Consider the following 57671-nt stretch of genomic DNA (forward strand, 5'->3'; position numbering starts at 1 on the left):
GGCCTGTCCTAACACAGGAAGAATTTCAAGGGGCTGAGCGGCTGCGTGGGTTAGAGCAGTCGAGCCTAGCCCAGATGAAACAACGATCCAATCGGCAGAAATGCTTCCTATTTGAGTTTGTACTTGCCGACAAATCGGTGCGCCTTCTAAACTTTCTACTTTTGTATTGAACCGGAAAGTAACGCCATTTTTCTGCGCTGCCGCAACCAGGGCAAGGGTAAGAGCAGCAGGGTCAATTTGCAGATCTTGAGGGGAGTAGATGGCTCCAGTTAGGTGGAGAGGGTTGAGATATGGACAAACGGCGTTTAGCTCTGCCTCATTCCATCGTTCTAGGCACCAGCCTTGAGCATGGCGAGTTTCTATCAACGTTTCCCACCGAAACCAATCCTCTCCAGCAAAGCAGAGGCGGAGGATACCTTGTGGATTCCAAGGAATTTTTTGCCCGTTCACCACCTCTAACTCAGGAATTAGGGTGGCATAGCGGCGAATGCTGGTCTGTCGCAAGTTCCAAGCTCTGCCTTTGACTTTTTGGCTGATAATGCCCATGAGAACGCCCAAGGCGTCTCCAGTTGCGCCTTGGGCGGGAAGGGATTGGTCGAGGACAGTGATGGCAAAATTGGGAATACGACTAAGTTCGTAGGCGATCGCGGCTCCCACTATGCCACACCCAATCACCACAATGTTCCGGCTCATGCTTTGGGGCTCATTCTAAGAGGCTGAGGGCAGATATTTCAGATAAACCTCAAAGTCTTGTATCGCAGCATTGTAGTTCTTTAGCGCTTTAGAAGGATCACGCTCGGTCGCGGCTTCATCAATTTCATTGAGATGTCCAAACACGTCTTTAGCAGCAGCTAAAGCAGCAGTTTGAGTTTTTTCGGGGGCAAGCTTACGAGCTAAGCCCGCCATTTTAGTGCGAAGTTCGCCCAAATCGCCATGAATAAAAGAGCTAACTTCTGTCCAGTCTTCGGCTTGCACCTTCGCAGGGAGTTCAAGGAGGCGATCGCGCAGGGTATCAACGCCTGCTTTGTAGACTTGAATTTGCTCAAGTTGAGCATCGCTATACAAAGGCCCTTTTGCCACAGGAGCGCCACTACAGCTCACCAAGAAAACAGTAATTGCCGCCAAGGCAAGAGCCAGAATAGACCTAAAACGAAACATAAGCAGGGTTAAGGGCTAGAAGGACAAAATTTTGAAATCATCAGCGGATGACTCCTTAGATATTATCCCGTTTAGGGTGTGGTGGAGATAAGGGAGCCAGGTAGATTCAGAGCTTGGCTAGACCGTAGCTGTATTCATGGAGCAGAATTCATGGAGCAGAAGGAGACAGGTAGGATTCTTGATGATCGATGCCGCCGATGCGGGGGAGAGGCCAAAACCGGAATGCTGCCCGCCCAATCAGGTTTTGGCGAGGGACATAGCCCCAAAAATGGCTGTCGTAGCTGTTGTTACGGTTGTCGCCTAGAACGAGATAGGAGTCCTCAGGAACAGTTTCAGGGCCCCATCGATAGTTAGGCTTGGCGGCAATATAGTCTTCAAGCAAGGGCTGATTGTTAATAAAAACCTTTCCTTCTTTAACTTCTACTCGATCGCCAGGTAAGCCAATGACCCGTTTAATAAAAGCGTCCTTCTGTAACTCTGGGTTTTGTTGCTTAAGGCGATCGGGGGGCCAAAACACCACAATATCGCCCCGATTAGGAGGATGGAATAGGTAGCTCAACTTTTCAACCATGAGGCGATCGTTCACCTCCAGAGTCGGCATCATGGATTCAGAAGGAATATAGCGAGGTTCGGCAACAAACTGCCGAATGCCAAAAGCCAAAAGTAAGCTGATCCCTAAGGTCTTTGCAGCTTCGAGCCAGGAGTTTTCGGTCTTTTGACGAGAGGAGCGATCCGATTGTTCAGACACATCAAGGCTCATAAATTCATGAAGAAATGGATTTTGCAGAATTGCTATCCCAGGGTGTTACTGGAGTTATTCTTCTAAGTTGACCTACGGAGCCAGTGAACTGCTCGGTTTATCTAAGCTAGTAGACTGTTCAGTCTGACCCAGGGTTTCGTGGTCAACGTTGCCGATCCGGGTTGGGGGCCAGAATCGGAATGCCGCGCGCCCAATAATGTTTTGACGAGGAACATAGCCCCAGAAGTGACTATCGTAGCTATTGTTGCGGTTATCGCCCAAGACTAAATAGGAGTTGTCAGGGACGATTTCAGGGCCCCATTCATACTCTGGCTCAGCCTCAATATATTGTTCCTGCAAAGGCTGATCGTTGATGTAAACCTTTCCTGCTCTCACTTCTACCTTTTCTCCCGGCAAGCCAATCAGGCGTTTAATGAAGGCATCTTTGAGTTTGGGCTGTTGCTGTCTCAGGCGATCGTTGGGCCAAAACACGATGATGTCTTCCCGTTGGGGCGGCTGAACCAGATAGCTTAGCTTTTCGATGATGAGGCGATCGTTGATCTCTAAAGTCGGCACCATAGACTCGGAGGGAATATATCGTGCTTCAGCAACAAATTGCCGAATTCCCAGTGCCAGGAAAAGGCTAAGTCCGATTGTTTTTAAAGCTTCTACCCAAGAATTTTCATCTTTTTGATGAGGCGAAGGTTTTGTAGAGGATTGATCCTCATTAGGAACAGGCGGCAGAGAATTGTCGTTAGGTTCGGAGTGATTTGACATAGGTTACTTGAAACGATTCAGTTCCAGTCGAAAAACCCAGAACGGGACGACCAGTTTAACGTAAATAAGCTAGAACAATTTGTTGATGCGCCCTTTAGAGATACGCCACCTAGCTCTAACATAATAGAGGTTTATCCAAAGTGCAGACGTTTAATCTGTACAGCCCTCTCTTGATCAACTTACCTTCTACCTTTTACTTTTTTCCCTATGACTGTTCCTCACTTACTGATTCGTCATGCCCGCATCTTGTGCCCCAATGGCGAATTCCTACTGGGCGATGTTCAGATCAACGGACAAAAAATTACTCAGGTTGCACCCGCGATCGCGCTACAACCTGGAGCCATAGAGATTGACGCACAAGGTTTGACTTTGTTGCCGGGAGTGATCGATCCGCAGGTGCATTTTCGGGAACCTGGGCTGGAGTACAAGGAAGACTTGTTTACCGCGAGTTGTGCCTGCGCTAAAGGCGGGGTCACGTCTTTTTTAGAAATGCCCAATACGAAGCCTTTGACCACAACTCAGGCTGCGTTAGATGACAAACTTCAGCGTGCTGCTTCTAAGTGTCTGGTCAACTATGGTTTCTTCATTGGGGCGACAGCAGAGCATTTGCCCGACCTGTTAGAAGCTCATCCGACCCCTGGCATCAAAGTTTTTATGGGTTCGATGCATGGGGCGTTGTTGGTGGATCAGGAGTCTGCATTAGAACAAATTTTTGCGGAAGGGCAGCGTCTGATTGCGGTTCATGCCGAAGACCAAGCTCGCATCCGCGATCGCCGTACTCAATTTGCCAACCAAACCGACCCCGCTGTCCATTCTCAAATTCAAGATAACCAAGCTGCCCTCCTAGCCACTCAACTCGCGCTTAAGCTCTCAAGGCGTTACCAGCGACGGCTGCATATCCTCCACATGTCAACCGCCGAGGAGGCAAATTTGCTGCGCCAAGATAAGCCTGCTTGGGTCACTGCCGAAGTCACGCCGCAGCACTTATTACTTAACACCGATGCTTACCGAACCATCGGCGGATTGGCTCAAATGAACCCGCCCTTGCGATCGCCCCACGATAACGAAGTCCTTTGGCAAGCCCTAAAAGACGGCGTGATTGACTTTATTGCCACTGATCACGCGCCCCACACGCTAGAAGAGAAATCTCAGCCCTACCCCAATACGCCTTCAGGAATGCCCGGAGTAGAGACTTCTTTGCCCCTCATGCTGACCCAGGCAATGCAGGGAAAATGCACGATCGCTCAAGTTTCTCGCTGGATGTCTACGGCAGTCGCCCAGGCTTACCAAATTCCTAAAAAGGGGGCGATCGCTGCGGGATATGATGCTGACTTAGTTCTAGTTGATCTAGAAACCTATCGTCCTGTGCTTCGGGAAGAGCTACAGACTAAATGCGGCTGGAGTCCTTTTGAAGGTTGGAACCTCACCGGATTTCCAGTCATTACCTTTGTGGGAGGTCAAGTTGTGTACGATCGCGGTACCCTTCATACCGAAGTCCGCGGACGAGCACTGACATTTGAGACTACTGATGAGAGGGATAACTCCTAGCGCCTTACCAGCAGCGCTGTCCAAATTGTTGATGCGTCATAATGTTCAATGATTTCAACCTGATACCGAGTTGAGCCAGTCTCGTCTTTCAGCAAAATGTAGTCATGGCAGTGAACTCCATCCCGGTCTGCCGTCATGTAAATTTTGTGGTTCTCCTCAGCAGGACTCAAAAAGTAATGCCAGCCCAGAACCTGCTGAGTGTAGTTATGAGTTTTCTCTGGGCGCTGTCTTTTCACTCCAAAGCCCAAAAAAATAAAAGTAAGCGCGAAACTAACAATACTAATATCCATAGAACTCTATGAAGTTTCAACACTTACTAATCTGAGTCCTTATCTAGACTTTAGACTAACGCTATGTTACCTGAACTTACCCGAACTTATATGTGGCTATAGAGACTAATATGGCTTAACTTCCCCAATTTTGGCTGACAATTCCTGACCACTGCACTTTCTTTTGGCGATCGCGGCGATAGGAAAAGAAATATTCAGGGGTCTGGTAGGTGCAATAAGGAGCGATCGAAACCTGCTCAGCCCGAATTCCCACTCGCTCAAGCTGCAACGCATTGACCCGTCGCACATCAAGCCTAACCCGCCCAGGCTGGGGATCGGGCAAAATAGGAGACTGGGGTATTTGCTGAGCGGCTGCCAAAATCGCCTCAGTCTCAGTCCCTGCTTTGGGGAAAAGCGAGGCAGTGACTTGAGCCGCCACAGTTGTAGAAACTTGATAGACTTCCCCAGCGATCGCTGGCCCCAGGGCAATTCGGAGATTGGCTAGCTGGCTTCCTTGAGTGATTAAGCGATCGATCGCCCGAGGCACAATTTCTGCCGCTGTCCCTCGCCATCCTGCATGAACCGCTGCTACCGTCCCTGTCGCCATATCCGCAATCAAGACTGGCGTACAATCGGCGCTGCAAGCCCAGACCGCCTGACTTTTCTGCTCTGTGACTAGCCCATCAGCTTCTGATAAATCTGATAAAGAAGATTCGTCCCGACTCGGTGGCTTTTCTAGTTCTGATGGGCTCAGGACGACATTGCCATGAACCTGCTTGACTCGATAAACCTGAGCCGTGGGCTCAAGGATTTGCACAAGCTCTCCCGGAGCACGCGCCCAGAACTGTTGTGTGAAGAACCCATGAGGAAAGTCTTCTAGAAGAGCACAGGTTAAGTAGGGAAGAGTTTGCCAGGTTTGCCAGTGCCAAGTGTTCATACGGATAGAGCGTAAAAGATTAAAGACAACCGACTGAATCATTCGTACAGAGAGCAATGTTTGACAAGGCGCAATATTTGCGGCATGAAACTAGATTTAATCTATTGGAGCTATATTGACTTTGTGATATCAGTCTTTAGAATCAAAAGCTGATAATGAATGGCTACAAAGATTCTAGAATCATCCTGAAAAGGTAAAACTAGGAGTGTACCAAGCAGTAGAACGAGACGATTGATAAAACTAGCGGGTTAAGATAGCAAATGAGAAAGCGGTTTACTCACCCAGATTAGGTCAGTGAAGATGCTGTAAAGCCTTAAGGGTAGCTGATGTTACAATCACGTAGCCTTAGGATAATGATAGTTAGGAACATTCATCTGGTTAAATTAGTCAATGGATGCAGCAATTTTTTGCCCAACGGCACTAGAGTGGCGCTGCAACTTTAGAATTCATCTCAGGGTAACCTCGATCGCCCGAACATTTTCTGGTAAGACGCAGTCATGACTCAAAGACCTGATTCAAAACGGATATCTCACCGCTTCTTTAGCCAACGGACACTGCTGGCAAGCGGACTCAGTTGTCTCAGCGGCATGAGTTTTATGGGTTCGGCTGGGATGGTTGTAGCTCAGACTTCACCCCCCTCAGAAATACCCGTTGTCCCAAGCGCTCACGATCTCCTAGAGGCTGCTCCTCCAACCCCAATTCCTGCTGTTGCCCCGATTTCTTCTATTGCCGTGGAGCCGCAACCCTCCCCACCTGAAGAAATCGCACCGGAGGCGATCGCGGCTCCATCCCCTGCTGCTCAGCCAGTAGAGCCTGGTAATTCTGAGCCAGTCAGTGCCGAGGCACCCCTAGTTTCTCCAGATCTAGCTGAAAAAGCAAAGGCTTTGGGCAACAACTACATTGACTCTACGCCTTATGATGTGGGCGCAACTACTTACGAGGCACCAAGTGCGATCGTCCTTTCTGAGCGGTCTTCGGGGTGTCAAGCCGTGGTGAACAAGGGAGACGTTGCTCCTGGAAGCATTTGTGCCAAACTTCAAAATAACTCCATAGCCCAATCATCCGAGGGTGCTCCAGCCTATTCTGGTGGCTACACCTCAGTCAGCGTGGGTTCCGTTAGCCTCAGTTCTTACGGCGTTGGACTTTCAGGACGCACGACTCCCTCTGGCAGAGATTACTATAACCTCACCTCTCGTCCTCCGGCAAAGCTGGGTAATGGCAACATTGGGATGCTGTTTCCTCTTTCAATCCCAGCAGTCATTACCTCAGCTTTCGGTTGGCGCATCCACCCTATTTTTGGTGAAAGCCGCTTCCACTCTGGCAGTGATATAGGGGCAGAGCAAGGTACTCCAGTGCTTGCTGCTTTTGCAGGGAAGGTTGAGCTTGCTGACTTTATGGGCGGGTACGGATTGGCTGTAGTGCTAAGACATAACAAAGATACTGAAGAAACCCTTTATGCTCACCTATCTGAGCTATTTGTGAAGCCTGGAGAGGTTGTGAAACAGGGTGAAGTAATTGGTCGAGTAGGAAGCACTGGAAATTCAACAGGGCCTCATCTCCACTTTGAGTTTCGTCAACAAAGCTCAGATGGCTCCTGGGTTACGATGGATCCAGGGCAAGCGCTGGAGTTTTCTCTAGCGAAGTTTGTGACTAACCTCCAACTTGCTCAAACTAAGAAACCGTTGGTAGCTCAGGTTGTTGATCCTCTCCAGCGGCTTAAGGTTGTTCTTCAAGAAGCAAAACAGGCACAGTTTGTTAAAAAGAATACTCAGATAGAGGGAACTGCTCGGACGATCGTAAACCCTAACCTGAAGAGATAGATTGTTCTCTCGGAGTTCTTGAAGGCGACTATTAAAGAAGGTGCGTTTGATTTTAAGATCAAACGCACCTTCTTTCGTACTACTTCTTTTGTGCTAAGTGTGGATTGAAAGTGCTAAGTGTTTATTGAATCGCAGTTTTAAGTAGCACCGATGATTTCATTAGGATGATTTTATTCTAAAAATTTGGTGATTTATTCTAGAAATCTGGTGATAGAAGCGCATCACAGTAGACAACCAAGAGATGAAGACGATCGCCCATCATGACCCATCGTTGCTCACGGGTTGCAGGTTGACGAGCCGATTTTAAGAACATCAAGTCTATACTGAGCAATCGTAACTGCTTATCAATTTCAGTTTGATAAGATTGAGTTTTCACCCCTAGCTCCTCATCGACCTCACTGCTTCTCTGCTGTACCTTCAAAAATATTTCCTGGAACTTGGCTACATCTTGCCGACGAACCGCGATCGCTTGCAGTTGGGCAACCTGTTGTCGGATGTCTTCGTAGTACTGGCGGTGTTTTTCCATTAACCTGTCTTTGCTGTTCTTTGCCCTTCGCAGTTCACTTTCTAAAGTTAGACCTCCTTTCATCAGATTGTTTGACCCGCACAGGGCTTGCTAGAGCCATAAATTATCGATAGAGGAAGAGATTGTAACTAGGAACACCTAAAATTTGATAGTATTTTTAACAATCTAGGCGATCGCAGTTCATGACCCAACTGCTTGAGGCACCCTAAATCATTAAATAATTTTTTATTTATCTTTTGAGGTTATGTCCGAGCTTTAACGTTGTTATCTCTGGAAGGTTTACCGAGGTCGTACTTCCAGATTATTTTCAAATTGCCTACGGGCTAGATCAAGTATTATTGCAAACACTACTCCTTCGGATATTCCTATGGTCTCTGTGCTCAAAAGCATGAATTCATCTGCTTCACCGACGCTCCCGACCGATATCACATTGCCTGATTGGCTGAAGGAGTGTTTAATCAATCAGCGATCGCCCCTAAGCTGCGCAGGTTCAGATGGCTTACCTTCAGATGTTTCGCTAGTCTGCCAAGCGTTTGACTTTGCTTACTGTCTACACGAAGGTCAATTCCGCGCTTCTGGAGAACCTTACATTGCCCATCCTGTTGCCGTTGCTGGATTACTCCGGGAATTAGGCGGCAGCGCTGACATGATGGCAGCAGGATTTTTGCATGATGTGATTGAAGATACAGACGTAACTGCTGAAGAAATCGAACGCCGTTTTGGGGCAGGCGTTCGGCAGTTAGTAGAAGGCGTGACCAAGCTCTCTAAACTCAACTTTTCCTCTAAAAAAGATCAACAAGCAGAAAATTTTCGTCGCATGTTTTTGGCAATGGCAAAAGACATTCGGGTGATTGTGGTCAAGCTTGCCGATCGCCTTCATAACATGCGAACATTGGAGCATTTGAACGATGAAAAGCGCTGTCGCATTGCCCTAGAAACCCGTGAGATCTTCGCTCCCCTGGCAAATCGCTTGGGGATTGGTCGTTTAAAGTGGGAACTAGAAGACCTGGCGTTCAAATACCTGGAGCCAGAGTCTTATCGAGAAATGCAAGGATTGGTGACGGGCAAACGTACTGAGCGCGAAGAACGCCTGGCTCAGGTTGGAGAAATGCTGCGCGATCGCCTCACCCAACTCGGCATCAAATGCCACGATATCAACGGTCGCCCTAAGCACCTCTATGGCATTTACCAAAAAATGCAGAAGCAGCAGAAAAGCTTCAAAGATATTTATGATGTCGCGGCTATCCGCATCATTGTTGAAACCAACGATGAATGCTACCGTGCCCTAGCCGTTGTTCACGATGCCTTCCGCCCCATCCCAGGTCGCTTTAAAGACTACATTGGTTTGCCCAAGCCCAACCGTTATCAGTCCCTTCATACCGTCGTGATTGGCACTTCTGGTCGTCCTATCGAAGTGCAAATTCGCACCTTAGAAATGCATCAAGTGGCAGAATACGGCATTGCTGCCCACTGGAAATATAAGGAAACAGGCGGCTCTGTTGCCAAAGTCACGACTGAAGACGAGAAATTCACTTGGCTTCGTCAGCTTGTGGAGTGGCAAAGCGATATGAAAGATGCTCAGGAATATATGCAGGGCATCAAAGATAACTTATTCGATGCTGAGGTTTACGTCTTTACGCCCAGCGGTGATGTTTTTGCCCTTAGTCAAGGCGCAACCCCTGTGGACTTTGCCTATCGCATCCACACTGAGGTAGGCAATCACTGTGCAGGCGCAAAGGTCAATGAGCGGATGGTGACCCTGGGCACGCCGTTAAAAACAGGGGATATTGTCGAAATTATTACCCAAAAAAATTCTCGTCCTAGCCTTGATTGGCTCAATTTTGCCGTTACAACCAGCGCTCGTAACCGGATTCGGCAGTGGTATAAGCGATCGCACCGCGATGAAAATATTCTACGGGGGCGAGAAATGCTGGAAAAAGAGTTGGGGAAAAGCGGTTTTGAAGCCCTCCTCAAGTCCGAACCAATGCAGGCTGTTGCCGAACGCTGTAACTATTCATCCGCTGAAGATCTTTTAGCCGCAGTTGGCTATGGCGAAGTTACGCTTAACCTGGTTTTGAACCGCATCCGGGAAGCAATCAAAATTCGTCAACCGATCGCCCCCGCTCCTAGCAACAGCGCCTTAGCCAGTACGCTTCTCCCCACCGCTTCTGCGCCTGCGTCTTTGCCCAGTAGCCGCTCTAAAGATTCTCCTATTATTGGCGTTGAAGGCTTGCTGTATGGACTGGCTGGCTGTTGCAATCCGGTTCCGGGCGAACCCATTATTGGAGTCGTAACTCTGAGTAGCCGAGGCATTTCTATTCATCGGCAGGGCTGCCATAACACCGACGCGATTCCGGGCGATCGGCTGATCCCGGTTCGTTGGAATGATAAAAACCTTCAGAACCATCGTCCACCCACCTACCCTGTAGAATTGCAAATCGAAGTCATCGATCGAGTTGGCGTTCTCAAAGACGTGCTCTCTCGCCTGAGCGACTACAACATTAACGTCCGCAGCGCCCAGGTTAAAACCTTCCCAGGTCAAACCGCTACCATTAGCCTCGGCATTGATGTGGTTGACCACGAGCAGCTTGAGCGCACCTTCACCCAAATTCGTAAAATGAGCGATATTTTGAAGCTTAAACGGTTGAACCAAGTTGAAGAAGTCTAGAAGACGGCTAAGCGTTGCCTTTACCCATGCGTTTCTGCCGAGGATTTCTTGAGCGAGATTTTTTAGTAGGCAAATGAGTTTGAGTCTCTTTCATCATGCTAAACCCGTTCCAGCCCACTATTAAGTAGCCCACCGCTAGCACAAAACTAATGGATGTAATCCGCAGTCGAGCACGACGCATTTCTCCTTGAAGACTCAATTTTGCTTGACCTTGCCGCTCTTCAATTTGCTTGATGCCAGTCGCCCGTGCTTTTGCGACTTCTGCCTCCAACAGCTTCGGATCATTTTTAACGCGATCGAGCGTTTCTTTCAAGTCCTGAAGCTGGGCTTTATCGGCTGCGACAACCTGGTCATTCTGTAGTTCTGCATCCAGCCTTGCCGCTTCCTCACTGTTCGACAGCAAGGCATTGACCTGACCTTGCCGCATCGTCAACTGTCGCTCTAACTGTTGGGCCGCCGTCTCCACCTCCTTGTTAATCTCCTGGGTAGAAGCCGCACTGACTAAGCGATTGCTGTTAAAGTACAGCGGCGTGAACAGCAGAAACATGACTCCCAACCCAGATGCCATCAGCACCGCTGAAGTTAGAAGCTTCCGAGCAGACCCCTGATTAATGGAGTCATCCATCCACATGCCCCAGAACAATAGCGCCAAACCCAGCAGGGGAACCACTCCACGCCCTACAAATTGATCAATCAGGTTGGCAAGCCATGCGTTGTTTAGAAAGTTAGGCGGAAAAGCAAGGGTCAGGTAGTCAATGATGATGCCTAAAATGAGCACTGCGCCTGCAAATTTGAGGAGATGGGAGACATTGGAAGAGGAATGGCTTTCTGCTGGCATGGGGAAGGGGAATAACAGAACTCATTCAGGATTCCCCGAAAATTTCTACACGCATCACCTGCGCTTGGTTTACTGAATAGATTTGAGCAGAGAGCTTATTGCAAACGACAGGTCTTGCGATCGCGCTCATACGCCTCATCTTGCCAAGAAAATGCAAAATGGCTGACTGCATCAATGGGGGGGGACATCTGCTGAAGCGTTAACATTTGCCACTCTAACGGCGGATGCTCATTGAACCAGGCTCCCCAGGTTCCTGCCAAAGCCGGAATCACCTGAGTTCCAGGCGGAGCCTTCGCCATGACGCGCTGAATTTCTGCCACGATACAACTCATATCACCACAGGTTGAATACGCCATCGGATGCCATTCCATGGCACTTGGAAACTGATCCCAGGGCTGTAACCTCGCGTCATAACTTTGCGCACCAATCGTTTGATTACCATTTGGAAAGAATACGGCTCCGGCAGGAATTCCTCGCTGCTGCACTGGCAAAGCTGCCATGGATAGAAAGTCGAGCACGCCCTGAAACGCATGGGCAATACTTAAATACCAGAGTTGGTTTTGTAGCTGACCCTGGGTTAGAGGTGCGGGAGAAGGGAGTTGCCCTTGCCAAAGAGGCTCTTTGTTTTGATCATACTGAGACGCGATCGCCGTCATTTCTGTGGTAGAGACAAAGCCTTGAGCCAAGTACCGCCGAATCAATTCTCGTCCTCTGTCATTTTGGGCGCGTTGCGAGAGTGCTTCCTGGGAAGCGCTTCCGTAAATCCATAAATCTTGCACTTTGCTGGCGATCGTGTTGCCGCCTGTTCCTCTGGGGTAACGCAAATAGTCAAATAAGACTCCGTCGGGCTGTCGGTTCAATATGGCTTGGACTAGCGTAGCGTAGTCCCGCTGAGCCTGAGGGCTGTAGGGATCAACAAACGTTTCGTTAGAAGCGATGGCTCCTGTCGGGGTCACATCTGGGCTACCAAGGCTAAGACTAGTCTGTCCTCGTCCGTTACGCGCCAATGTCTGCTCGGCATCAGGGCGCAAGCTATAGGTGTAGCCAAAGTTGAGGGCAAACATCCAACTATAGACCTTGATGCCTCTGGCACGCCCTTTGGCGATCGCTTCTGCCAATAAATCTCGCCTCTCATATCCAGGCTGCCATAATACCGAAGACCAGGCTGTTGGATTATCTTGGCTGGGCAGCAACACCTGTCCATCTGAAAAAACTTCTAGATAGACTTGGTTGTAACCCTGGCTCAGAATGCGATCGAAGATCTCATCTAGTTTTCCAGGACGAACATCACAAGGGTAAAGGCGGAGCCAAATAGCTTGAGTTTGGGGCCAATTTTGGCTGCGACAATTGCGAAGTTGATCAGCGAGTTGTCGCTGCTGATCGCGGTATTCGGCTTGGGCGATCGCATCATCTTCGCCCTGAACTGCCACGTGCCGCAGAGTCGAGAGTTGGGCGATCGCCTCATTTGACACCTGGCAAGCAGAAAGGGTCTGTGCTGCTCTAACGCTGCTGGGGGTATTTAACCCCATCACCATAATCCACAAGTTGCAGTAAAAAAGAGAGCGTAAGCCAGACAGAAAATTTACAGATTTCATGAACAATCTAGTTATTCTTTTCGCACTCATATCTTGCTCTATAGACCCACTTACGGGCAGGCTTTCTCACGAATCATCATGAATCATAAAGTTAAGCCCATTCCATTCACCTAAAACTCTCCTGATCAAGGTGTTCCTAGGTTGAAAACATTCTCTATAAGTTTAAAGATTTCATCTCACCGCTGACTTCAAATGCCTTTGTACCGTAGCTTCCCAAGCATCTTCACTTCATCAGGGAACTCTCAACGTTCTAAAACGTCTTCTAAGCATAAATACGCAAAGCTCAGGAAGAAAAACATCTTCGACACTGAGGTTTTTGGGTAGCAAAAAGAATAGCTGTGTCAGTGCAAATACTTAGCACACAAAGAGAAGATACATACTGTCCGTGCAGGAACTTTATATAAGCCGCTCCTTGTTCAAAGATTAGGCAAACTCCCTGCAAAAACCATATTTCTCTTAAGAAGCGAACTTACATTTTAGATAACAACACCTTTAGATCGAAAGCCCACATCTAAGTCTTAGTTGACCTGTTAAGGAGCTTGCAGCTTGTGATTACGACATCCCAATTCCTACGCCAATCGTCACTGGCAACGCCTATGATGGCTTATTCTACCAACAAAACGTCTTTAACACCTTTAATGCAGGTGCATCCTTCCGTACACAGTAAGACTAAGCGCTTGATTGATATTTTGGGTGCAGGGGTGGGTCTAGCCATTACAGGGCTCATCTTGCTTCCCATTGCGATCGCCATTCAACTCGATAATCCAGGCTCAGTATTCTATCGCCAAGTCCGCTGTGGACTTAATGGTCGAACTTTCAAAATCTGGAAATTCCGTTCCATGGTTACCGAAGCCGATCGCCTCAAACACCTAGTCACTAACGAAGCCAAAGGGTTAATTTTCAAAAACCAAAACGATCCACGTATTACTCGTGTTGGTCGTTTCTTGCGCCGCACTAGCCTAGATGAGTTTCCTCAATTCTGGAACGTTCTCAAAGGCGAAATGAGCTTAGTTGGAACTCGTCCTCCCTCAGTTGATGAAGTCATGCAATATCAACAGCATCATTTTCAACGTTTAACAGTTAAGCCGGGCATGACAGGCGAATGGCAAGTCAACGGTCGCTCTAATGTCGAAGACTTCGAGAAAATTGTTGAAATGGACTTGGACTACCAAAAAAAGTGGTCATTGGGCTATGACCTTAGGCTGATTTTGAGAACACTTCAAGTCATCTTCAACAAGAAAGGAGCTTACTAAGCTTACTAATTGGCTTAGCTCTCTTCTCAAATAAAGCAAGCTTGTACAAGCCCCTTCTCTTATCGCAAGAGAAGGGGCTTTAATTTAAGCTATTGCCTTAAATCTAAGCTATTGCTCCATAAGTCCCCGTCAAAGATTAAGCAGAGGTCTTTTTCTATAACGAGTCTTGTACTCTATCCCATCTTCCAGCGCTGCGCTGCCTCTGCAATTCGTTTGCCGTAGTTTTGTGCTGTCAGCAAATCGCCCTGATGAACCTCTGCAGGTTTACCTGTCATATCAGGAGGACTCTGCCCCATCACGCCCGCATAAGACCCTAAACGATTGACGGCATCAGGTGCGTCAGAGTATTGGTTGGCATCAGCGTTACCCACCCAGACCATACAATGCTGCATTGCATTAGTCATGAGGTATAAAAGTGTGCCCTGCTTATCGCCACTGGGAGAACCAGAATGAGTAAAGCCCCCCGCAACTTTGTCTTTCCACCCTTGCGTGAACCAAACGCTTGAAGCCGCATCAATAAAAGCTTTGAACTGAGCCGCCACGCCGCCCATGTAAGTGGGTGAACCAAAGATAATTGCATCGGCTTGATGCAACTTTTGCAGCATTTCGTCATTGTGCCAGCGCCCTTGGGTAATTTGGTCGCCAGTGATCCGCAGCACTTCAACAGCAGTGTTGGAAGCTTGTTTAGCTCCGGCAGCAACGGCTTCAGCCATTAAATGAGTGTGTCCGTTGCCAGAGAAATAAATAATCGCAACGTTAGTCATAAAAATTGGGTGGGATAGAAGTGACTGCTCGATACTAGCAGACGGAAGAGATGACAAGATTGTCCTAAAAAGCAGATCCTTTGAACTTACGAAACTTATGTTTCTAGCTTGCTTTATTTTGAAAAGAAAGTTTTAGTAGTTTATTAACTTATTAAACAAACTAAATGGACTTAGATGAGATAGATTCCAAAGTTATTCAATATCTTATGACCCACGGACGAATAACTTGGGCAGAACTGGCGGGTGCTCTGGAATTATCTGCTCCAGCAACTGCCGATCGCGTTCGCCGATTGGAAGAGCGACAGGTGATCAGGGGTTACACAGCTTTGGTAAATCCAGAGGCGATCGGCTATCCGTTAACGGCATTAATTGCAGTTACGCTAGAAAAACCCAAATACCGTGCCCCGTTCCTCAAAAAGGTTGAGCAACTTCCCGAAATTCAGGAATGCCATCACGTCACGGGAGACGACGACTATTGGCTGAAGGTGCGCTGTCAAGATACCCACGATTTAGAACGGCTTATTAGTGATGTCAAGGAGCTTCCTGGCATTTTAAGAACACGCACCACGATCGTGCTTTCCACAGTGAAGGAAACGACGGTATTACCCCTTAAAAAGCAGGTGTAAGAATGCTGATTTTTTTGCAGGGGTTGATGCTAGGTTTCTTGATTGCTGCGTCTGTAGTCCCCATTGGAATTCTTTGCATTCGACGGAGTTTAACGTTAGGACGGACGGCAGGTTTACTAACCGGACTAGGAGCAGCAACGGCAGATGGATTTTATGGCTTTGTCGCAGCATTTGGACTGACATTTCTCTCTGATTTGCTGGTCAGTCAGGCGTTTTGGCTGCGTATTATTGGGGGGCTATTTCTTTATTATTTGGGAGTCAAGACCTTTTTGACGAAACCTGTTGAAGAAAATTCTACGGGGCTAGAAATGCGAAGGACTTATGTTTCACTTTATACCTCTACTATTTTTTAACCCTAACGAACCCCATGACAATTTTGATGTTTGCCGGAGTGTTTGCCGGATCGGGGCTGGCAGCAACAAGCGATTATGCTATTGCCGCTGTTTTAGTGACAGGTGTGTTCATGGGATCGGCTTTATGGTGGTTTCTTCTCAGTTTTGGGGCAAGCTTGTTTCGCACAAAAGTTAATGCGCCAAGCCTACGCAGCTTGAATAGAATCTCTGGTTTGATCCTTTTGAGCTTTGGTCTCATTGCGCTCTATTCGTTGGGTTAAGCAGGTATTAAAATGTTGAATCGATTTGCAGGGCGGCAACCAATGCGGCGCTTGTTGGGAGAGCGATGGCTGGTCTTTGCGCTTTCTTTGGTCTTTGCGTTTTTCTTGATTAATGTAGGTAGCTCGGTTGTGCCCGTAATTGCCCAAACGCCCCTTGACCAACTGCAAAAACAACAAAGTGACTTAGAGCGACAGAGATCAACAGTTACTGAGCAGCGCGATCGCATTCAACGACAAGAAGCCTCTGCCCAAACGAAGCTAGGCGGCATTCAGATCCGAATTAAAGCAACTACCGCACAAATTTCTGCCAACGAGAAGAAGCTGCAAAACGCCAGTCAGCGCCTCAACAAACTGCAAATCAACTTAGCCAGCGTAGAGGCAGGCTATCAGCAAAAACAGTTTGCCACCATTGCCCGGCTCAAATTTCTTCAGCGTCAGCAGCATGTCCAAGGTTGGGCAGTTTTATTACAAAGTCAAAACTTGAACGAATTTCTCGATCGCCGCTATCAGATCCAGCAAGTTTACAAGGGCGATCGCCAAACCCTAGTCACCCTCAAAGCCCAGTCCAACAAAATTGAAACCCAACGGCGAGCGGTGTCCACTCAAAAAAACACCGTTGCCTTGCTTACTCAAGAACTACTCGCCCAAAAGTCTGAATTCCAAGCAGAAGCAGATACTCAGAAGACCAACATTGATCGTCTTAAGCAAGATCAGGGTGCCTTAGAAGCCGCCGAAGAACAGCTTTCTAGAGACTCTGAAAATATTGCTGCCCTTATTCAACAACGGCTTGCCGAACAATCCCGTAGCAACATTGCGGCAGTGCTTCCTAGCACAGGCTTGATGGGCTACCCCTCTAATGGCCCTATTACCAGTCCGTTCGGCGATCGGATGCACCCAATTTTAGGCTACGTTCGCTTTCATTCAGGCTTAGATTTTGGGGCAGATTACGGGAGTCCCATTTTCGCTGCACAATCTGGAACTGTGATTTTGGCTGGCTGGTATGGCGGCTATGGACAAGCTGTCCTAATTGATCATGGCGGTGTCACAACGCTCTATGGGCATAGCAGCGAGCTTTACGTAGCAGAAGGCGACACAGTGCAGCGTGGACAGGCGATCGCCGCCATCGGCTCTAGCGGACTATCGACAGGACCCCACCTCCATTTTGAAGTCCGGGTCAGCGGCGAACCCGTTAACCCCATCAGCTACTTTTAAATACTACAGATAAACTTACGACCGTAAATTTATCTGTAGTATTTTGAAGTTTTGATTGAGGCTAAGAGCCAAAATTGTCTATGCCATTGCCGGGAAAGACTGGCAAATCATTTCCGCAATCCGACGACCATTCCGTGCGCCTTCACGAGCATCGAACTCCCAGTGAACTCCCAGGTACACGCGGCTGAGAATGTTTTCTTCAATGGCTTTGGGAATGGTCAATTTGGGATTGTAACGAGTACGCACCGCACCACCTCTGCCAACGCTTTCACCGTTGAGTTCGTCGGAGACTAGCTCAAACTCAAAGTCATCGGGTAAGCATAAGAAGATCTGGGTCAGGTGCATTGCTGTAGTACCAAAGGTGGCGTGCCCCGATGGATATGCGGGGAAATTTGGCGTAACAGACGGGCTGTCAGGCTGGTTGGTGCGGGGTGCTCCCAGTGGCATCCAGTCAGGATCGCCCTTGGTGCAGGAATTGCCGTCGCCTATGCCGGTAGGCCCCCAGCCTTCGTCGGCTTCCCGAATACCGACAATAGGTCGCCAGAAGTTGTAGGTATACTTTTCGTGCCAGCATTGAATCCCTGCGTCTGCCATTGCCACGTTGATCATGGCAAATAGTTTGGCGTTCTGTTCTTCGGTAGCGTTCGCTTTCATGGCGATCGCCCGTACCACCTGGTTATACAAGCGAGGGGGAACTCCAATATTGCGCGCACCATCATATGCCCAGTACAAACCAATGGTGGTTTCTCCAGGTGTACGACTGCCGCCTTGATCTCGTCCTTTGTCATAGACCTGATTGTAATCAGTCTTGTACTCTACCGAATCAAGAGTAGGCGGGGGTGTACCGGGAACCTTCTCGATCAAATTGTTAATCCCAAAAGGCTTAACGTTGCCCCACAGAGGTCCCAAGAACCCTTGGGTAACATTGACAGGATCAGGGCGATGTTTTCCAGGTAAAGGACTAGGAACATAAGCATTGTCAGGAGCATCGGAACCATCCTTGTCACGAGCTACTAGCATTTTGCTGGCGACAATTCTACCCCAAACTATTCCAGCTTCTACTTGAGCAGCGTCGGCGTTCAGCATCACCAAAAATTCTTGATGCTCCTTTAAGAAGGAGTCTTTTTGGTTGCTAAACAGGGCAATCAAAGTATATGTTGCTGCCGTTGCTGCTGCCACTTGCGCTACCAAAAGCTCAGAACTAGTAGGCTTTTCAAAGGTTTCGTACTGGAGATAAGTTGAGCCAGATACTACGCCCGCGTAGGCATCGTACATTGCCAAATGAACGATCGCCAACGCCCGTGAGTTGCGAGTAGGGCCACCTTGTTGAGGCATCATCTTGTCGGTGGGTTCTTTGGTCGAAAAGTCTACTTTTGATGCGTCGAGCGCCACTTGATTCCAAAATAAGATGGAGTCAGTCATAAATAAAATCCTCTTATGGGTTGTCGGGGGCATTGTGCGATCGCCTAATCCCGATATTCATAAGGTATTCTGCTGAATTAGGAAGTCACAGTACACAAGAGGGTGAAAACGCTCTATTAACATCCAAATTAACCAAAAGATGATGGTGCATTAGAAATATTGATTTAAATTGCAAAGTCTAGATGCCTCCTATTTTTCTGAGTAACGCGTCAACACATCTAGGGCACCACCGTAGTCATTTGCTCAAGTCGTGCCATAATCGATCGGCTCTCGCATGGAATTCAGTTATGGTTCAAGCCCTTCATCTGGTCGAAAATAGTTCAACACCGCTACCCAGAACCTTTGCTGGCGATTTGGGCGATAATACCGAACTTAACTTTGAGCTACCTGACCCCCAAGACGATCAGGTTTCAGATTATGATTTTCAGCAGCAAATCGAAACTGCCTGGCAGGTGTGCGATCGCTTTGATCTACAGACCGAAATTTGGCGCGGCAGAATTCTACGAACTGTGCGCGATCGCCAAAAACGCGGCGGCGATGAGCGAGGCGCAGGTTTTTTGAAATGGCTCCAAGATCGAGAAATCAGCAAAAGTCAGGCTTACTCGTTGATCGAATTAGCCAACAGTGCTGACGCGCTGCTACAAAGTGGAATGCTAGAAGTTGAAGATGTGAAGCACTTCAGCAAACGAGCCTTTGTTGAAACTGCGCAGGCATCTCCCGAAGTTCAGCAATTAGTTAGCGAAGCCGTGCAACGGGGCGATCGCATGACCCGCCGCGATGTCCGTCAGCTTTCTGACGAATGGACAGCAGTCACCTCTGACCTTTTGCCTATAGAAATTAAGGAAAAAGCTGCGAACCATAGTGTGCCTGCCCGCTACCTAACTCCGCTCGTTAAGGAAATGGCAAAACTTCCTGAATCCCACCAAAACTTCTTGCGATCGGAAATTGCAGAGAATCCTGAGATCGAAACTGTTAAGCAGGTAACCGCCGAAGCCCATTATTTGGCAAAGTACTTAACCGCCGCTACGCAAGTCCAAATCTTCAACCACGAGTCCATAGACTTAGAAGCCGCTCTAGAAGAAGCGCTGAGGCTGGGATGTTTGAGCAGCACGGCTGATTTGGTCAATAATGCTTCGCAGTTAGAGCAAACCGCCGCCAAGCTCTACACTACCTGGAAACGGTTAAATACTCTTGCTGAGCGCGTCTTTGTTGACAGCGGTGAGAGTACACCCCATTTGCGATCGCTCCTTTCTTGCTTAGCTCCTTTAACTAACAACACAATCGAAGTCAACCTTGGAGAAGAAGGCACAGTCTTTTCCCATCCTATTCGCCTCAAAATATTGACAGACGACAGCGAAAGCTAAAAGCTAAAGAGATGCCCCTGATATTCATAGCGTTGATGAAGGGGGCAGCCTGCCCTCTAGGCGATCGCCCTAACCTAATTTATGCACCTCCCCTCCTTCCTCTGGCTCTGGCGTATTGCTGCCTGGTCAATGGGTTTTTCCCTCTTTGCCTACTTGCTCTTGGCGACTTCTGGCTCCTGGCTCTTTCTGAGCCGTCGTAATAGCCAACCTCGCCCTAAGTGGCTGCGCCCCGCTCACTATATTGTGGGTGGCACAATGGTCACGCTTGTTGTGCTGCTGATGGTGATTGGACTGGTCGGCACCCTGGGCTACTATGGCAACCTAGGACATTCAGCCCACTTGCCTGCTGGATTGGTGGTGGTGGCTCTAACGTTGCTCTCTGCCTGGAGTTCTACCCAAATTAGCCCTAAGCGTCCTTGGGCACGATCGCTTCACATCGGCACAAACCTGGCGCTCTTTCTGGGCTTTACCACTGTGACTTTAACAGGCTGGACAATTGTTCAAAAGTACTTACCTTAATCAAACTCACGCTAAATTAAGGACAACCTTCTCCTCCTTTCATTGTGTCATCTTCTATTCCTAGCCGAATTCCCCAAATCCAGTCCTCCGAACCTTTTCAGCCCAGAGTCTTCCATCTCTCACCGCTAATTCGGATTACCCTACTTTTGTTTTATGTCTCACTGACTGTGCCACTGCCGTTCCTCGCGGCGGTAACCCATGCTGCTGTGCCGCCCATGGTATTGGCGATCGGTTTAATATTGGGTGGACTAGCGCTTTACGCAGCGCTTTGTGAACGGGTTATTGTTGATGAGCAGGGGGTTCAGGTCGCCTATCCTGCCTGGGTTCCTCAACTATTTCGGAAGGGCTGGTCGCTTCCTTGGGCAGAGGTCAAAGCTCTCAAGCCTCGCTCTACTGGGCAAGGTGGCATCGTTTACTACTTTCTCAGCACTTCAGAGCAAGCATATCTTTTGCCCATGCGGATCGCAGGTTTTGCTCAGTTTGTCCGGCAAGTTCAGGTAAAAACAGGAATTGATACCACTGATGTCCGACCTTTGGCACAGCCCTGGATGTATCTATTTTTGTTGGTGCTAACTGTTTTTCTGTTAGCGATCGATAGTTGGACTGTTTGGACAGCATTGGATTGGACAGGCTTAGGGTAAGGGTGAGCAGATGAATGGGTCTGAAGAAATAATTCGTTTCGAGAGAGTGGGTCTGAAGGCAGGATTAGGGGATCAATCTTTGCTCGATGATATTTCCTTCAAAGTCTTTCGGGGCGATCGCCTTGCCATCATTGGGCAATCTGGCTCAGGTAAAACCTCTCTTCTACGGCTGCTCAACCGCTTGAGCGAAGCCAGCCAAGGCAATATTTTCTTTGAAGACCAAGATATCCGCCGTATCCCTATTGTTTCTCTTCGCCAACAAATTACTCTTGTTCAGCAAGAGTCCAAGCTTTTGGGCATGACGGTTCGCCAAGCCCTTGCTTATCCCTTGTTGTTGCGAGGCATTCCACAAGCTGCTATTGAGCAACGGATTAGCCGTGGGATCGAGCAAATGCACATTCCTCAAGATTGGCTAGAGCGACTAGAAATCCAGCTTTCGGTAGGGCAACGACAGTGGGTCGCGATCGCCCGTGCTTTGATGATTCAACCCAAGGTTCTCCTGCTTGATGAGCCTACCTCAGCCCTAGATGTAGGACGAGCAGACTATTTACTAAAGTTACTGATCGAGCTTTCCCAAACTCAACAAACCACTATTTTGATGATCAATCATCAGATCAATTTGGCTCAACAATTTTGCGATCGCGTGTTGCAGATGCAACAAGGCAGACTGATGCAAGACTTACCCAGCGCCCAAATAGACTGGGCAGAACTGCAAGAAAACTTGATTCAAGCTGAAATCCAAGCATCCCACGAATGGGAGTAAGCCACGCTGATGCCAGAGTTATGTATCAGAGTTGTGTAACAGTACGGATAGCGATATCGTTAACACAACCAACTTTTCTCTGTTAAAAACGTATCGAGTATGAACTCAGACAATCGTACTGACGCAGCCGCAAGCGCCCAGACCAGAGAACATCAAGAGCGTCTAGACCGCTATAGGCAGGATTTTTTACAAATCATTCGCCAAGAATCGCCCCCTGGTCAGGAGATGCGCTACGGCTTACAGCAACTTCAACAATCTCTAGAACTCACTGAACAAGAGGTAGAGGCGATCGAAGCGAGAGTTGACCACGAATTTCAAACTCAAAGCCGTGCCTACAAAGAGTCCTTGTACCGCTACGAGCAAGAATTTTCTGATGCGATTCGTCAAGAATTTCCCCTCAATCCTACGCATCAGAATCGGCTATGGCAATTGCAAGATAGCCTGGGTTTACAAAGACCCGATGTCATTAAAATCGAAGGACAACTCATTGCACAAAAAGTTAGCCAGCCCTCAGTGCATGACTCTTCTGCCGTAGTCGCCCCTTTTCTCCCAGATCTAAACTCCTCATTTTCCGACTCGCCGTCAATTGACCCGCAATCCATAGTGACTACAGCGCCTGATCCTCAAGATTTTCGGTTGCCCGACCCGCTTGAAGCCAAGCTAGTAGATGACATTGACTTGGAACCTTTCACAACTTCACCGCCATTTTCTAGGTTTGCCGAAGTCTCTACGACCCACCTGCCATTTTCCAGTTTCACTGAGTCGGATGAAAGCCTTCAGGCGCCAATTCTCCCTACCACCCGCCTCGATCCGCCCAGTCTCAGTTCTGACTGCGACGTGGACTACACCCATCTCCAAGATCTGCTAGAAGCAAATCAATGGAAAGAAGCTGATGAGGAGACGTTGAATGTCATGCTTCAGGCAACCGCGCGCAGTCAGGCTGGTTGGTTAGACACGATCGCGCTTGCCGAATTTCCTTGCACCGACCTACACACCATCGATCGTCTTTGGGGCAGATATAGTGATGAACAATTTAGTTTTAGAGTGCAATATCGGCTCTATTCTGGCGTGACTATCTCCACCGAAAACTCCGTTAATCCGAGTCGCTCCGACGAAGAACGCGCCTTAGAATTTAGTAAAAATGTTGGCTGGTGGGTCAAGCGCTTAGAATTCTTGAGATACTACAATCAACTTGACTTCACTCTTCAAGCCCCCACTGGTCACTTGCCAGCCCTCTGGTTCTGGAAAATTCCTTGGGGGGAAGCCTGTCGCTATGGAGGCATTGGCTCAGGTCGTGGCGGCTGTCGTATGGATCATCAAATAATTACTGCCTTTATCGATCGCTTAGAACAGTGCGGCTTTAACTAGTGTCCTCACTGCCTTTCCTTCAACCCTGCCTTCCTCCAGTCATGACAGAAATAGAAACTGCCCCCACTCTTTTAGCACTCGATTTTGATGGAGTTCTCTGCAACGGTTTGATGGAATATTTTCAGACAGCTTGGCGAGTTTACTGCCAAATCTGGTCGCATCCTGAAGCAGTGCTGCCTGAAGGTTTGGCAGAAGAGTTTAATCGCTTGCGTCCAGTAGTGGAAACCGGATGGGAAATGCCTGTAGTGATTCAGGCAATTCTGTCAGGCGTTTCTGAGATAGAGATTTTAGCGAACTGGGCCGCGATCGCCCCTCAGCTTGCCAAAGCCACTGGGCTATCCCCCACCGAAATCGGCAATCAAGTCGATCACACACGCGATCGGTGGATTGCCAACGATCTAGAAAGTTGGCTGGCTCTCCATCAGTTTTATCCCGGAGTCATTGAGCGACTTCAGCAGATTAGTTCTTTGCATCCTGTCATTATCACTACTAAAGAAGAACGATTTGTGGTTCAGTTGTTGCAACAACAAGGCATCGACTTTCCCCAATCTCAAATTTTCGGTAAGTCCCTTAAACAACCCAAATCACAAACGCTCCGTGCCCTCATTCAAGATCTGAGTCAGCAAAATCTGAGTCAGCAAACAGAGCATCTCAGGATCTGGTTTGTCGAAGATCGGCTAAAAACTCTACAAGCCATTACCGTTCAGCCTGACCTAAGCCCTGTTCGGCTTTTTTTAGGCGATTGGGGATACAATACTGCCTCAGACCGAGAAGCCGCCAGACAAGACCCTAGAATTCATCTTCTATCACTTTCAACCTTTGCTGGCGAGTTTTCTCTATGGATTTAAATCTCAAGCAGTTTTGAAGTATCCTTTAACGTTTTCTTTTCAGTAAAAATATTGATTCATTGATTAAAGCTAAAACTTTAGGCAACGCGACTGATAAAACTTAATTAACTGAGGCGATCGCCTCAGTTAAATCGCCGTTAAATTAAGTTCTTTCGCTTGTTTTATTCTACATACACTATTTTTAAAACAAGAATTCACTCATTTTTTTATCTTCTCAGTAACACAACACTGACCTAACTCTGTAGGGTTTGTTTGTCAAGAATAAAAGATGAATTAAACTAACTTGTATTGGAACCATCTTTATTTTTAGAGATAAGCAAAAAATTAAACTGCAACATATATTCCACCCAAGAATAATATTCATCAGTTAGTAATTAACTCCAATTTTTGGGTTGACCCGCAGCTTGGTTGTAGACAAGTTACCCGTGTTTTCCAGGTCTTGTAGGTTTTTCAATTGCCTGCTGAGGCAACATCCTTTGAGATAAATTTCTCCTCAACTTTGCCTTTAACTCGTTTTTATATAAATGCCTCATTCCTCACAAAGGCTTTATAGAATCATCTTTGTGAGCACAAATAAGGGTGCTATTGTTAGTATTACTAAATATTAATGGATTGATCCCTACTTTATCCATTGCGTGCAGATCAGTGATCTATCAGAGGAGTAAGAAGACGTGCTTACTTTAGTTTCGCCTATTAGCAGATCTGTTAGATGTTGTGGGAATGCTAAAGAGTGAGTATTCCAGCGATATAAATCCCTCTTGAAGGGAATTCTGCTTAAATGGTCTTCTACTGACCTTAGGGTCATTGGAGGGAGCGTCGAAGGTAGATTGATTAAGCCGTGTGTTCAGCCTGATTCAAATCAACCTTCTACTGCAGCGCCGGGATCGCTGTTGTTCCTGATGAAATCTGATTCTTCTGATTCTTTTAACTCTCAACCTCTTGATTCTGAACTTGCTGTATACAACTGCGAAATTCATCTAAAGTTTCGGCTCATTGAAGATAAAAATCTTCCCCGCGATCGCGAACAGCTATTAGAAGCACTACTAGACGCATTTTCCTACGGCGCAGACGAATACCTTGAGCCACTCCAAGCTCATGCTGAAGTCACAGAAGTTTCTGAAATAGAAGCTTCTCCTGAAATGCGCCGTCAGTTAATTCGCTTGCGTAATTCTAAAGACCTGGCTTAAATCACAGATTTCTACAGATTTCGGTCTGTAGGGGTTTGGCTTCACTAACTTTGTTTAAATCCACTAAGCACCTGCGGGGACGTGAAAACTCATGTCCCCGCTCTATTTTTATGATTGGCTCAAAATCTCTTTCAGTGCGGGTTTCACAGTCGAGTAAGTAAACTTAAACCCACTAGATTCAGTCCGTTTCGGGAGAACCTGCTGACCTTGCAGTACAACCTGCGCTCCATCTCCTAACAACGCTTCGAGGGCAAAGTCTGGCACAGGTAGCCAGGACGGACGGTTCATGACTTGCCCTAAGGCTTGACACAGTTCTGCCATGCGCACTGGCTGAGGAGCCGTGGCATTGTAGGTGCCCGTCATCTCAGTTTGAGTCAAAGCTTGAAGAATCAGGCTGACTAAGTCATCTCGGTGAATCCATGAGAACCACTGCCGACCACTGCCAATTGGACCTCCAGCAAACATTCGGAAGGGCAGCAACATTTTGGCGATCGCCCCACCCATTCCCAATACAATTCCCGTTCGTAAAATCACCAGCCGCACGCCAGCCGACTTGACCCGCTCTGCCTCATACTCCCAGTCTTGACAGACCTGTGCCAAGAAATCACTGCCGGGTTTAGCAGATTCTTCAAACACTGCGGTTTCACTGGTGCCATAGTAGCCAATGGCAGAGGAATTAACCAGAACCGTGGGCTTAGGGCTTGCTTGCGCGATCGCCTCTACAATTTTCCGCGTGCCCAGTTTGCGGCTGTCAGAAATTTCTTGCTTACGTTCTGGAGTCCAACGGCTCTCAGCGATGGGCGCTCCTGCCAAATTCACGACGGCATCGCATCCAGAAATCGATCGCTGCCAAGCGCCCGATTCTAGGGGCGAGTAAGCCACAATTTCTACATCAGAAAATGTGGCTGTCGGAAAAACTCGTTTTGCTTGTTCGGCGCTACGGGTCAATACCAAGATCTGATGCCCTTCTGCCTGAAGTCGCTCGACCAAGCGACTCCCCACAAATCCTGTTGCCCCAGTTACTGCTACTTTCATAAGCCTCTGAATTGAATAAACGCCCTAGCACTCACTCTGAACGTTTCAAAATACCTTCAATAGGTCAGTATACAGACTGTAAGGTTGCCTTGAATGCTGAAGAGTTGGTGAGTTCAGCCCAAAAATCTTCTAAATTGAGAAGAGTGATATTTTCTAAATGAGTCCATTTTGTTGAACTCTATGTTCCTAATCGAACCCAGTTTGAGCTTACAGATTGCTGTGGTGGCAGTGTGGCTAGCCTTTGTAGTGGCGATCGCTGAAGTTCTTCGTCGGGTTGCCCATGCCCAGCCTGAAATGGTTCGCAAAATTGTCCATATTGGCACGGGCAACGTTATTCTACTTGCCTGGTGGCTAAAAATTCCGGCATGGATGGGAATTTTAGCTTCGGTTCTCTTCAGTTTAGTGACTCTTTTATCATACCGACTGTCAATCTTGCCAGATATCAATAACATTGGACGAAAAAGCCTGGGCACTTTTTTCTATGCCGTCAGTATTGGCGTTTTAATTGGCATTTTTTGGCAAGCTCATGTCTACTATGCAGTCATGGGCGTGCTGATCATGACTTGGGGTGATGGACTAGCAGCGCTTATTGGAAAACAATGGGGACGGCACCCTTACGAGCTTTGGGGAATGCAAAAAAGTTGGGAGGGGTCATTGACCATGGCACTAGTTAGCTACGGTGTCAGTAGCTCTATTTTTCTATCTGTGCAAGGAAATATTTGGCAAACTTGGCTCGTTGCTGCTGCGATCGCCCTGATCGCCACAGGTCTAGAGGCTTTCTCTAAATGGGGTATTGATAATTTGACTGTGCCGTTAGGAAGTGCGATCGCGGCTTTCTTGTTAAATGACTTTTCCCTATGGAACTAAACCCATGTCCCTAACGTCTGCCTATGATGGAGAACAATGGGTTCAGTTAGAGGAAAGATGTTTAATAAAAAACCTTTGAAACTGGCAATATGGGGAGCACTGGGCACCCCGATCGCCCTCTCTCTAATCAGCCCAATGGCGCTCGCCTCTGAACAGGTTGTGCTTAAGTACAACGTCTTTGAGCGTTCAGTTTCTGTCGAAGAACTCACTACTTTTGCCGAGACAGGTAAACTCTCGCGTGACCTCAAAGCTTATCTGCGAACATCTAAGCAAGACCCAGAGACAATTCGTCAAACTCTCACCGACACAGTTGAGGTTGACGTTGTAACGCTCGATCGGTTTCTTAATAGCATCGTTGGCGACATCGCCCTAGAACGACTAAGTCGATATATCTACACGTCTTCTCGCAAAGCTGACAAACAAGCCATGCGAGCCGCCCTCGTGCTCTCTGCAAGCGAGGACAACAACATCAGCATTCTCGAGGTGGCGCAGAACTACCCCACTGAAGAAGTTCATATCGATGGTAATCGTCTTTCAGAAACCTATGCACAGATTTCACTTCTCAGAGGCGGTCTTGACAACCTTTTAGAGCGAATTAGAGGAGTGCTTTAAGAAGCAACCTAATAGGCTAAAGTCTCTAGGGTTTCGCGCAAGTAGCAACTGACCAGTTGCTCTTGGTTCATGCTCTGAATCTGTGGGCTACTCGTCTGCTCAAGGTGCCATCGCTTGAACCCAGAACTTGTCGCGATCGCCCGTTTCAGGCTATTCCAGGTCGTATCTTCCGAAAACTGGCTTGGGGGAGTGGATGGAGAAGCCATAATAACCTCAGAAAATCATACATGAGAAAATTTCGTTAGCCATTATTTCGTCATGCGTTAATAGCATAACGTACTCGCTCTAATCAGAAGTGTGTTGCTTTACACTGTGCGGTATTAAGCCAGATTAAAAACAAGCGGGGTAGAAGCGTGGCAGGATTTACGACTGAAATTAACTTAGCAGAATTTATTGATCACTCTCTTCTGAATCCTGCTGCTACTCCAGAGCAGGTTTTGAAGTGCTGCGAAGAGGCAGATCGATTTGGCTTTCCAACTGTCTGTATCTTCCCTAATGCTGTTCGTCAGGCGGTAGAGTTCTTGCATAATAAACGTCCTCAGGTTTGTACTGTGATTGGTTTTCCGACTGGGGCAACGACCTCTGCGGTCAAGCGATTTGAGGCACAGGAAGCCATGGAAAATGGTGCTAACGAGTTGGATGTGGTTATTAACTTAAGCTGGCTAAAATCTGGCAATACTGAAGCGTTACATCGAGAACTGGCTGCTATTGTCGACGAGACAGGGCTAACGATTAAAGCCATCCTGGAAACTGCCATCCTGAGTGACGAAGAGAAGGTGTTGGCAGCCGAAATCTGCATTGATGCGGGTGTCTCGTTTTTGAAGACCAGCACAGGTTGGTTAGGGGGCGCAACAGTGGCAGATGTTCAACTCCTGCACCAGGTTGCTAAAGACCAGGTGGCGATCAAAGCTTCGGGTGGAATTCGGACGGCAGAGCAGGCGATCGCGCTGATTATGGCAGGTGCTACTCGTTTAGGAACTTCCTACGGCCCTGCTTTAGTGCGGCAACACGGTACGCTTGAGGAAGGATTAGCCTCTTAATTAATATATGAGTGGAACTTACAAGGCAATTGGAATTAATCTCAAGACAGCGCCGTCAGGAGAATCCGATCGCCTGTTAACCATTCTCACAGAGGAGTTTGGCTTAATTCGGGCGATCGCTCCTGGCGCTCGTAAACACAAGTCTAGTTTGGGTGGGCGTAGCGGCTTATTCGTTGTCAATCAACTGCTGATTGTTCAAGGACGTAACCTCGACAAAGTTATTCAAGCAGAGAGCTTGGAGTCATATCCTGGTCTTAGTCAAAGCCTGAGTAAACTAACCGCAGGTCAGTACCTGGCAGAGCTTGCCCTCTGTCAAGCCTTGAGCGATCAACCTCAAGCCGAGTTGTTTTGCCTCATAAGAGAGCATCTCAGCCGCGTAGAAAAATCTCCTGCAACGCTTGCTTGCCTTACCCATGCATCTTTTCACCTCCTTGCCTTAGCAGGAATTACACCTCAAGTCCAGGAGTGCTGCGTGACTCGGCACATCATTACCCCAAACCTGAGCGATCCTAACTGGAGAATTGGCTTCAGCGTTGTCTCAGGAGGCACTGTTCAACTTGCTGAACTTGACCATTTATCCTCCCCGTCCCGTCCTCAAAAAAAGTTATCGCTTTTATCTTCAAATAGCTCCAAAGTGTCTAGCCCTTCCTCAACCCAAGAGCATCCAGCATGGGTAACTCAACTCAATGCCTTGGAGTTATGGCTGCTTCAACGATTGGCACAACCTAACCTCATCCAAGATCTGCTGCAAGTCGATGAGGCAATTTTAGAGCCTAATTATTATCAAGCGTGGCTTTCCATTGAACGAGTATTGCGCCATTATGCTCAATATCACCTCGATCGCCCCATTCGTTCTGCGGCACTCATTGATGCCTGCTTTGTTCCCGCTAACGCCCCTTCTCCCTGTTCGTAAACCATGATGATGCGACCGTCTGATTTTGAAACCCCTAAAGCGTCAACAGCACCAGACAAGATGGTGCTCCCACGTTATCTCGAAGCTAGATCTGAGCATGATCCGTCTGATGAGATGGGCACACGCATTGTTTCTGGCGACTCTGGCGTTCAGTCATGGGCTAAAGATCAAGAATTGCCCCACACCAATACAAATGGTAATGGAAACGGGGCGATCGCCATATCTCCACTACCCAGCGTTCCCCCAGAGCTAGAACCAGAACATGGGTTTCTCCCAGTGCTTAGAAATCGCAATTTTCTGGCGCTCTGGAGTGGTCAGGTCTTTTCTCAGTTAGCAGACAAAGTTTACTTAGTTTTAATGATTGCCCTGATCGCTAGCCGTTTTCAGTCGGCTGACCAAACTATCAGTGGCTGGGTGTCTTCGTTAATGATTGCTTCTACAATTCCTGCCATTCTATTCGGTTCAGTTGCCGGAGTATTTGTCGATCATTGGCGCAAACGAGCAGTCCTGGTTGTTACTAACCTCCTCCGGGGTGGGCTGGTTTTAAGCCTCCCTTTCCTCCTTTGGAGTACTCAGGGCTGGCATTCGTTTTACGGTTTGCCTATTGGTTTCTGTGTTCTTTTGGGTATTACTTTTTTAGTTTCAACCCTTACTCAGTTTTTCGCACCAGCAGAGCAAGCCGTTATTCCTCTGGTTGTTGAACGCCGCCATTTGCTGTCTGCCAACTCCCTTTACACGATGACCATGATGGCATCGGTGATTGTTGGCTTTGCTTTGGGTGAGCCTTTGCTGGCTTTAGCAGATCAACTTGTCGCGCCGATCGCCACTGCCCTCAACGCTACCCCTGATATTGGCAAAGAGCTTTTGGTAGGCGGCAGCTATGCGATCGCGGGCTTCCTGCTCATGCTGCTCAAAACCAACGAAAAACCTGCTGTTTCCGACGAAACCTTACCCGCTGTTTGGGACAACATTCGGGATGGCTTACGCTATCTCAAGCATCAACAGCAAGTTCGTAACGCTCTCATTCACCTGGTCATCCTATTCTCCATTTTTGCGGCGCTCGCAGTTCTGGCAGTGCGTATGGCAGAGGTGATGCCCGATATCAAATCTTCTCAGTTTGGGTTTTTGTTGGCAGCAGGTGGGGTAGGGATGGCGATCGGCGCAGTTTTGGTTGGACAATTTGGACAGCGCTTCTCTCGCACTCAGCTTGGTTTCTATGGCTCAGTAGGGATGGCAATTTCCTTAGCCGCAGTGTCTTTCTTTGCCCATCGGTTTTTCCCTTGTCTGCCCCTTTTAGTCTGCTTGGGCGCTTGCTGCGCGATCGCTGGCGTACCGATGCAAACAGCAATTCAAGAAGAAACCCCCGAAGACATGCGCGGCAAAGTATTTGGCTTACAAAATAATGCTATTAATATCGCTCTTAGTCTACCCCTAGTCTTGGCAGGGCTGGCAGAAACCTGGTTTGGGCTTCAAGCAGTCTTTCTAGGCTTAGCGGCTTTGGCAATGGCGGGCGGCATTTTAACTCGGACAATTTCTCCTACCCAACCTGATGAAGCAACGCCATAACCGTCTAAAATCCTTAATATTAGATTCTTATTTCTCAAAAGATTACTTAGCGATTAACTTGAATGCATATTGCTTGGCTTGGAAAGAAGTCCCCCTTTTGTGGCAATGTTACCTACGGTCGGGAAGTCACAAATTCGCTATTAGATCGGGGTCATCAGGTTAGCTTTGTCCACTTTGCCTCCGAAGATACGCCTCTTGAGCCGCGTTCAGAATGGCAGGAAGTCCCTATTCCCTTTCTTTACAAGTCTCAGATCTACACCATCCCCTCGTTCAAATCGAGTAAAGTTCTCACTCAAGCGCTCAGGGAGCTTAGACCAGATATTGTTCACGCCTCCCTCACCCTTTCTCCGTTAGACTTTTTACTGCCAGAAATTTGCGCAGAACTTGGTTTACCCCTAGTTGCCACCTTCCATCCTCCCTTTGATCATAAACGCCGCAACTTTACATCAGGCACTCAACATCTGATGTATCAGCTCTACGCTCCATTTCTAGCAAGTTATAACCGCGTCATTGTATTTTCTAAGATCCAGCGTGACTTATTGGTTCGGTTAGGAGTTCCAGAGACTAGATTGGCAGTCATTCCCAATGGTGTAGATGTCAACAAATATTCACCTGGCTTATCAAAGCTCAAAACTCAACTGAACGCCCAACGAGTTTTTGTCTATCAGGGGCGGATTGCGGCTGAGAAAAATGTCGAGTCACTCCTTCGGGCTTGGAAACAGGCAGACATGAGCAAGAGCAGTAAGCTCGTTATTGTAGGCAATGGTTCTAATGCCCTCTCTTTAATGGGTACATACGGCACCGAACAAGGGGTAATTTGGATGGGGTTTGTTGCCGACGAGCAGCAGCGTATTCAGGTTCTCCGAGGATCAGATGTCTTTATTCTGCCGTCTCTGGTAGAAGGGCTGTCTCTTTCTTTATTGGAAGCAATGTCTTGCGGAGTCGCTTGTGTGGCAACCGATGCAGGCGCTGATGGGGAAGTTCTTGAAGAAGGATCTGGCATTGTGATTAGTACGCAACGGGTGTCTACTCAACTACAAACTCTACTTCCCATGTTTCAGGATCACCCGGAACTGACTACACTTCTGGGTCGTAAAGCTCGTCAAAGAGTTCTCGATCGCTACACTCTTGCCCAAAACATCACCCAACTTGAGGATCTATACCGACAAGTGTTGAAGCAACAGCATATCTATTCCAGCAGCTTAGTTTAATAACTCCATAAATTGATACTGCTCATCATTCCAGTCACAAAGCCATCAATGTAAACTAATGTGACAATAGTGCCGTCAAAGCGTTTTGCCTCCTTGACAGCTTCTAAGAATCAAGATTATCCTAACTTCCATACCCGGGTATCAACTACATAGTCGTTTTATGCAAGACAAGCACAAGGTCACTTTATATCTCCCTCCAGAACTTCATCGACAGATCAAAATTAAGGCTGCTGTTGACTTTGAACCTATGTCTACGATCGCCGAGCGTGCAATTTTCTTTTATTTGATGCATTCGGATGTTGTGGATGAGGTGGAAATGTCTCATGGGCAAGCCAACAAAATTTATGACTGTCCTCATTGCTCTAGTCCTCTCCTTGTGAAAGACGGGGAGATGACTGCAGTTAGTGAGCGGCATAGCATTTTGTCAGAAGAAAATATTCCCACTTCTGCTTTGTCTGAAAATCAGGTTGGTTCTGACCAGCGAGATGAAGGTGAGTTAGTTATTTGTTAGCAGGACGAGCCTAAGCGATCGTAGCGTGTTGCTTAAGATTAAGGTCTATGTTCGGTAATGTCTGCACTGTTTATAGGTTAGGCTTTATGGTCATGAAAGAGGAGCTTAGTATCTTAGTTCAGGCTCAATATCCTCTGATCTATCTCGTCACTTCTGAGGAAGAACGAGCCGAGCAGACGATTGACGCTCTTGCACAAATGAAACCTACACGAAAGGTGTTCATTTGGACGGTTACTCACGGAATTGTTGAGTACGGTCAGCCTCGCAATGTGACTCAGCACAATACAGTTTCGCCAGAAGCGGCTGTAGAGTGGGTGATTCGTCAGCGTGATCCTGGGATTTTCGTATTCAAAGATTTACATCCCTTTATTGACTCTCCTGCTGTAACTCGTTGGCTGCGCGATGCGATCGCTAGCTTTAAGGACACACAAAGAACCATTATATTGATGTCTCCTGTTCAGACGGTTCCTATTGAGTTGGAGAAAGAGGTAATCGTCCTCGACTATCCATTGCCAGACATGGCTGAACTCAATCAAGTCCTGTCCCAACAGCTTGAGCTCAGCCGTAGTCGCCGAGTTACGACCGAAGCTCGTGAAAAACTACTCAAGGCAGCTTTAGGCTTAACACGTGACGAAGCTGAAAAAGTCTATCGGAAGGCGCAGGTAACTTCTGGGCGTTTAACTGAAGCTGAAGTAGACATTGTTCTCTCTGAGAAAAAGCAACTCATTAGGCGCAATGGGATTTTAGAGTACATAGAAGAGGATGAAACTTTAGACTCAGTAGGTGGATTGGAAGAGCTTAAGCACTGGCTGCGGCAGCGCTCTAATGCCTTTACTGAACGTGCTCGCGAGTATGGCTTGCCCCAACCCAAAGGCATGATGATTCTAGGAGTACCCGGCTGTGGAAAGTCTCTGATTGCAAAAACAACCTCTCGTCTTTGGGGTTTGCCTTTGCTAAGACTAGATATGGGTCGGGTTTATGACGGGTCAATGGTTGGTCGGTCAGAGGCGAATCTGCGAAATGCCTTGAAAACGGCTGAGTCAATTTCGCCAGCTATTTTATTTATTGACGAAATCGATAAAGCATTTGCAGGTAGCACGGGTTCTGCTGATTCTGACGGAGGTACTTCTAGCCGAATCTTTGGATCCTTCCTTACCTGGATGCAAGAAAAGACTTCACCAGTGTTCGTCATGGCAACTGCTAACCGTGTCGAGCGTCTACCAGGCGAATTTCTTAGAAAAGGGCGTTTCGATGAAATTTTCTTTGTAGATTTGCCTAGTTCAGATGAGCGCAAGGAAATTTTTGGAATCCACTTAGCAAAGCGGCGCGAAGACATTAGTCGCTTTGATCTAGATCAACTTGTAATGGTCTGTGATGGCTTTTCGGGTGCAGAAATTGAGCAGGCGCTAGTTGCTGCTATGTACGAAGCGTTCGCACAAGACCGAGAGTTCACACAGCTCGATATTATCGCTTCAATTCGAGCCACATTACCGCTTTCTAAAACGATGCACGAGCAGGTTACTGCCCTACGGGATTGGGCAAGACAGCGCGCACGTCCTGCTGCATCCTCTGTCGCCGAGTACCAGCGACTAGAGTTCTAAAAGGCTTTCTCTCCTGCTCCCACAGGAGGAAGGGCTAGTCTTAATGGGCTAGCAGTTTGAAGGAAACAACTGAACCGCATCTGCCAGCGTTCCACCCGTTGAGTACTGCGGCGTTATTCACAACTTGAACTGTGTCGTTTCTCTCAATTTCTCTACTGGAGGAAATCTAAGATGTCTCACTTTAGCACTCTGCGCACCAAAATCACTGATGCTGAAATCCTCAAGAACTCTCTTCGGGATCTCGGAATCTCTGTTAAGACCGAAGCTGATGTTCGTGGCTACAATGGTCAGCGCGTCCGCTCTGACATTGTTGCTACTCTTGAAGGCGAATATGATTTGGGTTGGTCTCGTAATGCAGATGGGTCTTTTGATCTGATTGCTGACCTCTGGGGCGTTGCTAAAAAGCACAACCAGACTGAGTTGATCAATTCGATCAATCAGAAGTATGCTGTCAACAAGACCTTGGCTGAAGTTAAGCGCCCTGGGTTACAAAACGCTAACGTTAGACTGGTTATGTAGAGTTTAGTCTCTCTCAGCGTTTCCAAATGAACGGGTTAGCTTATAAAGGCTAACCCGTTTTTTGGTACGTTTGTTGAAGACAGTAGAGTATTAGACCATACACTCAGGAACTTTACCTGTTAGGCGCTCAACAGTCGTTTGCATTTCCGCGATCGCTTGTCGCTGATAGTTACCCGCTTCTTCAAATTGCGTCATGACACTGGCGATCGCCTCTGCTTTTTGCTTCATTGTCTGAATGCCTTCCTGCATTGGTTGGAGTAATTCCTGACATATATTCACTCTGCCCCAAAGCTCAGCCACTGTTGCTAGTTGAGTGTGGAACTGCTGCTCTAGCTTCACAATTTCATGACGCTTAGCGTCTAGATTAATTACCTTCTCATTGACAGAAGCTTGAACTTGACTGACTGTCTCTTGCAACTGCTGAATTTGTGTATCTAATACTTGCTTCTCTTGAGTTTGCTGTTCCTTAAACTCCTCAACTTGAGTCAAAAGAGGTGTTAAATCAATAGAAACTGGTTCCTTTTCCAAAGGAAGCCCTTGGCGCTTTGCTAACATCACTTGGTGCTGCTTCAGAACACCTTGACGTTCTAATAAATTGCGACGTTGACCGACTAAAGTCTGATTCAACATCTGGTAACAATCTTGCTCCTCCATTCGCTCCGATTCCAATCTGAGGCGATCGTATTCACTGGCTTGTTGACTCTGTGCCTTAAGGTCATCAATAGTTTTTTGCTGAAGGGCTAGCTCTTCTTCTTGGCTATGGACAAACTTGGACATTTTCTCTAAATCTTTTTCCAAGTCCTTAACCACATTCTGTAAATCTTCTAAGGGCATATCCCTTAACGCCTCGTTCCCCTGTTCAGGAACTCCCATCAGTTGGGCAATCTGCTGATGCAAAGTTTCATACTGCGCTAATTTAAGAGCCAAAACCTGGGCACTCTCTTGCTTTAAAGTTAGGGCTTCTTGCTTAGTTTGTAGTTCTATACGAATTGCTTCTACGGCAGCTTGAGAATGATGCCATACTTGCCATGCTTCTTGAACGGCTTGAAGTTGCTGATCAACCTCTGACTGTAACTGTTGAGCAGAAGACCTATACTGCTCCAAATTCTGCCAACGACTATCCAAAACACTCTGCTGTTGAGCAATAACTTCAAAGGTTAGGTTCAACTGCTTTTGAATGGATTCAACTGGAATAACCGCTCCTAAAAGGCGACACAATAGGTCTTGAAGATAATGAGTTTGCTCTTCATCCAGACCTGGCGATTGCTGAAGCTCAGACTGACGCTCCTCTAAACGATTGGTTTCTCCTTGAAGTTGTGCCCAAGCGCCTTCTAGCTCTTGAGACTTGCGCTCAAATTCTCCGCGTAGCTGAGTAATTTCTGCTTGGGCAGCAGCAATCTCTTGCCCCTTTTGCTCAAGTAGGGCAAATTCCTCTTCCATCTGCTGGAGTTCTTCGTGTCGGGTTTCCATCTCCATTTCCCGACGATTTAGTTCTTGGCTTTGGTAGGTTAGAGACTGCTTCCACTGCTCAATTTCCTCTTCCTGAGTTTTCGCTTTATCCTGCAACCGAGAGAAATTTTGGAGAATGCTTACTAATTGGCGACCTGCTTCATTATGTCTCTGTATCTGCTTACTCGAAGTCAGTTCTATCATCACCAATACCCCAGCGGCGTAGGTGACATCATCAGGTGCAGAAACAACTTCCTCGTTAGGGATAGCAATCCATTGATGGTCAGATTTCTGGCTAGCTAATAGCTTGAATTCAGCCTTGCCGTTGCCAAGGACGCTTCTATTCTTTCTGAGTACTTCCGCTAAATACAGCACGCTGACAATCCTCTTCCGTGTCTAAAGCTCGATTTGCAGTCAAATTTGATGAAATGATGGTGACATTGCCATCGCTCTGCTCTAGCACATATCTATCTTGTAAAGGGCAAGCGATCGCTAGAGGTTTTGTTTTTTGAAAAGACATCTTGTTTGATTTGAGGGTCGCTAATGTCTTAGCTGATCTCTTACCTGTCTAGAGTTCCCCGGAATTTCTTAGGCACAACAGGAACAGGAGGGAATTAAACTTCAAGTTTTGCTTTAGACACATGGGAGATAAGCAGGGAAGAGGGATCGCTCTTCCTTAGCTTCGGGGCACAATGCTAATCACATTCATCAAAAAAGTACTGGGGTTGAATGCAGGGTAAATTAAGTGAGATAGACATTCGCAGTATCTTGCAGCTTATTGAGCTAGGTCAACGGACAGGTGGGCTGTTTGTAGAAACCTATGGCGCTACAAACAATGTCAACTCTTCCCGCAAGCTTGACCACGCGACGGGAGAATCTTGGTTTGTTTTTTTCCTCAATGGACAAATTATCTATGCAGGAGAGAGTTGCGGTAATTTAACTCGCTTGCAAGACCATCTCCGTCGTTATAATGTAGACCAATCGCCCTCTTTAACGAACATATCGGCGATCGCCACTATCAACACTCCTGAGTATGGTCATCTCTGGGCACTCCTTGAAAACCGTGTGCTAACAGCCGCCCAAGGGCGCAGCATCATTCAAAGCATGGTGCATGAGACATTATTTGACTTACTGAGTCTCCACCAAGGCTCTTTCATTTTTGAACTTGGTCATGCCCTCTCTCCCCAGTTGACAACCCTAGAAATTAGTTCTCTGGTGGCAAGAATTATGAAGCAGGTGCAGGAGTGGAAACAGTTTCATCCTCATATCCAGTCTCCTGATCAGTGTCCGGCGATCGCTGATGCTAATCAACTTCGCCAGACCCTTAGTGCAAGCGCTCGCACCACGTTGGAGCGGTGGGTAGATGGAAAAACCTCGCTCCGCCAAATGGCACGCTATTTGAACCGAGACATATCAGCCGTCGCCCGTGCTATCTATCCTTACCTTCAGCAAGGTATCGTCCATCTGTCTGCTCCTCCTGCTGAAGACTTTATGCACTCAAACCGAGAACTTCAGCTTCTGCACGAGCATAAAGTTCCTCGCATTGTTTGCATTGACGACGGTCTCGCCCTTCGCAAGACCGTGGAATGCATTCTCGACCAGCAAGGATACGAAGTCACCGCCATCGGTAATCCCCTGAAGGCATTGAGCTTGGTTTTTCAACTCAAACCGACTCTAATTTTGTGCGATATTACAATGCCTGAACTGGATGGCTACGAAATCTGTGCCATGTTAAGGAAGTCTAGCGTTTTCCGAGAGACTCCTATTATTATGTTGACCGGGAAGGATGGCTTTATCGATCGCGTTAAAGCCCGCATGGTAGGGGCAACCGACTACTTAACAAAGCCTTTTGGAGAGGTAGAACTATTGACATTGGTGGAACAATACGTCGGTTTAGGGCAGCGCGATCGCCTCAAGTCGGAAAACTTATTGGCAGAAGATCTTAAAGATGAGTTAGAACTTGAGGTCAGAGGTTCCTTTTCACCGTTTCCCTCACATCGTCGTAGATAAAAAGCGCAAAGTGATGGCGATCGCTGTGAGCAGAACATAATAGTACAAGTTGTTTGGGTGAGGAGAATCATGAGGCAAGGCAGGTTTTTCCCGTCAACCTTAAGGGTAGGTCAAAAGTTATGACTACAGTTTTAGTGGTCGAAGACAGTGTTACACAGCGAGAAATGATTACAGATCTGCTTAGAGGCAGCGGCTTAACTGTGACCATTGCTGGAGATGGAGTAGAAGCACTAGAGAAAATTCAGGGTAACCGTCCGGACTTAGTTGTTTTAGACATTGTCATGCCGAAAATGAATGGTTATGAAGTTTGTCGGCGATTGAAAGCCGATCCTAAAACGCAGAGCGTTCCTGTGGTGATGTGTTCTTCTAAAGGCGAAGAGTTTGATCGGTACTGGGGGATGAAGCAAGGTGCAGATGCTTATATTGCCAAGCCTTTCCAACCTACTGAACTGGTAGGCACAGTCAAGCAACTCTTACGCGGGTAAATTGTTGTAGGGGTAAATACAGTTATTAACTATTAAAACTAATGAAGAGTACATAGACAATCATTAAATGATATGAAACCCCTGGGTACGGGTAGGTTAAAGGGGAATGATATCTAGATATTTTCCGTGGTGTCAGTAGGGCAAAGTCCATGATAGGTAATCCAGATTTTTTGACAGGGATAGGGCAAGATCAAGCTTCTGAGTTTCAGGAACTTGAAAGCCCAGAGGGTGAACTTCATCTGAGATTTTATGTCACATCAGGTGATGAATTTGCCTTGCCTGCCACTGGAATTAGAGAGGTCATCTCTTCTGCACCTGACCGGATCACACCCGTTCCTAATGTTTCTCCTTTGCTTTTGGGTACGCTCAATGTGCGAGGACGCGTGATCTGGGTTGCCGATTTGGGTCAATTTTTAGGGGACTCCACGCCTTTAAGCACCGATCGCCCCGAAATTTCTGTCATTGCCATTGAAGATCAAGACGCAATGTTGGGTCTTGCCATCGATCGAATTATTGGGATGGATTGGCTAGATATTGACACAGTGCAGATGCCAACCAACGTACCAGAGTTGATGGCTCCTTTTCTACGAGGAGAGTGGTCTTTAGAAAGTTCCGACCATCTGCTGAGATTGCTTGATCAAGTAGCGATTTTGCGATCGGCACGATGGGCAGCATAAGCACAGTTTGAGATTTGCACGGGCAGGAGAAGGTAAATGGCATCAAGTACTGGGTACGCACAGGAATATCAACAGGCAGAACGAGCTTACATGCTAGGCAGCTATGATGAGGCTGCCTCAATTATTGATCGGCTCGCAGAGACTTATCCCAGCGATCCAAACGTTTGCCTACTGCGAGGTCACATCTACTGCTATGGGTTACAGCAATACGATGTTGCCCGAGAGCAATATCAATCGGTTCTGGGCTTAACATCTGATGCCGAATATGTTAACTATGCCAATAATGGCTTAGCTTATGCTGATCAATATGGAGTAGAAAATCCCCTAGGTATAGCAGGAGGGGAAGTGGATGATGCATTCGCAGATATTGATGCCGATTTTGTCAGCACTACCGACCCCCATAGTTCTGATTCCTACCGTACTAACAGCGGCAATGGAACAAACCTGTCTCATCAAGAATTAGAAGATTTCGATTTTGCAGATCTAAACGTTGCCCCAACGACTGGATTGGACTGGAACCCTCAGTCTACTGATCCTCTAGACGCACCAGATTCTTCCCCCTTTGCCAATCCCTTTGCAACTTCTGAGCCATTAGGTGAAACAGAATTGCCTCTCCTAGATGAGCCTTTCACGCTGAGTCAGTCTGTAGATGATGAAGACTCTTTTACCCTTAATGCTCAGCCAACACCCGACACTTACACTGCATTCAACAGTGCCTCGGCATTAGATGACTTTAACAACAATTCTGTTACGTCCATGGAGGAATTTGGCTCCCAGTCGCCTTTAAATCCTTCAGATGATGCAACTCTATTTATGGGCTTAGATGATTCTGACTTAGATGGAGACTTAGGACGGGCAGCAAACACTTTTAGTATGTCGGGTAGTATATCTAACGGCATTTCCAGCACCAATCTCTATAACCAAGACGATCGCACATTCATTTCCGAAAACTCTGGGTATGGATTAGATGACCTTGATGACGATTTTCCATCACGCGGAGAGCGTTCTTTTGCTTCAAGCGCTCCCACAACAAGAGCGAACAGCGCTGACTTTTTAGATGAGTTTGACGAGTTTGATGACCTTGGCAGTTTGCCAGAATTCGACCTTTCCGATAATTCTATTGATCTAATTAGTCCCACCGACTCTTCAGAATTTAGCACCTCCAAAGACACTTCTGGAGCATTGAATGGTTCTGGATTTGGCGGCTCAGGGTTCGGATTTAGTGAAAATGTCGATCATTCGACAATTCAGGAAGACGAAATGTTTCCGCTTTCTAGTCATTCTGAGCAAATGCCTAACTTTACCCAGGCAAATACTCGTAACCTTGAACCAGAAGTAAGTGTGGAGCAAGGCTGGATTGCACCCCTGGAAAATTCTTCTCTGTCCTCAAAGAAATGGATTGTTGGTCTGGCTACGGGCGTTGTCTCTGCGATCGTTGTAGCAGGCGTAAGCTATGGGTTTTCAAGTGCAATTCCCAAAGATAAAAAAGCAGTGGTTCAGCCCTACTTGACCATGGCAAGCCTAGCCATGACCGGGGCAGCACTAGTTGTTGGCGGTAGTGTAGCGGGTGTGTTGAGCGGCATGACCACCAAACAAGTGAAGCGGACAGCAGCAGATTTGCAGGCGCAGTTTGAGGCCGTGTCGCAAGGTAATCTTAGTGCCCGAGCCACAGTTTACTCGGAAGACGAATTTGGCTTACTTTCGGTAAGGTTTAATCAGATGGCGAAAACCATCTTAACCAGTACAGGTGAGACTCAACGGAAGGCAGAGGAGCAAGAACAAGCGAAAGAAGACCTGCAACGCCAAGTCATTCGGCTGCTAGATGATGTGGAAGGGGCCGCTAGGGGCGATTTGACTGTGCAGGCAGAAGTGACGGCTGACGTATTAGGAGCCGTTGCAGATTCATTCAACCTAACGATTCAAAACCTCCGAGAGATTGTTCAACAGGTTAAAATGGCAGCCCGCCAGGTCACAAAGGGTTCGACAGAAAACGAGATCTTTGCCCGATCGCTCTCTTCCGATGCTCTGCGACAAGCAGAAGAATTGGCTGTGACCCTTAACTCTGTCCAAGTCATGACCGACTCGATTCAGCGGGTAGCAGAAAGCGCCCGTGAAGCCGAGGAAGTAGCGCGGTCTGCGTCTAGTACTGCTTTGAGAGGCGGTGAAGCGGTAGAACGGACTGTAGCGGGAATTCTACAAATTCGAGAAACGGTTGCAGAAACCACTCGGAAGGTGAAGCGTCTGGCTGAATCTTCTCAAGAGATTTCTAAAATTGTGGCGTTGATTTCGCAGATTGCTTCTCGAACTAACTTGCTGGCACTGAACGCGAGTATCGAGGCGGCAAGAGCAGGTGAGGCAGGACGCGGCTTTGCGATCGTTGCTGACGAAGTGCGGCAGCTTGCCGATCGTGCTGCCAAAGCATCGAAGGAAATTGAACAAATTGTGTTGCAAATTCAGGGTGAAACCGGGTCAGTTATGACCGCAATGGAAGAAGGGACACAGCAAGTGATTGAGGGCACTCGGTTGGCAGAACAAGCCAAGCGATCGCTCGAAGACATCATTCAAGTTTCTAACCGGATCGATGTGCTAGTGCGCTCGATTACATCAGACACCGTGGAGCAAACTGAAACTTCGCGGGCTGTGGCACAGGTCATGCAATCTGTGGAGCTAACGGCTCAGGAAACTTCGCAAGAGGCACAACGAGTTTCTGGCTCTCTGCAAAATCTGGTGGGAGTGGCGCGGGGTCTGCTCTCATCGGTAGAACGGTTTCGAGTTGAGAAAGTTTAGGTTGAACCTTAGACCCTTCGTTTTAGACATTTTATTGCCGTTATCGGGCGATCGCCAAGAGTATTCAGAGGAACACTGCTATGCTGTCGGAACAACAACAGCGGATTATGGGCTACTTCATTGAGGAGGCGAAAGATCACCTCAATACCATTGAGCAGGGGTTGCTGAATCTGCAAGGGACGATTGAAGACCCCGAAATGGTAAATGAGGTTTTTCGAGCCGCCCACTCAGTCAAAGGCGGAGCCGCAATGCTGGGACTAACTAGCATTCAGCAAGCAGCCCATCGTCTAGAGGACTACTTCAAGATTCTCAAAGAGTGTCCAATAGAAATTGACCAAGCCTTAGAAACCCTTTTCCTCAAAATTTTTGATGCGCTGCAAGCCTTGCTTGAACAGTTGCAGGGTCCTTTCGGGTTAACCAACGATAAATCGGCAGAAGTCATGGCAGGTGTAGAGCCTGTTTTTCAAGAATTGAATCGCCGTTTTAGTGGCTTAATCGGTCAGGTGAACAGTACGCTTCTTGAAGACGTGGATTTAAGCATCCTCTCAATAGGACAGCCTGTTTCCGCCCCAGTTGGCGTACCCGCAGCAGAAGAAAGTGCACTCCAACTCATTTTTCAAAGCGAAGTCCCGATTCGACTCCGAGAAATGCTTCAGTTGTTCAAACAAAAAGAGACTACCGATAGCCGACAACAACTTCAAGCGATTTGTTCGGTGTTAGGGCAATACGGTGACCCACTTGATTTACTGGCTTGGTGTAGGTTGCTAGATGATGTTCGCAGAGCGATCGCCAACCCCCAAAATAGCTACCGTGTTCTTGCTCCTGTCATCATTAAAGAAGTCAAGCAGGCTCAAGAATTAGTCTTGTCTGGGCGCTCCACCGAAATTTTGGCGAGTAACAATTTAACAGCACTTCTGCCCCTACAAGATGAATCTAACGTTAATGATCTAGGTTCCGACTTTACAGATTTGTTAGGCTCAATGGAATTGAGCGGCAGCGGCTTTGATGAGCGTGAAGATGTTTTATCGTTTGATGATCTCGATAGATTTGTAGTTCCACTCAATGAATCTTTGAGCGCGATCGCAGTATTCGATCAGACAGATCTTCTGACCAATGACGACTGGTTTAATGATGCCGTTACTCAAGAAGAATCAGGAGGGGAGGCGATAGCACTAGAAATCTCCCCATTTGAGTCAGAATTTAGCCTTAATTTCAACGAAGCCGATTTTGAAACTTCTGCCAATTCAGATTTATCCTTTAATGATCAGCCATCCTCTAAAACCAATTCTTCACTAGACGGTCGATCAGGTCCAGAAGTCGGAATTGCAGAATTAAACAGTTTGGCTGACCTCTTTGAAGGAGAAATGCCTAATCTAGACTTGACATGGCAGTCAGAAGAGTCCGCTGATGACCTTCACGAAACCACCGTTTCTTCTGAGTTAAGAAGTCAGAGTGCCGATAGTGAGTTTTCTGATTTGTTACTGGATAACCTTAATGACCTTGATCTATCTAATGATCTCGTTTTAGATGATTTGGTAGAAGAAGATTTGTCAGAATTGCTTGATAGCCCTTTCCAACCTCAGCAGCAAAGTTCCCTGATGCCCCAAGGGAACCTGATGGTCTCAGACAATCTGTTGCAATTAGCTGCACTATCATCAGATGACCCCTTTCAGGCAGACTGGCTCGATAGCGCCTCGGCACCTGAAACGTCATCTGAAATATCGTTTGATGAGATGGGAACAGGTGTAGGGTTGATTGATCCGCTTGGCACAGTATCGGCTGATGAGCAAATTGCGCTGAATTTGAGTCATGACGGAGCGATCGCCCCCTCTGATCCTCTGTTTGATTTAGCTGGATCTGATCTGCCCAACTTGACCGAGCAACCTGCCTTAGTTGCTTCTGACGACCCATTTACATTAAGCATCGCTCAAACTACCGAGTTTGCTAAGTTAGGTGAGCCTAGCGAGCTTAACAATGATTCGCCTTTCAGTTTTTTTGAAGCAGATTTCTTTGAACAGCCTGCTGAACTTCAGCCAGCAAAAGATTCCGGGTTTCCTCTACTAGCTGAAAAAGCTGATGCGGGTTCAACCACTTTATCTAACGAGGAAATTGCAAATTTTGCTGGTCTCTCTGACACTCCTGAGACTGTCCCAGATTTATTGGTAGAGCAATTAGACTCTACAAACGGCTCTGAACTGTTCTTTGACATGGAATCGTCTGCAAGAGCAGTAGAGGATGTGAGTGCATCAATTCTTGATGAAAAGTTGGAAGAAGGAGGCTTCGAGCTTTCTGCGGCTTCTCAGCCTGTCGAGGCAAAGCTGCTAGAACTTAACTCAGAATCCAGATTAGCAGAGGAAAATGAGTTTACGTTCTTTTCAACAGATCAATCAGATTCACAGACTGATGATGAGATGGAAGCTTTTGAATTGGATAATCTTTGGAATATTTGCTCCGAATCTGAGCAAGCCGTATTGAAGATTGATGAGATAGAAGAGGAGTCTGTAGAAAGCTCACCTAGTTCGTTGAACTTTGACTTACACTCTCAGCCCAATGAAGTTAACTTTTTCAACTTGACTGATAGTTTGACTGACAGTAGCTCAGAAGATTTTCCTACGCTAAACTTCCGCAGTCCAGAGGAAAATGGCGAACTAAACTTTAACAACTTGACCCATTATCCTGAACCTAACTTAGGGCAAATTGCTCAAGATACGGAGATAGATAAGTTGTGGGTTGAAACTACAGCAGAAGGATATGTAGACGATAATACTTTATCCGAAAGCACCATTCCATCTTTAACCAGTGATGCTTGGGAGAATGGTGCAAATGAATGGTTTATGGATGAATCCAATTCACCTCACAATGGAGAATCGGTAAATATCAATATTGGTGATACCTTTGCGAGTGATCGCGACGCTGAAGTTTCAGTTCCTCTTAACCAACTTGAGCCTTCTAAAGCAGAGGAGTTTATCGCTCTAAGTCCCATTCATGCAGCAGATTCAAGAGAGGCTGAGGAGATAGAGAGATTCCCAAATAGCGTTTCAGGCTTCATGCAGGCTCAAGATTCAGCTAACTCGGAGATAGAGGATTTTACAAGATTTGAGTTTGAATTAGAAAGTCCTGAAGGATTTGGGGAAGCAGCGATCGCCGCTCCAATCACCCTAAAGCCCCATGATTCAGCCCAGGATGACTTTGCTGAACTAGACGACTTATTTGTGGAAACCGGAGTTGGGGCGGTTTCAGAATCCTACCCATTTTCACTCGACTTTGGAGAAGGTTTTGATGGAGAGCCTATGGAGCCTATGGAAGCACCGGAGAAACCTGTCTCTTCATCGGCCATCCCCCTCAATCAACCTGCTCAACCCGATGACTTTTCTGACTTAGAAGCCATACTCGGGGAAACAACTCAAACTTCTGCTGAAGTAAATCAAATATTGTTTGAGCCGGAACAAAATAACTTTGATGATTTAGAACTCTTACTAGGTGATGCTCTTCCACCCGCAGCTTCTCCTGTTGTTGAGACAACCCTCAACATGCCAGCTAAAAATGATGAATTTGGTGACCTTGAAGATTTGCTGAAAGATGCGGATCAAACCTTAGCGGGAGGCTCGGTAAGTCGTAAAGCTGCCAACGCTCCTAACCGTCGGTCGAATCGCCGGGGAGTTCTGAGCGATCAGACCATGCGAGTTTCGGTTAAGCATTTAGACAATCTCAACAACCTGGTTGGAGAGATGGTGGTCAACCGGAATAGTCTAGAACAAGCTCAGGAACGTTTACGCCAGTTTCTCGACAATTTGCTTTATCAGGTGCAGCAATTGAGCGATGTGGGTCAGCGGATGCGCGACTTGTACGAGCGATCGCTGCTTGAAAGTTCTTTGCTTTCAACTCGCCGCAGTTATCATCTTAAACCTCAAAGAGATAGTGGCTTTGGAGTAGGGCAGAGTAATTCATCAAACCATGCGACCGGAGAAAGCTTTGATGCGCTAGAGATGGATCGCTTTACTGGGTTCCATACTCTTTCGCAAGAAATGATTGAGTTAATTGTGCGAGTGCGAGAATCGGCTTCTGATATTGATTTTGTAGTGGAAGAAAGCGATCAAGTGACTCGCAACTTCCGGCAAATTACGACCCAGCTTCAAGAAGGCTTGACCCGTGCCCGCATGGTTCCTTTTGCTCAAACGGCTGACCGTTTGCCCAGAGGCGTGAGAGACAATGCTTTGAAGTATGGTAAGCAAGCAGAGTTGCTGGTCGAGGGGCGAGATACTTTGATTGACAAGATGATTATTGAGCATCTCTATGACCCAATGACGCATTTGGTCAATAATGCAGTGGCTCATGGAATCGAAACCGCAGCAGAAAGACTTGCTGCTGGTAAGCCCCCTATGGGCAAGATTGTGCTGCGAACTTTTCACCAAGGAAACCAAACTATTATTTCGGTGAGTGATGATGGGGCAGGCATTGACCAAGAGCGGGTGAAGTCGAAGGCGATCGCCAAAGGGCTAATTACTGCGGCAGAAGCTAAACAAATGTCTCGCATGGACACCTACGACTTACTATTCCATCATGGGTTTAGTACTGCCGACCAAATTGACGATCTCAAAGGGCGAGGTGTGGGTCTTGATGTGGTTCGTAGCAACCTGAATGAAATTCGGGGTGTTATTAGCATCGATTCAACCGTTGGCAAAGGCACAACTTTTACAATCCGTCTACCCCTGACCTTAAGCATCTCTAAAGCCCTCTGCTGTATCAGCAACCGTGCCCGCATTGCTTTCCCTATGGATGGTGTAGAAGACATGCTGGATATCCCTAGAGAAAGAGTGCAGATTGACGCGCAAGGTCGCTCCTGTATCTACTGGCGCGATGCCTTGCTTCCCTTCCAACCCTTAACTGATTTATTGAAACACGGGCGGATCCTGGGTCGAGGTAGCGTGTATGGGGGCAACCAGGAGGACGACATTATTTCAGTGGTTGTCTTGCGTAGCACTGGGAATAACCTGGCGCTTCAGGTCGACCAGGTGCTAGGTGAGCAAGAAATTGTGATTAAGCAGCTAGAAGGCCCTGTTCCTAAACCCATTGGCATTGCAGGAGCAACAGTGATGGGAGATGGGCGAATTATGCCGATCGCGGATGTTTTGGAGTTGATCGATCTGGCAGAAGGGCGAGTTCGCCGAGATGCGGGTAGTTCACTTTGGGAAATGGAAGAGCAGCTTCCTCCAGAAGCCTTTACGGCGAAAACCGAGCCAACGGTTCTCATTGTGGATGACTCGATTACGGTTCGAGAATTACTGTCGATGACGTTTAACAAAGTGGGCTATCGCGTGGAGCAAGCCCGTGACGGACAAGAGGCTTGGGAAAAACTTCGCTCTGGTCTGCCTTGTGACTTGGTATTCTGTGACATTGAGATGCCACGAATGGACGGATTAGAACTACTTTCCCGTCTGCAAAAAGACCCCGGTCTTAGCCACTTACCGATCGCCATGCTGACTTCCAGAGGAGCCGATCGCCATCGCCAAATGGCAGTTCAACTGGGCGCAAAGGGATACTTTACCAAACCGTACCTCGAAGAAGCCTTATTGGATGCTGCTCAGCGAATGCTAAAAGGAGAAGTTTTAGTTACTAAAAGTGCCAATCGCTCTTAATCATTGGAATGCTTAAATCAACAGCGGGTGAAAACCTGATCAGATTTCCACCCACTGTTATTACGCAAATATCTATCACGCAAATATCATTCAATAGTATTCAAAATGATTTAAAGGACTACTGTTAGCTTTTATAAAAGGGTCGCTTCACTACGGTTGCGGGATAAGTTTTGCCTCTTATTTCTACATCCACTAACTGATTGAGTTTTGAAAGATCGCTACGAACATAGCCCAGGGCGATCGGGTAGCCTAAAGTGGGAGAAAGCGTGCCACTCGTCACTGTTCCTACAGGTTCTCCTTCATAAAAAATTGGGTAGTCATGGCGGGCAATATTGCGTCCTTCCATTTTCAACCCAACTAACCGCCGAGAAACTCCGGATTGTTTCTGTGCCTCTAAACCCGATCGCCCAATAAAATCACCCTTTCGGTCAAGATGCACCACCCAGCCTAGCCCAGCTTCTAACGGAGTCGTCTGCTCATTAATATCCTGTCCATAAAGCGCCATAGCAGCTTCAAGCCGCAAAGTATCGCGTGCGCCAAGCCCACAGGGAAGAACATTTTGAGAAATAAGCGATCGCCACAACTCTACCCCAACTTCCGGGGCAACCATCACCTCAAACCCGTCTTCGCCCGTGTACCCCGTCCGAGCCAAAAAACCAAGTTCTCCTAAGACAGTCCCATCCAAGTGACCAAACCGTTTAACAGCCGATAAATCTTCCTTCACAAATTTTTGAAGAGCTTGTACAGATTCAGGACCCTGAATTGCGATTAGCGTTTGCGTGAGAGAAAGATCTTGGAAATGAATTTGTGATAAATCCAGATGAGCCTGTAGCCAATCTCTATCCTTAGAAGCGGTAGACGCATTCACAATGGTGGTGATGCGTTCTTCCCCCACTTTATTGATACCTTGATAATAAATAATTAGGTCGTCAATAATGCCTGCACTGGGGTTTAGTAGAACTGTGTATTGGGCTTCGCCAGGTTGTAAGCGGCTCAAATCAGATGGAACAAGATATTGGATCTGCTCAATAAGGTTATGACCGCTCAAAACAAACTTGCCCATGTGTGAAATATCGAATAAACCTACTTGCTGTCGAACTGCCTGATGCTCTTTGCTAATGCCGCTATATTGAACTGGCATTTCCCACCCCGAGAACGGTACCATCCTGGCGCTAAGTTCAAGATGAAGCAAATGAAGCGGAGTATAAAAAGGGATTTTAGGATAAGACATTGCCAGGGAGGATGAAGAACGCTAGGGATTCGAGAAGGTATTAATTTGCCCACCGCCGATAGAACGCCCTGGAGCCGCACGAGGAACAGAAAAAGGAGCGGGCACGAGAGAAGATGGAGCAGATGAGGGTTGAACCTTAGGATAATTAGGTTGTCCTGTAGAGTGGGACGGTTGACCCTCATCATAGAACTGTCCGGGCGCAGCAGGATTAATTTGTGGGGTTATTTGTCCTGGAATAGGCTGAAGATTAATGTTGAAGGAAGACGGTCTAACACTAGGAGTCGGAGTCTGTAAGGTTAAAGGCAAGGTGTATCCTGTTGTGCCTGGAGAAGGCGAGATCTGAGGCGAAAATTGAGGACTGGGCAATCTTTGGGGTGATGAGTCTGGCTGCCCTGGAAAATTTTGACCTGTAGAGCCTTCTGTCTCTGAAAGCTCTGGAAGCTCTGAGTCTTCAGTGCTACGCGCGGCTGAGGATTGAGCCAGGGGGCGGACAGAAGAAAGTTGGGATTGCTCTTCAGTAGAAGAATATCGTTCTAGAGCAGACTGAAGTGGATTGATAGCAGTAGAGCTATTAGTAGAGGAGGCACTGCTGCTAATGGCTACGCCATTAGAGAGGGGAATAGCAAGTCCTGTTGCGGAACCTGGCGAATAGACACTAGGTAGTTGGTCTGGAGAGCGATCGCGCCAACTCTCGGCGGAATAAGGCGTTGAAAACAATGGAGATTGCGATCGCCCAGGTTTATCTTTTGAGGCAGCAGTGGAGGGTCGAGCTAGCAAGAATTCTTGAAAAAGTGGAGATTTGGGACTATCACTCTGAGAAGATTGGGGGCTTGAACGGGTCTGGAGCGGCACAGTAGAGACATCGGAGAGTGTCTCAAAGAGTTCACTATTGCTAGCTGCCGTATTTTGGGTAGGCAGATTGCCTAAAGGGTTTTGATTAGGAGGATGAGATGCAGTACCAGGGTCATTGCTGCCCGTATATTGCTGTGGATTTGCCAAATACTCTCCGACTAAGAAGACTGATAAAATCAATCCAGAAGCCGTAGCCCAGACTGTAGGACGTTTTAGGATAGTTAAGCGGGCTTTGAGGTAGCGAAGGGAAGCGGGGGTCTGCTTGAAAGCTGGCATATTTTATCCCTCCGGTTCTGCGGGCGTTTACACAAGTTTAGCGAATGAGAATTATTAAGCCGATCGAGTTATCGCGACGAACGAACCAAAAGCAACCCTGCGGCGATCAGACCGAACAGGTTGGGAAGCCACCCTCCTAAAACTGGAGAAATGTACCCCAGCTGAGCGAGCGACCCAAATACGATCGTTAATAAATAGTACCCAAAAATAATCCCCAAGCTAATGGCAAACCCGGTAGCTCGACCTGCCCGTTCTAGGTGAGAACCCAACGCAGCGCCTACTAACCCAAAAGCAATACAGACAAAGGGGAGGGCATACTTTTGCTGTATCCGGACTTGAAGCTTGCGGATTTGATCATCACTACCGCCTTGCTTAAGGAGATCTAGATAGCCTGACGCCTCAGCAATGTTCATCTCATCGTAGTTTCGCTTACGAGTAGCGAGGTCGAGGGGCGCGCGCGGTAGCTTGAGTTGTTGGTTGTCAAAGGTGACGATATTGCGGAAAGCACCATCTGTTGAAACGATATAGATGGTGCCATTCGAGAAGTCCCAGAGGCTCTGCTGACTGTTCCACTGGGCAGATTTAGCGCTCACAATCTGCTCCAAGCCTTCTTGAGAAAAGTCGAGGATCGTGAGGCCTTGCATTCGTTCGCCGTCAAACTTTTTGGCATAGAAGAGGCGTGATAGGGCTTGTTCACTTTCGCCGTTAGGAAGAGTAATTTTTTTGTACTCTTCGTAGCGAATATTTCGTTCACTGAAAGGAGGATTGTCTTCTTGTAGCGCTTCCGCCAAAGTGATAGCAGATTGATAGTTGGCGGCTGGAACAATAAGTTCGTTGAAGGCAAAGGTAATTCCAGTAATGAGACAGCAAATGCCTAAGGCAGGCAGAACCATGCGGTAAACGCTAACGCCACAAGCTTTGAGGGCAGTGAGTTCGCTATCGCTGGAGAGGCGGCTATAGGTCATGAGCGTTGCCAACAGGGTTGCCATGGGGAAGGAATACGCGACAAACTGAGGAAACCTGAGGAAGAAAATTTTGGCGGCGATCGCAAATGACAGCCCCGACTCAGTAATCTTACGAATCAAATCAAATAACGCATCAACCGAAACGCCTAGCGACGAAAAAACGCCGACTCCAAACAAAAATGGCAAGATTAGCTCGATCGCTAAATATCGATCCATCACTGAGAATTTTAAAAAGTTTCTCAGGATTTGGAACGGGGATGGATTGTGTTGGGGACTGCGTTTAAAAGAGCTAATAGCCATATTGAGGAATCAAGATAAAACGTCGCTAGAGGTGAAAGCCATCGCCTAAATAATGTTGACGCACAAGGGGATTGGCATAAAGCTCCTCACTGCTACCTGATGCCAGGATTTGTCCGTCGCGCATGATGTAGCCGCGATCGGTAATTTCCAAAGTTTCGCGAACGTTGTGATCGGTGATTAGAATACCCATTTGGCGATCGCGCAACCGCCCAATAATTTCTTGAATTTCGGTGACAGCGATCGGGTCAATTCCAGCAAAAGGTTCATCCAAAAACAAAAACTTAGGGCCGTCTACCCCAGCAGCTAGCGCTCTAGCGATCTCGGTTCGCCGCCGTTCGCCGCCTGATACGCGAATTCCTAAAGTGGACGCAACTTTTTCTAACCGAAATTCTTTGAGGAGATAGTGTAGGCGCTCTTGACACTTTTCGGCGGGCACTTGGGTTTGTTGAAGAACCAGCAAGATATTATCTTTAACGCTCAAATGTCGAAAAATACTAGGTTCTTGAGCCAGGTAGCCAATCCCAAGCCGCGCTCGCTCAAAAATCGGCATTGCAGTGATATCGCGATCGTTAAGCCAAACTTTTCCCTGATCTGGCTTCTCTAGCCCTGTGGCGATGTAAAACGTAGAAGTTTTGCCTGCTCCATTAGGCCCCAGCAATCCTACGACCTCTCCCATTGCCACAGAGAGATGAACGCGATTGACAACAACGCGCTTCCCATAGGATTTGTGGATGTTCTCCAATACAATTTTCAAGGAATTGCTCAAGGGTACGTGAGTCCTAGCATAGGCTGGTATCAATTTTACCAGAGGGTGACGTGATCCATGCGCTTTAAGGGTTTGGAGGACTAAAAGGAGTCTTAAATTCTGGCTTAGGATTAAAGGTTGGCTGTCCCGTTGGCGCTGTTCCAGCGGGATTAGTATCTTGGATAATGTAGATGGATTGAACTTGCTGACCTGCAGCAGGCAATGCTACAAAACGTCCCTCATTAACCAGATAGGTAATGGTTTCACCTCGTAAGCTATTGCCTGCTTGCAAAACGTAAACATTGCCACTGAGAACGATGCGTCCCTCACGACTGTAATACTGTGCCTGAACAGAGGTTGCCTGAATTTGGCGAGCAGGATAGTTAATTTGGACATTGCCCCGAGCAGTGATAACCCCCGTGATTGAGTTGGCTTCAGTCGTATCGGCATCTAGCCGAAGGCGCTGAGTGTCGGTGGGCGCTACTGTAGGCGCTTGGGCAAGGGCAGAGGAGATGGGAACGGAAGGGACTGTCCCAACCAGTACCAGGCTCAAGCCTATCGCCAGTCCAAACTGACGCGATCGATTGTTATGGGTAAGTTGCACAGGCAGCATGATCAGGACTTGGGGTGAGGAAGTTATCTAGAGTTTGGCAGATGAACCTGGTGAAGGGCGGCAATCTTGTGCCAGATAGATGTCTATCACTGTCTTGCATAAGCAAAGCGATGAGATAAACACTCAATGGTCGATGCAATGTCGATATACTTAAGCCCACACCCTCTTGCTCATATAAGACGGTGATGGACACAAATGAGTTGCTGCCCTCACTAACTTTACCCGAACTTTACGTTTCTATCGTGGCATGACAGCTAGACCCATGTCCACTGGGGGAGATGCCCTCAGCTTTTAGGAGCGATCGCCAAAGTAATGGTAGGAAACTCGGTCATTGGAAAACTTGGGGCGATCGCTCCTTCTACTAACTGCGCCTGCTGGAGCCTTATCAAAAGCTCAGTACTCTGGGCTATGAGGGCAGTTACATCAACTTCGGCATAAACTGGCTGGTAGCGCCGCAATCGATTTAGCCCTTCTCCTAGCAAAATGGTGGCTCCCCGCAAATTACCATTGCTCAAGTGATAGAGCGCCACAGCGATTTGTAGAATGCTCTGATAGAAGGTTCTGTGGGGTTCCATTGCCTCCATCCAAATTGCCTCCAGGGTGTCATGGCAAGCATAGAATTCCTGTTGATTAAACTGCTCAACACCGTCCCAGAAAGTAGGTTCTACTTCTTCGGTCATGGGGAATGCCTCAAAACTCCTCTCAAAACTCCTTTTTCAATCCTGACATCTTGCGCTACGGAATCATCAACTTCTCTCGATTCACTCTACATTCCGGCAGCATTAGTGCAACCAGGTTATAATTTTTGCGGAGCGTACATAATTTTTTAATATGAGTAATCCGTTGGTTCATGCGTTTTTCATGGGTAGAGCGATCGCCGAAGCGGTTAGCGAGCAAGTTGAAAGTAATGTGACTAACGCCTTGAGTGAACTGGGCAGATTTGATGCCGAGCAGCGAGAGCGGCTACGGTTGTTCACCGAAGAAGTCATGGCACGAGCGCAACGAGCTGAAGAAATGTCAATGCAAGGGCGGACGACTGGCAGTTCAACAGGTACACAGGGCAGTAGCGATTTACAAGCTACAATAGATGACTTGCGAGCTGAAACTGCCCAGCTACGGGCTGAGCTACAGCGATATCGCAGTAGTCTCTAGAGTTTTACAAATTGAATCGTTAACGCCTCGACTTTTTAAGCTGTTTTTTAACGTTTCTAGAAAAGTGCCTGTTCTTCCCGATGACTTTACTTCTCTATCTGAGTCTGGCGCAGATCCTCTATCGATCGCAGAGCAGCCTCGTGTCTTCTCTGGATTAGATGATCCGCAGGCTAATCCGTCTGAGTTGCCGAAGCGCCTGCGTCCTCAGGCTTACCGCCAAAAAGCTTATCGTTGGAACCGAGAGCGGTACTCTCAGAAACGACGATTTGTGGACATTTGGTCGTTTGTATTTAAGTTGTTGATGACTCAATGGTCATACAATAAGTCTTGGGCTTATCCGGCAGGCATGACACCCGAGAATCAGGCAAAGCGACGACGGGCCATCGCCATTTGGATTCGTGAAACCTTCTTAGATCTAGGTCCTACTTTTATTAAGGTTGGACAACTATTTTCTACTCGTGCTGACCTCTTCCCGGCTGAATATGTCGAAGAATTATCGAAGCTGCAAGACAAAGTGCCTGCCTTCAGCTATGAACAGGTTGAAGCCATCATTTTTCATGATTTTGGTCGAACTATTCCTGAGCTTTACCAAAGTTTCGACCCTATCCCACTGGCAGCCGCGAGTCTAGGGCAAGTCCACCGTGCTCAACTCCACTCTGGGGAGGAGGTCGTTGTTAAGGTGCAGCGTCCTGGTCTTAAAAAACTCTTTACAATTGACCTTTCTATTCTCAAAGGCATTACTCAGTATTTTCATAAACATCCTAAATGGGGACGTGGACGGGACTGGCTCGGAATTTACGGCGAGTGCTGTAAGATCCTTTGGGAGGAAATTGAATACCTCCTAGAAGGACGTAATGCCGATACCTTCCGGCGCAACTTTCGTGAGGAAGGTTGGGTTAAGGTTCCTCGGGTTTACTGGCGCTATAGTTCTCCCAGAGTCCTGACATTAGAGTATTTGCCAGGAATTAAGATTAGCCATTACGAGGCTCTTGAAGCGGCTGGGTTAGATCGAAAGATTTTGGCTCAATTGGGGGCTAAGGCTTATCTTCATCAGCTTCTCAACGATGGGTTTTTTCATGCTGATCCTCATCCTGGAAACTTGGCAGTCAGTCCTGACGGAACGCTAATTTTCTATGACTTTGGCATGATGGGACGAATTCAGCTAGTCACTCGTGAGAAGCTGCTGAAAACGTTCTTTGGAATTGCTCAAAAGGATGCGACTCAGGTCGTTGATTCTTTGATTGATTTAGGGGCGCTGACTCCAACTGATGATATGGGAGCAGTGAGGCGATCGATTCAATACATGCTTGACCATTTTATGGATCAACCGTTTGAGAATCAATCGGTAAGCGCCATTAGTGATGACTTGTATGAAATTGCTTATGATCAACCCTTTCGTTTTCCAGCAACCTTCACATTTGTGATGCGAGCATTCTCTACACTAGAGGGGGTGGGGAAAGGTCTTGACCCAGATTTTAACTTTATGGAGGTTGCAAAGCCTTTTGCAATGCAAGTTATGTCCAATGGAGCAGGTGGAAGCCCTAACGGGTTGTCAGATGGAATTTTGGGTGAGCTAGGTCGGCAGGCGGCTCAGGTCAGCACCACGGCGCTGGGCTTGCCGCGCCGGATTGAGGATACCCTAGAAAAATTGGAACAGGGTGATATCCGAGTGCGAGTACGGTCTACTGAAACCGATCGCGTTTTGCGCCGCCTTAGTAACGTTAATATGGGGACGAATTACGCATTGTTGATGGGTACATTCACCTTATCGGCTACGATTTTATTAGTGCATCAGTACATCTGGCTGGCTATACTGGCTGCCATAGCGGCAACAATTTCGCTACTCGCCCTCGTTCGCTTGTTGATACGTCTCGATCGAGCTGAGCGGATGTCATGATTCATCCAGCTTATAGATACTAGCAGTCATATCATGAAAAGCCTTTTCACAGGTTTGAGCGATCCAGGACTTGTCCGTACAGTTAACCAAGATGATTACCATCTAGATGACCCTGGGGGTCGCTTCTTTATTGTTGCCGATGGCATGGGCGGACATGCAGGAGGGCAGGAAGCCAGCCGAATTGCGACTCAAGAAATTCAGAACTACTTGAGATGCAATTGGCAGTCTTCTGAGTCTTCTGAGTCGTTACTGGAGAACGCTTTTTTAAAAGCAAATCAAGCAATTTTACAAGATCAGGTAAATCATCCTGAGCGAGCAGATATGGGGACTACAGCAGTGGCGGTCATTCTGAGGGATGAGCAGCCTTTCTGCGCTCATATTGGTGATTCTCGGTTGTATAGGCTCCGAGGGGCGAAGCTTAACCAAATTACCGAAGATCACACTTGGGTGGCACGGGCGATGAAATTGGGAGATATCAATGCTGATCAGGCGCGAGTGCACCCTTGGCGGCATGTCTTATCGAAGTGTCTGGGGCGGGAAGATCTGCGTCAAATAGACGTGCAGCCTTTTGACTTACAGATAAGCGATCGCCTGCTTCTTTGTAGCGATGGCTTAACTGAAGAGTTGCCCGATCACTTGATTGCTAGCCATCTCAAGACGATTCGGGCTGGCGATCGAGCGGCAGCCGCCTTAGTAGATGCTGCCAAAGAAAACGGCGGGAGAGATAATATTACAGTGGTGATTGTGGCATTTGAGGATGAGGCCGACCTAACTCAAGAAAATTGAGGCAGCTGGCTAAAACTTGAAGGTTCTTTCTGTCCTCTTCTAAATGATGATGTAAGCTAGTGCTGAAGCGCGTCTGTCCAACAGTTTGAATATGCGATCGCAATCCTCAATTTCTCTTCTTAGACGTTCTCGAACTCGCTCTAGAATTCGCCCTGTGCGTTTCTTGCTCAAGTGGACTTTAATGATATTTCTGCTGGGCGTTGCCTACCAATGGCTAGCTGGCGTTTTTCTACAGCCTCAAGCAATCTTAGTATTGGGTGGAGCATCGGAACGAGAATTCTTTGCCGCAGAATTTGCCAAAGAGCATCCTAACTTGCCGATTTGGGTTTCTTCAGGCAGTAACCCTGAGTACTCTGAATGGGTGTTCTCGGAAGCAGGTATTCCTGCCGATCGCCTGCATTTAGATTATCAAGCCGTTGATACGGTCACGAATTTCACGACTTTAGTTCGGGAATTTAAGTCCCAAGAAATTAACAGTAT

General features: G+C 47.4%; 52 protein-coding genes and 1 pseudogene (2 of these 53 only partly in view). 32 read left to right on the forward strand and 21 right to left on the reverse strand.

Translation table 11 applies throughout. The annotated features are described in order from the left end of the window. The 4 genes from KME11_18350 to lepB (KME11_18365) form a co-directional block, all read right to left on the reverse strand. Nucleotides 1-693, reverse strand: the 5' portion of a protein-coding gene (locus KME11_18350) for an FAD-binding oxidoreductase (protein MBW4517172.1). 411 nt of this gene lie to the left of the window's left edge; 693 of the gene's 1104 nt are visible here — the first part of the coding sequence; it begins with the start codon at nucleotides 691-693; the stop codon falls past the left edge of the window. Nucleotides 694-708: 15 nt separating this feature from the next. Next, nucleotides 709-1158 carry a photosystem II protein PsbQ gene (psbQ, locus tag KME11_18355; GenBank protein ID MBW4517173.1) on the reverse strand — a complete coding sequence of 150 codons (450 nt, stop codon included), beginning with the start codon at nucleotides 1156-1158 and terminating at the stop codon, nucleotides 709-711. A gap of 148 nt (nucleotides 1159-1306) precedes the next feature. Next, nucleotides 1307-1918, reverse strand: a complete 612-nt coding sequence (gene lepB / locus KME11_18360; protein ID MBW4517174.1) for a signal peptidase I — start codon at nucleotides 1916-1918, stop codon at nucleotides 1307-1309. Nucleotides 1919-1990: 72 nt separating this feature from the next. Next, complete coding sequence (gene lepB / locus KME11_18365) at nucleotides 1991-2674, reverse strand: signal peptidase I (protein ID MBW4517175.1); 684 nt, start codon at nucleotides 2672-2674, stop codon at nucleotides 1991-1993. A gap of 207 nt (nucleotides 2675-2881) precedes the next feature. On the opposite strand from lepB (KME11_18365), the gene KME11_18370 reads away from it, so the two are divergent. Next, on the forward strand, nucleotides 2882-4222 hold the full coding sequence (locus tag KME11_18370) for a dihydroorotase (protein MBW4517176.1): 1341 nt from the start codon (nucleotides 2882-2884) through the stop codon (nucleotides 4220-4222). Here the strand turns inward: KME11_18370 and KME11_18375 are convergent. Both KME11_18375 and pgeF read right to left on the reverse strand, forming a co-directional pair. Beyond that, complete coding sequence (locus tag KME11_18375) at nucleotides 4219-4512, reverse strand: hypothetical protein (protein ID MBW4517177.1); 294 nt, start codon at nucleotides 4510-4512, stop codon at nucleotides 4219-4221. The genes KME11_18370 and KME11_18375 overlap by 4 nt on opposite strands. A gap of 115 nt (nucleotides 4513-4627) precedes the next feature. Next, entirely contained in the window at nucleotides 4628-5428 is an 801-nt protein-coding gene (gene pgeF / locus KME11_18380; GenBank protein ID MBW4517178.1) for a peptidoglycan editing factor PgeF, read from the reverse strand. A 611-nt stretch (nucleotides 5429-6039) separates the two neighbouring features. Here pgeF and KME11_18385 point away from each other — a divergent pair. Continuing rightward, on the forward strand, nucleotides 6040-7248 hold the full coding sequence (locus tag KME11_18385) for a peptidoglycan DD-metalloendopeptidase family protein (protein MBW4517179.1): 1209 nt from the start codon (nucleotides 6040-6042) through the stop codon (nucleotides 7246-7248). A 196-nt stretch (nucleotides 7249-7444) separates the two neighbouring features. On the opposite strand, the gene patD is transcribed toward KME11_18385, so the two are convergent. Further along, the gene (patD, locus tag KME11_18390) at nucleotides 7445-7774 is read right to left on the reverse strand and encodes a heterocyst frequency control protein PatD (protein ID MBW4517180.1); all 330 of its coding nucleotides are present in this window, start codon (nucleotides 7772-7774) and stop codon (nucleotides 7445-7447) included. 388 nt (nucleotides 7775-8162) lie between these two features. Here patD and KME11_18395 point away from each other — a divergent pair, with 388 nt between their 5' ends. Then, on the forward strand, nucleotides 8163-10442 hold the full coding sequence (locus KME11_18395) for a bifunctional (p)ppGpp synthetase/guanosine-3',5'-bis(diphosphate) 3'-pyrophosphohydrolase (GenBank protein MBW4517181.1): 2280 nt from the start codon (nucleotides 8163-8165) through the stop codon (nucleotides 10440-10442). A gap of 7 nt (nucleotides 10443-10449) precedes the next feature. On the opposite strand, the gene KME11_18400 is transcribed toward KME11_18395, so the two are convergent. Next, a complete protein-coding gene (locus KME11_18400) occupies nucleotides 10450-11280 on the reverse strand; it encodes an HpsJ family protein (protein MBW4517182.1) in 831 nt (276 codons plus the stop codon). A 95-nt stretch (nucleotides 11281-11375) separates the two neighbouring features. Next, on the reverse strand, nucleotides 11376-12875 hold the full coding sequence (locus KME11_18405) for a family 10 glycosylhydrolase (protein ID MBW4517183.1): 1500 nt from the start codon (nucleotides 12873-12875) through the stop codon (nucleotides 11376-11378). A gap of 596 nt (nucleotides 12876-13471) precedes the next feature. On the opposite strand from KME11_18405, the gene KME11_18410 reads away from it, so the two are divergent. Then, complete coding sequence (locus KME11_18410; GenBank protein MBW4517184.1) at nucleotides 13472-14128, forward strand: sugar transferase; 657 nt, start codon at nucleotides 13472-13474, stop codon at nucleotides 14126-14128. A 173-nt stretch (nucleotides 14129-14301) separates the two neighbouring features. Here the strand turns inward: KME11_18410 and KME11_18415 are convergent, their stop codons facing one another. Then, complete coding sequence (locus KME11_18415) at nucleotides 14302-14892, reverse strand: flavodoxin family protein (GenBank protein MBW4517185.1); 591 nt, start codon at nucleotides 14890-14892, stop codon at nucleotides 14302-14304. 164 nt (nucleotides 14893-15056) lie between these two features. Here KME11_18415 and KME11_18420 point away from each other — a divergent pair, with 164 nt between their 5' ends. From KME11_18420 to KME11_18430, 3 genes and pseudogenes are all read left to right on the forward strand, one after another. Then, the gene (locus KME11_18420; protein ID MBW4517186.1) at nucleotides 15057-15518 is read left to right on the forward strand and encodes an Lrp/AsnC family transcriptional regulator; all 462 of its coding nucleotides are present in this window, start codon (nucleotides 15057-15059) and stop codon (nucleotides 15516-15518) included. 2 nt (nucleotides 15519-15520) lie between these two features. Then, nucleotides 15521-16131 (forward strand): annotated as a pseudogene (locus KME11_18425) (LysE family translocator). Nucleotides 16132-16173: 42 nt separating this feature from the next. After that, nucleotides 16174-17343, forward strand: a complete 1170-nt coding sequence (locus KME11_18430) for a peptidoglycan DD-metalloendopeptidase family protein (GenBank protein ID MBW4517187.1) — start codon at nucleotides 16174-16176, stop codon at nucleotides 17341-17343. Between the two features lie 78 nt (nucleotides 17344-17421). On the opposite strand, the gene KME11_18435 is transcribed toward KME11_18430, so the two are convergent. Continuing rightward, nucleotides 17422-18765, reverse strand: coding sequence for a hypothetical protein (locus KME11_18435; GenBank protein ID MBW4517188.1), 1344 nt, complete (start codon nucleotides 18763-18765; stop codon nucleotides 17422-17424). A 353-nt stretch (nucleotides 18766-19118) separates the two neighbouring features. On the opposite strand from KME11_18435, the gene KME11_18440 reads away from it, so the two are divergent. From KME11_18440 to KME11_18470, 7 genes are all read left to right on the forward strand, one after another. Next, nucleotides 19119-20129 (forward strand): hypothetical protein, encoded by a 1011-nt coding sequence (locus KME11_18440; protein MBW4517189.1) that lies wholly within the window; start codon nucleotides 19119-19121, stop codon nucleotides 20127-20129. 81 nt (nucleotides 20130-20210) lie between these two features. Next, nucleotides 20211-20648 (forward strand): DUF4079 domain-containing protein, encoded by a 438-nt coding sequence (locus KME11_18445; GenBank protein ID MBW4517190.1) that lies wholly within the window; start codon nucleotides 20211-20213, stop codon nucleotides 20646-20648. Nucleotides 20649-20725: 77 nt separating this feature from the next. Then, nucleotides 20726-21289 (forward strand): hypothetical protein, encoded by a 564-nt coding sequence (locus tag KME11_18450; protein ID MBW4517191.1) that lies wholly within the window; start codon nucleotides 20726-20728, stop codon nucleotides 21287-21289. Between the two features lie 10 nt (nucleotides 21290-21299). After that, on the forward strand, nucleotides 21300-22052 hold the full coding sequence (locus tag KME11_18455; GenBank protein MBW4517192.1) for an ATP-binding cassette domain-containing protein: 753 nt from the start codon (nucleotides 21300-21302) through the stop codon (nucleotides 22050-22052). A gap of 99 nt (nucleotides 22053-22151) precedes the next feature. After that, entirely contained in the window at nucleotides 22152-23420 is a 1269-nt protein-coding gene (locus tag KME11_18460; GenBank protein MBW4517193.1) for a GUN4 domain-containing protein, read from the forward strand. A gap of 41 nt (nucleotides 23421-23461) precedes the next feature. After that, nucleotides 23462-24268, forward strand: coding sequence for an HAD family hydrolase (locus KME11_18465; protein MBW4517194.1), 807 nt, complete (start codon nucleotides 23462-23464; stop codon nucleotides 24266-24268). An 899-nt stretch (nucleotides 24269-25167) separates the two neighbouring features. Next, entirely contained in the window at nucleotides 25168-25455 is a 288-nt protein-coding gene (locus KME11_18470; GenBank protein ID MBW4517195.1) for an Npun_R1517 family heterocyst differentiation transcriptional regulator, read from the forward strand. Nucleotides 25456-25563: 108 nt separating this feature from the next. On the opposite strand, the gene KME11_18475 is transcribed toward KME11_18470, so the two are convergent. Further along, complete coding sequence (locus KME11_18475) at nucleotides 25564-26490, reverse strand: TIGR01777 family oxidoreductase (GenBank protein ID MBW4517196.1); 927 nt, start codon at nucleotides 26488-26490, stop codon at nucleotides 25564-25566. A 180-nt stretch (nucleotides 26491-26670) separates the two neighbouring features. Here KME11_18475 and KME11_18480 point away from each other — a divergent pair, with 180 nt between their 5' ends. Both KME11_18480 and KME11_18485 read left to right on the forward strand, forming a co-directional pair. Further along, nucleotides 26671-27357 (forward strand): SEC59/DGK1/VTE5 family protein, encoded by a 687-nt coding sequence (locus KME11_18480; protein ID MBW4517197.1) that lies wholly within the window; start codon nucleotides 26671-26673, stop codon nucleotides 27355-27357. A gap of 57 nt (nucleotides 27358-27414) precedes the next feature. Then, a complete protein-coding gene (locus tag KME11_18485; GenBank protein MBW4517198.1) occupies nucleotides 27415-27969 on the forward strand; it encodes an alpha/beta hydrolase in 555 nt (184 codons plus the stop codon). Between the two features lie 8 nt (nucleotides 27970-27977). Here the strand turns inward: KME11_18485 and KME11_18490 are convergent, their stop codons facing one another. Further along, nucleotides 27978-28175, reverse strand: a complete 198-nt coding sequence (locus tag KME11_18490; protein ID MBW4517199.1) for a hypothetical protein — start codon at nucleotides 28173-28175, stop codon at nucleotides 27978-27980. 147 nt (nucleotides 28176-28322) lie between these two features. Here KME11_18490 and deoC point away from each other — a divergent pair, with 147 nt between their 5' ends. The 7 genes from deoC (at nucleotide 28323) to KME11_18525 (ending at nucleotide 35330) form a co-directional block, all read left to right on the forward strand. Then, nucleotides 28323-29009 carry a deoxyribose-phosphate aldolase gene (gene deoC, locus KME11_18495; GenBank protein ID MBW4517200.1) on the forward strand — a complete coding sequence of 229 codons (687 nt, stop codon included), beginning with the start codon at nucleotides 28323-28325 and terminating at the stop codon, nucleotides 29007-29009. Nucleotides 29010-29016: 7 nt separating this feature from the next. Continuing rightward, entirely contained in the window at nucleotides 29017-29922 is a 906-nt protein-coding gene (gene recO, locus KME11_18500) for a DNA repair protein RecO (protein ID MBW4517201.1), read from the forward strand. 114 nt (nucleotides 29923-30036) lie between these two features. Further along, complete coding sequence (locus KME11_18505) at nucleotides 30037-31488, forward strand: MFS transporter (protein MBW4517202.1); 1452 nt, start codon at nucleotides 30037-30039, stop codon at nucleotides 31486-31488. 62 nt (nucleotides 31489-31550) lie between these two features. Beyond that, nucleotides 31551-32699: a glycosyltransferase family 4 protein gene (locus KME11_18510; GenBank protein MBW4517203.1), complete on the forward strand. Its 1149-nt coding sequence runs from the start codon at nucleotides 31551-31553 to the stop codon at nucleotides 32697-32699. A gap of 160 nt (nucleotides 32700-32859) precedes the next feature. Next, a complete protein-coding gene (locus tag KME11_18515) occupies nucleotides 32860-33210 on the forward strand; it encodes a hypothetical protein (protein MBW4517204.1) in 351 nt (116 codons plus the stop codon). A gap of 92 nt (nucleotides 33211-33302) precedes the next feature. Next, the gene (locus tag KME11_18520; protein ID MBW4517205.1) at nucleotides 33303-34811 is read left to right on the forward strand and encodes an AAA family ATPase; all 1509 of its coding nucleotides are present in this window, start codon (nucleotides 33303-33305) and stop codon (nucleotides 34809-34811) included. A 171-nt stretch (nucleotides 34812-34982) separates the two neighbouring features. Continuing rightward, nucleotides 34983-35330 (forward strand): DUF1257 domain-containing protein, encoded by a 348-nt coding sequence (locus KME11_18525; GenBank protein ID MBW4517206.1) that lies wholly within the window; start codon nucleotides 34983-34985, stop codon nucleotides 35328-35330. 90 nt (nucleotides 35331-35420) lie between these two features. Here KME11_18525 and hmpF read toward each other — a convergent pair whose 3' ends face one another. Further along, nucleotides 35421-37154: a pilus motility taxis protein HmpF gene (hmpF, locus tag KME11_18530; protein ID MBW4517207.1), complete on the reverse strand. Its 1734-nt coding sequence runs from the start codon at nucleotides 37152-37154 to the stop codon at nucleotides 35421-35423. Further along, on the reverse strand, nucleotides 37120-37299 hold the full coding sequence (locus tag KME11_18535; protein ID MBW4517208.1) for a hypothetical protein: 180 nt from the start codon (nucleotides 37297-37299) through the stop codon (nucleotides 37120-37122). Before KME11_18535 ends, hmpF begins: the two co-directional genes overlap by 35 nt. 209 nt (nucleotides 37300-37508) lie before the next feature. Here KME11_18535 and KME11_18540 point away from each other — a divergent pair, with 209 nt between their 5' ends. The 5 genes from KME11_18540 (at nucleotide 37509) to KME11_18560 (ending at nucleotide 48374) form a co-directional block, all read left to right on the forward strand. Continuing rightward, nucleotides 37509-38789, forward strand: a complete 1281-nt coding sequence (locus tag KME11_18540; GenBank protein MBW4517209.1) for a response regulator — start codon at nucleotides 37509-37511, stop codon at nucleotides 38787-38789. 119 nt (nucleotides 38790-38908) lie between these two features. After that, a complete protein-coding gene (locus KME11_18545; protein MBW4517210.1) occupies nucleotides 38909-39274 on the forward strand; it encodes a response regulator in 366 nt (121 codons plus the stop codon). Between the two features lie 149 nt (nucleotides 39275-39423). Then, the gene (locus KME11_18550) at nucleotides 39424-39951 is read left to right on the forward strand and encodes a chemotaxis protein CheW (GenBank protein MBW4517211.1); all 528 of its coding nucleotides are present in this window, start codon (nucleotides 39424-39426) and stop codon (nucleotides 39949-39951) included. Between the two features lie 36 nt (nucleotides 39952-39987). After that, on the forward strand, nucleotides 39988-42738 hold the full coding sequence (locus tag KME11_18555) for a HAMP domain-containing protein (protein ID MBW4517212.1): 2751 nt from the start codon (nucleotides 39988-39990) through the stop codon (nucleotides 42736-42738). A gap of 80 nt (nucleotides 42739-42818) precedes the next feature. Further along, nucleotides 42819-48374 carry a response regulator gene (locus tag KME11_18560; GenBank protein ID MBW4517213.1) on the forward strand — a complete coding sequence of 1852 codons (5556 nt, stop codon included), beginning with the start codon at nucleotides 42819-42821 and terminating at the stop codon, nucleotides 48372-48374. 124 nt (nucleotides 48375-48498) lie between these two features. Here the strand turns inward: KME11_18560 and gcvT are convergent, their stop codons facing one another. The 6 genes from gcvT to KME11_18590 all read right to left on the reverse strand — a co-directional run bounded on the left by gcvT (nucleotide 48499) and on the right by KME11_18590 (nucleotide 54036). Beyond that, nucleotides 48499-49605, reverse strand: a complete 1107-nt coding sequence (gcvT, locus tag KME11_18565; protein MBW4517214.1) for a glycine cleavage system aminomethyltransferase GcvT — start codon at nucleotides 49603-49605, stop codon at nucleotides 48499-48501. Between the two features lie 21 nt (nucleotides 49606-49626). Next, nucleotides 49627-50733, reverse strand: a complete 1107-nt coding sequence (locus tag KME11_18570; GenBank protein ID MBW4517215.1) for a hypothetical protein — start codon at nucleotides 50731-50733, stop codon at nucleotides 49627-49629. A gap of 68 nt (nucleotides 50734-50801) precedes the next feature. Further along, a complete protein-coding gene (locus KME11_18575; protein MBW4517216.1) occupies nucleotides 50802-51914 on the reverse strand; it encodes an LptF/LptG family permease in 1113 nt (370 codons plus the stop codon). Nucleotides 51915-52023: 109 nt separating this feature from the next. Continuing rightward, nucleotides 52024-52752, reverse strand: a complete 729-nt coding sequence (gene lptB / locus KME11_18580) for an LPS export ABC transporter ATP-binding protein (protein ID MBW4517217.1) — start codon at nucleotides 52750-52752, stop codon at nucleotides 52024-52026. A 76-nt stretch (nucleotides 52753-52828) separates the two neighbouring features. Then, complete coding sequence (locus tag KME11_18585) at nucleotides 52829-53356, reverse strand: hypothetical protein (protein ID MBW4517218.1); 528 nt, start codon at nucleotides 53354-53356, stop codon at nucleotides 52829-52831. 284 nt (nucleotides 53357-53640) lie between these two features. After that, nucleotides 53641-54036: a DUF309 domain-containing protein gene (locus tag KME11_18590; GenBank protein ID MBW4517219.1), complete on the reverse strand. Its 396-nt coding sequence runs from the start codon at nucleotides 54034-54036 to the stop codon at nucleotides 53641-53643. Nucleotides 54037-54187: 151 nt separating this feature from the next. Between KME11_18590 and KME11_18595 the strand changes: the two genes are divergently transcribed. The 4 genes from KME11_18595 to KME11_18610 form a co-directional block, all read left to right on the forward strand. Next, nucleotides 54188-54508 carry a hypothetical protein gene (locus tag KME11_18595; protein ID MBW4517220.1) on the forward strand — a complete coding sequence of 107 codons (321 nt, stop codon included), beginning with the start codon at nucleotides 54188-54190 and terminating at the stop codon, nucleotides 54506-54508. Next, on the forward strand, nucleotides 54444-56405 hold the full coding sequence (locus KME11_18600) for an AarF/ABC1/UbiB kinase family protein (protein ID MBW4517221.1): 1962 nt from the start codon (nucleotides 54444-54446) through the stop codon (nucleotides 56403-56405). Before KME11_18595 ends, KME11_18600 begins: the two co-directional genes overlap by 65 nt. 33 nt (nucleotides 56406-56438) lie before the next feature. Next, a complete protein-coding gene (locus KME11_18605; GenBank protein MBW4517222.1) occupies nucleotides 56439-57191 on the forward strand; it encodes a protein phosphatase 2C domain-containing protein in 753 nt (250 codons plus the stop codon). 91 nt (nucleotides 57192-57282) lie between these two features. Further along, on the forward strand, nucleotides 57283-57671 hold the 5' portion of the coding sequence (locus tag KME11_18610; GenBank protein ID MBW4517223.1) for a YdcF family protein. Its footprint extends 223 nt past the window's final position; only the first 389 of its 612 coding nucleotides appear in the window; the start codon lies at nucleotides 57283-57285; its stop codon lies beyond the right edge, outside the window.

The sequence above is a fragment of the Timaviella obliquedivisa GSE-PSE-MK23-08B genome (assembly GCA_019358855.1).
GTDB lineage: Bacteria > Cyanobacteriota > Cyanobacteriia > Elainellales > Elainellaceae > Timaviella > Timaviella obliquedivisa.

What these genes read in the sequence shown, in the direction of transcription:
- psbQ (MBW4517173.1), bottom strand. Translation starts at nt 1,158, where the DNA reads ATGTTTCGTTTTAGGTCTATTCTGGCTCTTGCCTTGGCGGCAATTACT.
- lepB (MBW4517174.1), bottom strand. Translation starts at nt 1,918, where the DNA reads ATGAGCCTTGATGTGTCTGAACAATCGGATCGCTCCTCTCGTCAAAAG.
- lepB (MBW4517175.1), bottom strand. Translation starts at nt 2,674, where the DNA reads ATGTCAAATCACTCCGAACCTAACGACAATTCTCTGCCGCCTGTTCCT.
- KME11_18370 (MBW4517176.1), top strand. Translation starts at nt 2,882, where the DNA reads ATGACTGTTCCTCACTTACTGATTCGTCATGCCCGCATCTTGTGCCCC.
- KME11_18375 (MBW4517177.1), bottom strand. Translation starts at nt 4,512, where the DNA reads ATGGATATTAGTATTGTTAGTTTCGCGCTTACTTTTATTTTTTTGGGC.
- pgeF (MBW4517178.1), bottom strand. Translation starts at nt 5,428, where the DNA reads ATGAACACTTGGCACTGGCAAACCTGGCAAACTCTTCCCTACTTAACC.
- KME11_18385 (MBW4517179.1), top strand. Translation starts at nt 6,040, where the DNA reads ATGGTTGTAGCTCAGACTTCACCCCCCTCAGAAATACCCGTTGTCCCA.
- patD (MBW4517180.1), bottom strand. Translation starts at nt 7,774, where the DNA reads ATGGAAAAACACCGCCAGTACTACGAAGACATCCGACAACAGGTTGCC.
- KME11_18395 (MBW4517181.1), top strand. Translation starts at nt 8,163, where the DNA reads ATGAATTCATCTGCTTCACCGACGCTCCCGACCGATATCACATTGCCT.
- KME11_18400 (MBW4517182.1), bottom strand. Translation starts at nt 11,280, where the DNA reads ATGCCAGCAGAAAGCCATTCCTCTTCCAATGTCTCCCATCTCCTCAAA.
- KME11_18405 (MBW4517183.1), bottom strand. Translation starts at nt 12,875, where the DNA reads ATGAAATCTGTAAATTTTCTGTCTGGCTTACGCTCTCTTTTTTACTGC.
- KME11_18410 (MBW4517184.1), top strand. Translation starts at nt 13,472, where the DNA reads ATGATGGCTTATTCTACCAACAAAACGTCTTTAACACCTTTAATGCAG.
- KME11_18415 (MBW4517185.1), bottom strand. Translation starts at nt 14,892, where the DNA reads ATGACTAACGTTGCGATTATTTATTTCTCTGGCAACGGACACACTCAT.
- KME11_18420 (MBW4517186.1), top strand. Translation starts at nt 15,057, where the DNA reads ATGGACTTAGATGAGATAGATTCCAAAGTTATTCAATATCTTATGACC.
- KME11_18430 (MBW4517187.1), top strand. Translation starts at nt 16,174, where the DNA reads ATGCGGCGCTTGTTGGGAGAGCGATGGCTGGTCTTTGCGCTTTCTTTG.
- KME11_18435 (MBW4517188.1), bottom strand. Translation starts at nt 18,765, where the DNA reads ATGACTGACTCCATCTTATTTTGGAATCAAGTGGCGCTCGACGCATCA.
- KME11_18445 (MBW4517190.1), top strand. Translation starts at nt 20,211, where the DNA reads ATGCACCTCCCCTCCTTCCTCTGGCTCTGGCGTATTGCTGCCTGGTCA.
- KME11_18455 (MBW4517192.1), top strand. Translation starts at nt 21,300, where the DNA reads ATGAATGGGTCTGAAGAAATAATTCGTTTCGAGAGAGTGGGTCTGAAG.
- KME11_18460 (MBW4517193.1), top strand. Translation starts at nt 22,152, where the DNA reads ATGAACTCAGACAATCGTACTGACGCAGCCGCAAGCGCCCAGACCAGA.
- KME11_18465 (MBW4517194.1), top strand. Translation starts at nt 23,462, where the DNA reads ATGACAGAAATAGAAACTGCCCCCACTCTTTTAGCACTCGATTTTGAT.
- KME11_18470 (MBW4517195.1), top strand. Translation starts at nt 25,168, where the DNA reads ATGAAATCTGATTCTTCTGATTCTTTTAACTCTCAACCTCTTGATTCT.
- KME11_18475 (MBW4517196.1), bottom strand. Translation starts at nt 26,490, where the DNA reads ATGAAAGTAGCAGTAACTGGGGCAACAGGATTTGTGGGGAGTCGCTTG.
- KME11_18480 (MBW4517197.1), top strand. Translation starts at nt 26,671, where the DNA reads ATGTTCCTAATCGAACCCAGTTTGAGCTTACAGATTGCTGTGGTGGCA.
- KME11_18485 (MBW4517198.1), top strand. Translation starts at nt 27,415, where the DNA reads ATGTTTAATAAAAAACCTTTGAAACTGGCAATATGGGGAGCACTGGGC.
- KME11_18490 (MBW4517199.1), bottom strand. Translation starts at nt 28,175, where the DNA reads ATGGCTTCTCCATCCACTCCCCCAAGCCAGTTTTCGGAAGATACGACC.
- recO (MBW4517201.1), top strand. Translation starts at nt 29,017, where the DNA reads ATGAGTGGAACTTACAAGGCAATTGGAATTAATCTCAAGACAGCGCCG.
- KME11_18505 (MBW4517202.1), top strand. Translation starts at nt 30,037, where the DNA reads ATGGGCACACGCATTGTTTCTGGCGACTCTGGCGTTCAGTCATGGGCT.
- KME11_18510 (MBW4517203.1), top strand. Translation starts at nt 31,551, where the DNA reads ATGCATATTGCTTGGCTTGGAAAGAAGTCCCCCTTTTGTGGCAATGTT.
- KME11_18515 (MBW4517204.1), top strand. Translation starts at nt 32,860, where the DNA reads ATGCAAGACAAGCACAAGGTCACTTTATATCTCCCTCCAGAACTTCAT.
- KME11_18520 (MBW4517205.1), top strand. Translation starts at nt 33,303, where the DNA reads ATGAAAGAGGAGCTTAGTATCTTAGTTCAGGCTCAATATCCTCTGATC.
- KME11_18525 (MBW4517206.1), top strand. Translation starts at nt 34,983, where the DNA reads ATGTCTCACTTTAGCACTCTGCGCACCAAAATCACTGATGCTGAAATC.
- KME11_18535 (MBW4517208.1), bottom strand. Translation starts at nt 37,299, where the DNA reads ATGTCTTTTCAAAAAACAAAACCTCTAGCGATCGCTTGCCCTTTACAA.
- KME11_18540 (MBW4517209.1), top strand. Translation starts at nt 37,509, where the DNA reads ATGCAGGGTAAATTAAGTGAGATAGACATTCGCAGTATCTTGCAGCTT.
- KME11_18545 (MBW4517210.1), top strand. Translation starts at nt 38,909, where the DNA reads ATGACTACAGTTTTAGTGGTCGAAGACAGTGTTACACAGCGAGAAATG.
- KME11_18550 (MBW4517211.1), top strand. Translation starts at nt 39,424, where the DNA reads ATGATAGGTAATCCAGATTTTTTGACAGGGATAGGGCAAGATCAAGCT.
- KME11_18555 (MBW4517212.1), top strand. Translation starts at nt 39,988, where the DNA reads ATGGCATCAAGTACTGGGTACGCACAGGAATATCAACAGGCAGAACGA.
- KME11_18560 (MBW4517213.1), top strand. Translation starts at nt 42,819, where the DNA reads ATGCTGTCGGAACAACAACAGCGGATTATGGGCTACTTCATTGAGGAG.
- gcvT (MBW4517214.1), bottom strand. Translation starts at nt 49,605, where the DNA reads ATGTCTTATCCTAAAATCCCTTTTTATACTCCGCTTCATTTGCTTCAT.
- KME11_18570 (MBW4517215.1), bottom strand. Translation starts at nt 50,733, where the DNA reads ATGCCAGCTTTCAAGCAGACCCCCGCTTCCCTTCGCTACCTCAAAGCC.
- KME11_18575 (MBW4517216.1), bottom strand. Translation starts at nt 51,914, where the DNA reads ATGGATCGATATTTAGCGATCGAGCTAATCTTGCCATTTTTGTTTGGA.
- KME11_18585 (MBW4517218.1), bottom strand. Translation starts at nt 53,356, where the DNA reads ATGCTGCCTGTGCAACTTACCCATAACAATCGATCGCGTCAGTTTGGA.
- KME11_18590 (MBW4517219.1), bottom strand. Translation starts at nt 54,036, where the DNA reads ATGACCGAAGAAGTAGAACCTACTTTCTGGGACGGTGTTGAGCAGTTT.
- KME11_18595 (MBW4517220.1), top strand. Translation starts at nt 54,188, where the DNA reads ATGAGTAATCCGTTGGTTCATGCGTTTTTCATGGGTAGAGCGATCGCC.
- KME11_18600 (MBW4517221.1), top strand. Translation starts at nt 54,444, where the DNA reads ATGACTTGCGAGCTGAAACTGCCCAGCTACGGGCTGAGCTACAGCGAT.
- KME11_18605 (MBW4517222.1), top strand. Translation starts at nt 56,439, where the DNA reads ATGAAAAGCCTTTTCACAGGTTTGAGCGATCCAGGACTTGTCCGTACA.